At 67.7% G+C, this 54,303-nt stretch carries 65 protein-coding genes and 4 tRNA genes (2 of these 69 only partly in view); 29 read left to right on the top strand and 40 right to left on the bottom strand.

The genetic code is table 11. The features are described 5' to 3' along the window. The 7 genes from KXD97_RS05690 to KXD97_RS05660 all read right to left on the bottom strand — a co-directional run. On the bottom strand, positions 1-414 hold the beginning of the coding sequence (locus tag KXD97_RS05690) for a galactan 5-O-arabinofuranosyltransferase (RefSeq protein WP_260755801.1). The gene continues 1,470 nt to the left of window position 1, outside the view; the window shows 414 of its 1,884 coding nt (coding positions 1-414); its start codon is at positions 412-414; its stop codon lies beyond the left edge, outside the window. A gap of 61 nt (positions 415-475) precedes the next feature. Continuing rightward, positions 476-1,258 carry a decaprenylphospho-beta-D-erythro-pentofuranosid-2-ulose 2-reductase gene (locus tag KXD97_RS05685; protein WP_260755800.1) on the bottom strand — a complete coding sequence of 261 codons (783 nt, stop codon included), beginning with the start codon at positions 1,256-1,258 and terminating at the stop codon, positions 476-478. After that, positions 1,259-2,641 (bottom strand): FAD-binding oxidoreductase, encoded by a 1,383-nt coding sequence (locus KXD97_RS05680; RefSeq protein WP_260755799.1) that lies wholly within the window; start codon positions 2,639-2,641, stop codon positions 1,259-1,261. A gap of 61 nt (positions 2,642-2,702) precedes the next feature. Beyond that, the gene (locus KXD97_RS05675) at positions 2,703-3,104 is read right to left on the bottom strand and encodes a GtrA family protein (RefSeq protein ID WP_260757849.1); all 402 of its coding nucleotides are present in this window, start codon (positions 3,102-3,104) and stop codon (positions 2,703-2,705) included. Between the two features lie 106 nt (positions 3,105-3,210). Beyond that, on the bottom strand, positions 3,211-3,345 hold the full coding sequence (locus KXD97_RS05670; RefSeq protein ID WP_260755798.1) for a hypothetical protein: 135 nt from the start codon (positions 3,343-3,345) through the stop codon (positions 3,211-3,213). 13 nt (positions 3,346-3,358) lie between these two features. Continuing rightward, the gene (locus KXD97_RS05665) at positions 3,359-4,603 is read right to left on the bottom strand and encodes an IS110 family transposase (RefSeq protein ID WP_260751312.1); all 1,245 of its coding nucleotides are present in this window, start codon (positions 4,601-4,603) and stop codon (positions 3,359-3,361) included. 232 nt (positions 4,604-4,835) lie between these two features. Then, positions 4,836-6,140 (bottom strand): PLP-dependent aminotransferase family protein, encoded by a 1,305-nt coding sequence (locus KXD97_RS05660; RefSeq protein WP_260755797.1) that lies wholly within the window; start codon positions 6,138-6,140, stop codon positions 4,836-4,838. 128 nt (positions 6,141-6,268) lie between these two features. Here KXD97_RS05660 and KXD97_RS05655 point away from each other — a divergent pair, with 128 nt between their 5' ends. The 3 genes from KXD97_RS05655 to KXD97_RS05645 all read left to right on the top strand — a co-directional run bounded on the left by KXD97_RS05655 (position 6,269) and on the right by KXD97_RS05645 (position 7,761). Beyond that, entirely contained in the window at positions 6,269-6,658 is a 390-nt protein-coding gene (locus KXD97_RS05655) for a carboxymuconolactone decarboxylase family protein (protein ID WP_260755796.1), read from the top strand. Between the two features lie 228 nt (positions 6,659-6,886). After that, positions 6,887-7,186: a hypothetical protein gene (locus KXD97_RS05650; protein ID WP_260751199.1), complete on the top strand. Its 300-nt coding sequence runs from the start codon at positions 6,887-6,889 to the stop codon at positions 7,184-7,186. 131 nt (positions 7,187-7,317) lie between these two features. Next, positions 7,318-7,761 carry a pyridoxamine 5'-phosphate oxidase family protein gene (locus KXD97_RS05645; RefSeq protein WP_260755795.1) on the top strand — a complete coding sequence of 148 codons (444 nt, stop codon included), beginning with the start codon at positions 7,318-7,320 and terminating at the stop codon, positions 7,759-7,761. Between the two features lie 3 nt (positions 7,762-7,764). Here the strand turns inward: KXD97_RS05645 and KXD97_RS05640 are convergent, their stop codons facing one another. Genes KXD97_RS05640 through KXD97_RS05625 form a run of 4 tightly spaced genes read right to left on the bottom strand, consistent with a single transcriptional unit; the run spans position 7,765 to position 10,847 of the window. After that, positions 7,765-8,595 (bottom strand): ABC transporter permease, encoded by an 831-nt coding sequence (locus tag KXD97_RS05640; protein WP_260755794.1) that lies wholly within the window; start codon positions 8,593-8,595, stop codon positions 7,765-7,767. Continuing rightward, positions 8,592-9,518: a glycosyltransferase gene (locus KXD97_RS05635; protein WP_260755793.1), complete on the bottom strand. Its 927-nt coding sequence runs from the start codon at positions 9,516-9,518 to the stop codon at positions 8,592-8,594. The genes KXD97_RS05640 and KXD97_RS05635 overlap by 4 nt, the downstream gene beginning before the upstream one ends. Beyond that, positions 9,515-10,330 (bottom strand): ABC transporter ATP-binding protein, encoded by an 816-nt coding sequence (locus tag KXD97_RS05630; RefSeq protein WP_260755792.1) that lies wholly within the window; start codon positions 10,328-10,330, stop codon positions 9,515-9,517. Before KXD97_RS05630 ends, KXD97_RS05635 begins: the two co-directional genes overlap by 4 nt. Positions 10,331-10,337: 7 nt before the next feature. Then, positions 10,338-10,847 (bottom strand): bacterial proteasome activator family protein, encoded by a 510-nt coding sequence (locus KXD97_RS05625; protein ID WP_260755791.1) that lies wholly within the window; start codon positions 10,845-10,847, stop codon positions 10,338-10,340. A gap of 411 nt (positions 10,848-11,258) precedes the next feature. On the opposite strand from KXD97_RS05625, the gene KXD97_RS05620 reads away from it, so the two are divergent. Further along, positions 11,259-12,455: a cysteine desulfurase-like protein gene (locus tag KXD97_RS05620; protein ID WP_260755790.1), complete on the top strand. Its 1,197-nt coding sequence runs from the start codon at positions 11,259-11,261 to the stop codon at positions 12,453-12,455. 6 nt (positions 12,456-12,461) lie between these two features. Here KXD97_RS05620 and KXD97_RS05615 read toward each other — a convergent pair whose 3' ends face one another. Continuing rightward, complete coding sequence (locus KXD97_RS05615) at positions 12,462-13,439, bottom strand: NAD(P)H-quinone oxidoreductase (protein ID WP_260755789.1); 978 nt, start codon at positions 13,437-13,439, stop codon at positions 12,462-12,464. Between the two features lie 77 nt (positions 13,440-13,516). On the opposite strand from KXD97_RS05615, the gene KXD97_RS05610 reads away from it, so the two are divergent. The 3 genes from KXD97_RS05610 (at position 13,517) to KXD97_RS05600 (ending at position 15,542) form a co-directional block, all read left to right on the top strand. Next, positions 13,517-14,029, top strand: coding sequence for a MarR family winged helix-turn-helix transcriptional regulator (locus KXD97_RS05610; protein ID WP_260755788.1), 513 nt, complete (start codon positions 13,517-13,519; stop codon positions 14,027-14,029). Between the two features lie 10 nt (positions 14,030-14,039). Next, positions 14,040-14,126 (top strand) — tRNA-Ser (locus tag KXD97_RS05605). Positions 14,127-14,237: 111 nt separating this feature from the next. Continuing rightward, positions 14,238-15,542 carry an MFS transporter gene (locus KXD97_RS05600; protein WP_260755787.1) on the top strand — a complete coding sequence of 435 codons (1,305 nt, stop codon included), beginning with the start codon at positions 14,238-14,240 and terminating at the stop codon, positions 15,540-15,542. On the opposite strand, the gene KXD97_RS05595 is transcribed toward KXD97_RS05600, so the two are convergent. The 4 genes from KXD97_RS05595 to hisC are packed head-to-tail and all read right to left on the bottom strand — an operon-like array spanning position 15,529 to position 18,372. After that, a complete protein-coding gene (locus KXD97_RS05595; RefSeq protein ID WP_260755786.1) occupies positions 15,529-16,353 on the bottom strand; it encodes a crotonase/enoyl-CoA hydratase family protein in 825 nt (274 codons plus the stop codon). The two genes, KXD97_RS05600 and KXD97_RS05595, sit on opposite strands and share 14 nt — an antisense overlap. An 11-nt stretch (positions 16,354-16,364) precedes the next feature. Then, a complete protein-coding gene (locus KXD97_RS05590; protein ID WP_260755785.1) occupies positions 16,365-16,811 on the bottom strand; it encodes a hypothetical protein in 447 nt (148 codons plus the stop codon). Between the two features lie 18 nt (positions 16,812-16,829). Next, positions 16,830-17,306 carry a DUF4334 domain-containing protein gene (locus KXD97_RS05585; RefSeq protein WP_260755784.1) on the bottom strand — a complete coding sequence of 159 codons (477 nt, stop codon included), beginning with the start codon at positions 17,304-17,306 and terminating at the stop codon, positions 16,830-16,832. 7 nt (positions 17,307-17,313) lie between these two features. After that, positions 17,314-18,372 carry a histidinol-phosphate transaminase gene (gene hisC / locus KXD97_RS05580; protein WP_260755783.1) on the bottom strand — a complete coding sequence of 353 codons (1,059 nt, stop codon included), beginning with the start codon at positions 18,370-18,372 and terminating at the stop codon, positions 17,314-17,316. 83 nt (positions 18,373-18,455) lie between these two features. On the opposite strand from hisC, the gene KXD97_RS05575 reads away from it, so the two are divergent. The 4 genes from KXD97_RS05575 to KXD97_RS05560 all read left to right on the top strand — a co-directional run bounded on the left by KXD97_RS05575 (position 18,456) and on the right by KXD97_RS05560 (position 19,713). Then, positions 18,456-18,544: transfer RNA gene (locus KXD97_RS05575), tRNA-Ser, on the top strand. A 77-nt stretch (positions 18,545-18,621) separates the two neighbouring features. Beyond that, a tRNA-Arg gene (locus KXD97_RS05570) sits at positions 18,622-18,694 on the top strand. Between the two features lie 109 nt (positions 18,695-18,803). Beyond that, positions 18,804-19,307 (top strand): metallophosphoesterase, encoded by a 504-nt coding sequence (locus KXD97_RS05565; protein WP_260755782.1) that lies wholly within the window; start codon positions 18,804-18,806, stop codon positions 19,305-19,307. After that, positions 19,300-19,713 carry an MmcQ/YjbR family DNA-binding protein gene (locus KXD97_RS05560; protein ID WP_260755781.1) on the top strand — a complete coding sequence of 138 codons (414 nt, stop codon included), beginning with the start codon at positions 19,300-19,302 and terminating at the stop codon, positions 19,711-19,713. The genes KXD97_RS05565 and KXD97_RS05560 overlap by 8 nt, the downstream gene beginning before the upstream one ends. Position 19,714: 1 nt before the next feature. On the opposite strand, the gene KXD97_RS05555 is transcribed toward KXD97_RS05560, so the two are convergent. Then, complete coding sequence (locus KXD97_RS05555) at positions 19,715-20,281, bottom strand: cupin domain-containing protein (protein WP_260755780.1); 567 nt, start codon at positions 20,279-20,281, stop codon at positions 19,715-19,717. Between the two features lie 36 nt (positions 20,282-20,317). Here KXD97_RS05555 and KXD97_RS05550 point away from each other — a divergent pair, with 36 nt between their 5' ends. Continuing rightward, on the top strand, positions 20,318-22,195 hold the full coding sequence (locus KXD97_RS05550; RefSeq protein WP_260755779.1) for an alkyl/aryl-sulfatase: 1,878 nt from the start codon (positions 20,318-20,320) through the stop codon (positions 22,193-22,195). 16 nt (positions 22,196-22,211) lie between these two features. Here KXD97_RS05550 and KXD97_RS05545 read toward each other — a convergent pair whose 3' ends face one another. After that, on the bottom strand, positions 22,212-22,988 hold the full coding sequence (locus KXD97_RS05545; RefSeq protein ID WP_260755778.1) for an SDR family NAD(P)-dependent oxidoreductase: 777 nt from the start codon (positions 22,986-22,988) through the stop codon (positions 22,212-22,214). A gap of 18 nt (positions 22,989-23,006) precedes the next feature. Here KXD97_RS05545 and KXD97_RS05540 point away from each other — a divergent pair, with 18 nt between their 5' ends. The 3 genes from KXD97_RS05540 to KXD97_RS05530 all read left to right on the top strand — a co-directional run bounded on the left by KXD97_RS05540 (position 23,007) and on the right by KXD97_RS05530 (position 25,537). Continuing rightward, positions 23,007-23,615, top strand: coding sequence for a histidine phosphatase family protein (locus KXD97_RS05540; protein ID WP_260755777.1), 609 nt, complete (start codon positions 23,007-23,009; stop codon positions 23,613-23,615). A gap of 10 nt (positions 23,616-23,625) precedes the next feature. Next, complete coding sequence (locus KXD97_RS05535) at positions 23,626-24,645, top strand: phosphotransferase family protein (RefSeq protein WP_260755776.1); 1,020 nt, start codon at positions 23,626-23,628, stop codon at positions 24,643-24,645. 79 nt (positions 24,646-24,724) lie between these two features. After that, positions 24,725-25,537, top strand: a complete 813-nt coding sequence (locus KXD97_RS05530) for a transglutaminase family protein (protein WP_260755775.1) — start codon at positions 24,725-24,727, stop codon at positions 25,535-25,537. 1 nt (position 25,538) lies between these two features. Here KXD97_RS05530 and KXD97_RS05525 read toward each other — a convergent pair whose 3' ends face one another. After that, positions 25,539-25,901 (bottom strand): lipopolysaccharide assembly LapA domain-containing protein, encoded by a 363-nt coding sequence (locus tag KXD97_RS05525; RefSeq protein WP_260755774.1) that lies wholly within the window; start codon positions 25,899-25,901, stop codon positions 25,539-25,541. 104 nt (positions 25,902-26,005) lie between these two features. Here KXD97_RS05525 and KXD97_RS05520 point away from each other — a divergent pair, with 104 nt between their 5' ends. From KXD97_RS05520 to KXD97_RS05500, 5 genes are read left to right on the top strand one after another with little or no spacing between them, the layout of a single operon-like run. Beyond that, positions 26,006-26,956, top strand: a complete 951-nt coding sequence (locus tag KXD97_RS05520; protein ID WP_260755773.1) for an ABC transporter substrate-binding protein — start codon at positions 26,006-26,008, stop codon at positions 26,954-26,956. 16 nt (positions 26,957-26,972) lie between these two features. Continuing rightward, positions 26,973-28,085, top strand: a complete 1,113-nt coding sequence (locus KXD97_RS05515; protein WP_260755772.1) for an ABC transporter ATP-binding protein — start codon at positions 26,973-26,975, stop codon at positions 28,083-28,085. A 4-nt stretch (positions 28,086-28,089) separates the two neighbouring features. After that, positions 28,090-28,758 carry an ABC transporter permease gene (locus tag KXD97_RS05510; protein ID WP_260755771.1) on the top strand — a complete coding sequence of 223 codons (669 nt, stop codon included), beginning with the start codon at positions 28,090-28,092 and terminating at the stop codon, positions 28,756-28,758. Continuing rightward, positions 28,755-29,549, top strand: a complete 795-nt coding sequence (locus KXD97_RS05505) for an ABC transporter permease (RefSeq protein ID WP_260755770.1) — start codon at positions 28,755-28,757, stop codon at positions 29,547-29,549. The genes KXD97_RS05510 and KXD97_RS05505 overlap by 4 nt, the downstream gene beginning before the upstream one ends. Next, the gene (locus tag KXD97_RS05500; protein ID WP_260755769.1) at positions 29,546-30,166 is read left to right on the top strand and encodes a putative glycolipid-binding domain-containing protein; all 621 of its coding nucleotides are present in this window, start codon (positions 29,546-29,548) and stop codon (positions 30,164-30,166) included. Before KXD97_RS05505 ends, KXD97_RS05500 begins: the two co-directional genes overlap by 4 nt. Here the strand turns inward: KXD97_RS05500 and KXD97_RS05495 are convergent. Continuing rightward, a complete protein-coding gene (locus tag KXD97_RS05495; protein WP_260757848.1) occupies positions 30,129-31,073 on the bottom strand; it encodes a prephenate dehydrogenase in 945 nt (314 codons plus the stop codon). The two genes, KXD97_RS05500 and KXD97_RS05495, sit on opposite strands and share 38 nt — an antisense overlap. Positions 31,074-31,193: 120 nt before the next feature. On the opposite strand from KXD97_RS05495, the gene KXD97_RS05490 reads away from it, so the two are divergent. From KXD97_RS05490 to KXD97_RS05480, 3 genes are all read left to right on the top strand, one after another. Next, a complete protein-coding gene (locus tag KXD97_RS05490) occupies positions 31,194-31,718 on the top strand; it encodes a tRNA adenosine deaminase-associated protein (protein ID WP_260755767.1) in 525 nt (174 codons plus the stop codon). After that, on the top strand, positions 31,715-32,164 hold the full coding sequence (locus KXD97_RS05485) for a nucleoside deaminase (protein WP_260755766.1): 450 nt from the start codon (positions 31,715-31,717) through the stop codon (positions 32,162-32,164). The genes KXD97_RS05490 and KXD97_RS05485 overlap by 4 nt, the downstream gene beginning before the upstream one ends. A 123-nt stretch (positions 32,165-32,287) precedes the next feature. Next, positions 32,288-32,378: transfer RNA gene (locus KXD97_RS05480), tRNA-Ser, on the top strand. Between the two features lie 183 nt (positions 32,379-32,561). Here KXD97_RS05480 and KXD97_RS05475 read toward each other — a convergent pair. From KXD97_RS05475 to KXD97_RS05460, 4 genes are all read right to left on the bottom strand, one after another. Then, positions 32,562-33,671: a Fic family protein gene (locus tag KXD97_RS05475; RefSeq protein WP_260755765.1), complete on the bottom strand. Its 1,110-nt coding sequence runs from the start codon at positions 33,669-33,671 to the stop codon at positions 32,562-32,564. 201 nt (positions 33,672-33,872) lie between these two features. After that, positions 33,873-34,061, bottom strand: coding sequence for a hypothetical protein (locus tag KXD97_RS05470; protein WP_260755764.1), 189 nt, complete (start codon positions 34,059-34,061; stop codon positions 33,873-33,875). Between the two features lie 186 nt (positions 34,062-34,247). Next, positions 34,248-34,577 (bottom strand): hypothetical protein, encoded by a 330-nt coding sequence (locus tag KXD97_RS05465; protein ID WP_260755763.1) that lies wholly within the window; start codon positions 34,575-34,577, stop codon positions 34,248-34,250. Between the two features lie 154 nt (positions 34,578-34,731). Continuing rightward, the gene (locus tag KXD97_RS05460) at positions 34,732-34,905 is read right to left on the bottom strand and encodes a CsbD family protein (protein WP_260755762.1); all 174 of its coding nucleotides are present in this window, start codon (positions 34,903-34,905) and stop codon (positions 34,732-34,734) included. Positions 34,906-35,040: 135 nt separating this feature from the next. Between KXD97_RS05460 and KXD97_RS05455 the strand changes: the two genes are divergently transcribed. Next, complete coding sequence (locus KXD97_RS05455; protein WP_260755761.1) at positions 35,041-36,345, top strand: acetyl-CoA hydrolase/transferase family protein; 1,305 nt, start codon at positions 35,041-35,043, stop codon at positions 36,343-36,345. A gap of 21 nt (positions 36,346-36,366) precedes the next feature. Here KXD97_RS05455 and KXD97_RS05450 read toward each other — a convergent pair whose 3' ends face one another. From KXD97_RS05450 to KXD97_RS05440, 3 genes are all read right to left on the bottom strand, one after another. Further along, complete coding sequence (locus KXD97_RS05450) at positions 36,367-36,573, bottom strand: helix-turn-helix transcriptional regulator (RefSeq protein ID WP_260755760.1); 207 nt, start codon at positions 36,571-36,573, stop codon at positions 36,367-36,369. Next, complete coding sequence (locus tag KXD97_RS05445) at positions 36,574-37,026, bottom strand: DUF2975 domain-containing protein (protein ID WP_260755759.1); 453 nt, start codon at positions 37,024-37,026, stop codon at positions 36,574-36,576. Between the two features lie 90 nt (positions 37,027-37,116). Beyond that, positions 37,117-38,202 (bottom strand): zinc-dependent dehydrogenase, encoded by a 1,086-nt coding sequence (locus tag KXD97_RS05440; RefSeq protein ID WP_260755758.1) that lies wholly within the window; start codon positions 38,200-38,202, stop codon positions 37,117-37,119. Positions 38,203-38,377: 175 nt separating this feature from the next. Between KXD97_RS05440 and KXD97_RS05435 the strand changes: the two genes are divergently transcribed. Continuing rightward, positions 38,378-40,381 carry a PTS mannitol transporter subunit IICBA gene (locus KXD97_RS05435; protein ID WP_260755757.1) on the top strand — a complete coding sequence of 668 codons (2,004 nt, stop codon included), beginning with the start codon at positions 38,378-38,380 and terminating at the stop codon, positions 40,379-40,381. Between the two features lie 10 nt (positions 40,382-40,391). Then, positions 40,392-41,150 carry a DeoR/GlpR family DNA-binding transcription regulator gene (locus KXD97_RS05430; protein WP_260755756.1) on the top strand — a complete coding sequence of 253 codons (759 nt, stop codon included), beginning with the start codon at positions 40,392-40,394 and terminating at the stop codon, positions 41,148-41,150. Here the strand turns inward: KXD97_RS05430 and KXD97_RS05425 are convergent. Genes KXD97_RS05425 through KXD97_RS05410 form a run of 4 tightly spaced genes read right to left on the bottom strand, consistent with a single transcriptional unit; the run spans position 41,137 to position 43,509 of the window. Then, entirely contained in the window at positions 41,137-41,790 is a 654-nt protein-coding gene (locus KXD97_RS05425) for an SGNH/GDSL hydrolase family protein (protein ID WP_260755755.1), read from the bottom strand. The two genes, KXD97_RS05430 and KXD97_RS05425, sit on opposite strands and share 14 nt — an antisense overlap. Before the next feature lie 9 nt (positions 41,791-41,799). Next, a complete protein-coding gene (locus tag KXD97_RS05420; protein WP_260755754.1) occupies positions 41,800-42,150 on the bottom strand; it encodes a hypothetical protein in 351 nt (116 codons plus the stop codon). Positions 42,151-42,180: 30 nt separating this feature from the next. Next, entirely contained in the window at positions 42,181-43,098 is a 918-nt protein-coding gene (locus KXD97_RS05415; RefSeq protein ID WP_260755753.1) for a nitronate monooxygenase family protein, read from the bottom strand. A gap of 33 nt (positions 43,099-43,131) precedes the next feature. Continuing rightward, entirely contained in the window at positions 43,132-43,509 is a 378-nt protein-coding gene (locus KXD97_RS05410) for a hypothetical protein (protein WP_260755752.1), read from the bottom strand. A gap of 88 nt (positions 43,510-43,597) precedes the next feature. Between KXD97_RS05410 and KXD97_RS05405 the strand changes: the two genes are divergently transcribed. After that, positions 43,598-43,942, top strand: a complete 345-nt coding sequence (locus KXD97_RS05405) for a DUF732 domain-containing protein (protein WP_260755751.1) — start codon at positions 43,598-43,600, stop codon at positions 43,940-43,942. A gap of 1 nt (position 43,943) precedes the next feature. Here KXD97_RS05405 and KXD97_RS05400 read toward each other — a convergent pair whose 3' ends face one another. Next, complete coding sequence (locus KXD97_RS05400; RefSeq protein ID WP_260757847.1) at positions 43,944-44,402, bottom strand: lipoprotein LpqH; 459 nt, start codon at positions 44,400-44,402, stop codon at positions 43,944-43,946. 73 nt (positions 44,403-44,475) lie between these two features. Further along, entirely contained in the window at positions 44,476-44,940 is a 465-nt protein-coding gene (locus KXD97_RS05395; RefSeq protein ID WP_260755750.1) for a lipoprotein LpqH, read from the bottom strand. Between the two features lie 53 nt (positions 44,941-44,993). Here KXD97_RS05395 and tgt point away from each other — a divergent pair, with 53 nt between their 5' ends. Further along, entirely contained in the window at positions 44,994-46,199 is a 1,206-nt protein-coding gene (gene tgt, locus KXD97_RS05390) for a tRNA guanosine(34) transglycosylase Tgt (protein WP_260757846.1), read from the top strand. Positions 46,200-46,316: 117 nt separating this feature from the next. Beyond that, complete coding sequence (locus KXD97_RS05385; RefSeq protein WP_260755749.1) at positions 46,317-47,579, top strand: cytochrome P450; 1,263 nt, start codon at positions 46,317-46,319, stop codon at positions 47,577-47,579. A 3-nt stretch (positions 47,580-47,582) separates the two neighbouring features. Here KXD97_RS05385 and KXD97_RS05380 read toward each other — a convergent pair whose 3' ends face one another. The 7 genes from KXD97_RS05380 to KXD97_RS05350 form a co-directional block, all read right to left on the bottom strand. Further along, on the bottom strand, positions 47,583-48,944 hold the full coding sequence (locus KXD97_RS05380; protein ID WP_260755748.1) for an FAD-dependent oxidoreductase: 1,362 nt from the start codon (positions 48,942-48,944) through the stop codon (positions 47,583-47,585). A 25-nt stretch (positions 48,945-48,969) separates the two neighbouring features. Further along, positions 48,970-49,728 (bottom strand): amino acid ABC transporter ATP-binding protein, encoded by a 759-nt coding sequence (locus KXD97_RS05375; RefSeq protein WP_260755747.1) that lies wholly within the window; start codon positions 49,726-49,728, stop codon positions 48,970-48,972. After that, positions 49,725-51,188, bottom strand: a complete 1,464-nt coding sequence (locus tag KXD97_RS05370) for an ABC transporter permease subunit (protein ID WP_260755746.1) — start codon at positions 51,186-51,188, stop codon at positions 49,725-49,727. The genes KXD97_RS05375 and KXD97_RS05370 overlap by 4 nt, the downstream gene beginning before the upstream one ends. A 44-nt stretch (positions 51,189-51,232) precedes the next feature. Further along, positions 51,233-52,117: a tRNA glutamyl-Q(34) synthetase GluQRS gene (gene gluQRS / locus KXD97_RS05365; protein WP_260755745.1), complete on the bottom strand. Its 885-nt coding sequence runs from the start codon at positions 52,115-52,117 to the stop codon at positions 51,233-51,235. Between the two features lie 81 nt (positions 52,118-52,198). Next, positions 52,199-52,966 carry a GntR family transcriptional regulator gene (locus KXD97_RS05360; RefSeq protein WP_260755744.1) on the bottom strand — a complete coding sequence of 256 codons (768 nt, stop codon included), beginning with the start codon at positions 52,964-52,966 and terminating at the stop codon, positions 52,199-52,201. Between the two features lie 52 nt (positions 52,967-53,018). Next, on the bottom strand, positions 53,019-53,798 hold the full coding sequence (gene fabG / locus KXD97_RS05355; RefSeq protein WP_260755743.1) for a 3-oxoacyl-ACP reductase FabG: 780 nt from the start codon (positions 53,796-53,798) through the stop codon (positions 53,019-53,021). A 26-nt stretch (positions 53,799-53,824) separates the two neighbouring features. Continuing rightward, positions 53,825-54,303, bottom strand: partial view of a phosphotransferase enzyme family protein gene (locus KXD97_RS05350; protein WP_260755742.1) — the 3' end only. The gene runs 514 nt beyond the window's last position; 479 of the gene's 993 nt are visible here — the last part of the coding sequence; the start codon falls outside the window, past its right edge; it ends in the stop codon at positions 53,825-53,827.

Genomic DNA, 54,303 nt, shown 5'->3' with positions numbered 1-54,303 from the left:
GAGCCAGAACCAGCCGGGCGGGTAAAACGGCGGCAGCCCGATGTAGGTCATGTCGTTCAGTGCCGCCTGGTCGGCGAAGCGGGTCAGATACTCGGTGCGGAACTGCTGGTCGACGCTGATGCCGAACAGGTACAGCCTGGTGGCGCCCAGTGGCATGGCCAAGGTCACCACCGAGAACGCGGCTAGGAACACCACCGCGGCGAGCCGGGCCACGGTGTGCCGGCCGCGGCGCCACAGCAGCCCGGCGGCGAACAGGCCGACCAGGCAGCCGACCTGCCCGACGGTGGTGAGCGCGTGCAGCTGGTTCGACGAGTTGTAGGCGGGCCATTCCACACGCGCGATGGCGACCAGACTCGCGACCGCGACCACGACGGCGACGCCGGTGGCGATCACCATCTGGGCGGCCGTTCTCATCGGCGCGGCCGAGAGGACACCTGCGTTCGTATCCGGGGTCGCTTCGCTCCTGGCCACCGGATCAGAGGGGAAGCTTGCGGAAGACCGGGCGCGGGATGTGGCGCAGCACCATCATCACGTAGCGGAACACCCCGGGCGCCCAGATCAGATCCTTGCCCCTGTTCGACGCCGTGACCGCCAGCTCGGCCACGTCCTCCTTGTCGACGGTGAAGGGGGCCTCCTTGGCGCCGGTGGCCTTCCAGTGCTCGATCGTCGTCGTCGTGCGCACCTGCCCAGGCCGGATCACCAGGACGCGGACTCCGTACTCGCGCAACGCCTCTCCGAGACCGAGGTAGAACCCGTCCAGGCCGGCCTTGGTGGAGCCGTACACGAAGTTGGAGCGGCGGACGCGTTCCCCGGCCGCCGAGCTCATCGCGATGATGCGTCCGGACCCCTGTGCGCGCATCTTCTCGCCGAGCAGCACCCCGACCGATACCGCGGCGGTGTAGTTGATCCCGGCGATCTGCACGGCCTTGCGCTGGTTCTGCCAGAGCTCCTCGGCGTCACCGAGCAGGCCGAACGCGACGACGGCGACATCGACATCACCGTCGGCGAAGGCGGCGTCGATCACCGCGGGGTGGCTGTCGGTGTCCAGCGCGTCGAAGTCGATCCAGTCGACGGCCCTGGCACCCGCGGCCCGCAGCGCTGCGATGGCGACGTCCCTGCGCGGGTGGCCGGGCAGGTCGGCCAGGATCACCCGCGCCGGGGCGTTGCGCAGATACCGCTCGCCGATCGCCAGGGCGATCTCGGACGTGCCACCCAGAAGCAGGATCGTCTGCGGGTTGCCGGTCGCATCGAAAACCATCTAGAGGAGCTCCAGTCGTCGGGCCATGTCGGAGGCGAACACCCCGTCGGGATCGACCTTGCGGCGCAAGGCGATCCACTCGTCGATGCGGGGATACATGGCGTGGAAAATCGCGGCGGTGGTGCGAGAGTCCTTGGCGGTATAGAGCCGGCCGCCGAACTCGAGCACCCGCCGGTCGAGCCCGTTGAGGAACTCGTTGAGGCCGGCGGTGATCGGGAAGTCGACGCACACGTTCCAGCCGGGAATCGGGAAACTCAGCGGCGCTTGGTTTCCCGGGCCGAAGAGCTTGAACACGTTGAGGAACGAGTGGAACCCGGAGCGCTGGATGTCTACCAGGATCGCCTTGAACTCCTCGACGGCGTCGGTGGGTACCACGAACTGGTACTGCGCGAAACCCGAAGGGCCGTAAGCCCGGTTCCACTCTCCGAACATGTCGAGCGGGTGGTAGAACTGCGTCAGGTTCTGCACCTTGCCCCGGTAGGTGCCCGACTTGCGGTACCAGAGTTCACCGATCGGCACGAACGTGTACTTGTTGGCCAGCCCGTTGGGAAACAGGTCGGGAAGCGTCAGCAGTTGCGGCGCATCGAACTTCAGCGGGTTCTTCTGCAGTTTTTTCGGCAGCTGGTCGAGGGTGGCCAGGGATCCGCGCGAGATCGCGGCGCGGCCCAGCTTCGGCGGCGGGCTGATCGCGTCGAACCATGCGCTGGAGTAGGTGTAGTTGGCCTCGGTGCCGTCGCTGTGGAACGCGATGGTCTCGTCGAGGCTGTGGGTGACGTCGCCGTCGGCGATGAAGTAGGCCGTCTCGGTGGGCGTCATCGCGACGGTGGCGCGCAGGATGATTCCGGTCAGCCCGTTGCCGCCGACCGTGGCCCAGAACACATCGGCGTGCGGCCCGTCCGGGGTCACGGTGCGGACCTGACCGTCGGCGGTCAGCAGGTCCATCGAGCGCACGTGGTTGCCGAAGCTGCCGGCGCTGTGGTGGTTCTTGCCGTGGATGTCGCAGGCGATGGCGCCGCCGACGGTGACCTGCCGGGTGCCGGGCAGCACCGGTACCCACAGCCCGAGCGGCAGCGCGGCGCGCATCAACTGGTCGAGGTTCACCCCGGCGTCCACGTCGACGAGGTGGCTGTCGGCATCCATGGAGTGGATCCGGTTGAGCGCGTTCATGTCGATGACGAGCCCGCCGCCGTTCTGGGCGTTGTCGCCGTAGGACCGGCCCAGCCCGCGGGCCAGCACGCCCCTGCCGGGGTGCTCGGCGGCGCGCGCGACGGCCTTGGCGATCACCTCGGGATCCGGTGTCGACAGCACCTGGGCCACCGACGGGGCGGTGCGGCCCCAGCCGGTCAACCGCTTGGCGGTGGTCGGAAACTCCGTGCTCAACATCGTCACAGAGGGTACCGCGACGGCCGCGATGGTCCGCGCAGCGCGAGGGTTTCCCCGGTCGCTAGGCCCCTGCCAACCGGAAGATCACGGCGCGCTGCACGATGAAGTTGATCACCGTCGCCGTGCCCTGGGCGATGACGAACGCGACCGGAACCCGCCAGGGCTGATCCTCGAACTCCATGTAGAAGACGTAGTTGATGCCGACCTGCACGGCGTAGGTGAGGGCGTAGAGCACGCACACCGCGATGAACCGGGCCTTGCTGGGCGGCGCCTGGAACGTCCAGCGCCGGTTGATCAGGTACGCGGTGGTGGTGCCTGCGATGAAACTGAGGGTCTTGGCGATGTTCACGTGCAGCCCGGCGGCCAGAAGCGCCACGTACAGGCCGAAGTCCACGACCGCCGACAACCCGCCGGTCACGAGAAATCGCCAGATCTGCGTCTTCAGGCTCAGCTGAGGTGACATCGGGGGCTCGGCCACCCGGGCAGCTTACGACCACCCGGCGAACTCGCATTCCACGCGGCCGTTCTCCCGGAGTTTCCGCGCTGCGCGCAATCTCGACGCGTGCGGGCTACAGCCCGGCGGCGCGCAGCACCTCGCACAGCGCCTCGACCGCCGCCGGAAACGCATAATCGGCCGGGGCGGCGAAGCCGACGACCAACCCGTCGCGTTCCCGCAACCCGGGCCCGGCCAGCGGATGGCGCATGAGTTGCCCTGTGTCAAGCCGCCCTGGGTTGATCCTGGTTGATCAGCTTTTGGAGGGCCCTGTGTTGGGTGGGATCGTAGGCGACTTCGTCGTGCCAGCAGTGCCAGAGGATGTAGAGCCAGGCGCGGGCGAGGATGCGCACGGCGTGGGGGTGGTCGTGTCCGCGGGCTCGGGCGCGGTTGTAGAGATCGGCAGCCCAGGGGTTGGCTCGACGACTGTCACCGGCGAAATCGCATACGGCGTCGCGGAGTTGTTTGTCTGCAGCCCAGCGGAATCCGACGTGTTTGACTTTCCCGGACTGGCGGGTGGAGGGGGCGACTCCGGCCAGGCACGCCAGCGATTCGGGGGTGGGGAACCGTGCGCGGCAGTCGCCCATTTCGGCGAGCAGTCGGGCGGCACGGAAGGTGCCCGAGCGGGGCAGGCTGGTGAAGATATGAGCATCGGCGTGAGCGTCGAGTTGCTCGGCGATGCTCTGGTCGAGGGTTTTGATCTGGGCGCTCACAGTGCTCAACACCTCGACGAAGGTCGCGGTGATGGTGGCACCGTCGATACCGGTGGCGCCGCGAGGCGCGGCGGTGAGTCGTCGGTGCAGTTCACTGGCGTGGGTGCGGCCGCTGTAGCCAACGCTGGCCAGCCAGTTGGCCATCCGGGTGACCGAGAGCCAGTCGGCGCGGTCCTGGCAGTCAAAGCGGGCCAAAAAGGCCAGGCTGATCGGCGAGTCGATATCGGCGAACAGCCCGATCGCGCCGGGAAAGACGATCATCAGATGAGCCCGCAGCTGGTTGGCGATCGCCACGCGGTGAGCGACCAGATTTTTGCGGGCTCGACAGGTCTGACGCAGGGCGACGGTGGCCGGGCTGTCGGGCTGCAGGGGCCGCAGCCGGGTCCGGTCGGTGCGCAAGGTGTCGGCCAGGACGAACGCGTCGAAGCGGTCGTCTTTGTTGCCGGCCGATCCGTAGCGCCCGCGCAGGTTCTTCACCTGGTTGGGACTGATCACCACGACGGTGATCCCGGCCTCGAGCAGGGCATCTACAACCGGACCGTCGGGGCGTTCGATGGCGACTTCTCCGACACCGACGCGCTGCAGTGTGGTGAGCAGATCACGCAGCCCAACGGCGTGGTGACCGATCGTTTTGCGGGTGATCTCGCGGCCTTTGGCATCGACGATCGAGACCGCGTGATCATCGCGGGCCCAGTCGATTCCACAGGTGAGCCCATTGGTGGGTTCCGTTGGCAGGGTATTTCGGGCAGACTTCATGACAGCCTCCTCGCTGCTAAGCCCAGTGGGGAGGCACCCTTATGTGCAGGTTCCGGGGCACGACTGCCGGTTCGCTCACTGAGCGGCGCTCGGTGGCGCATAGCCCTGTCGACGGTCAACGCGCCCCGGGTAACCACTGGCCTCCGCAGAACTCATGCTGGACATCGAATGTGTCGAGCGAGCAGGGCGATAGATCAGCGGCACCTCGGGTGCATCGGCAATCCATCCAAGATCACCGACACAAGGATGGTGCACCAGTGAGCGACAGCCCCGACACCGCGATACCCGCATCACCGGCGCGGCGGAGAACTTCCGGCTCGGCGCCGTCTGGCAGCGTCACGAGCAGATTCACTCCGGCGGCCAGTCCGCCGACCTCGACGTGCAACGGTGCCAGAGCCGAGACCAGCGCGTCACGGCGGCGCCGGTAGCGCATCCGCATGCGCCGGATGTGCCGGTCGTAGCAGCCCCGCGCGATGAAGTCGGCGAGGGTCAGCTGGTTGATCGCGTCGACGTAGAACTGCTGGCCGCCCGCGGCGGCCACCGTGGCGTCGACGAGTCCGTCGGGCAACGCCATCCATCCCAGCCGCAGGGCCTGGGACAGGCTTTTGCTCGTCGATCCGAGGTAAGCCACCCGGTCGGGGCGCAACGCCTGCAGCGCTCCGACGGGCTGCCGGTCGTAGCGGAACTCGCCGTCGTAGTCGTCGTCGAGGACGAATCCCCCTGTGCGCTGCGCCCATTCGACGACGGAGGTGCGCCGGGTGGCGTGCAGCGACATTCCCAGCGGATTGTGGTGGGCGGGGGTCAGCAGCACCGCGGGGACCCTGAGAGCGTCGAGTTCCCCCACAACAGCGCCCTTTTCGTCGACGCCGATGGGGACCGTGGCGGCGCCGGCGGCCTCGATGGCGTCCCGGAACAGGTGCAGGCCGTAGCCCTCGACCGCGAGCGGGCCGCCCAGCACGCGGACCAGCAGTTCCACACCGTGGCGGACGCCCGCGCAGATCACGATGGACTCCGCGGTGGTGCGCACCCCGCGGGCACGGGTGAGGTATTCGGCCAGCGCCGAACGTAATTCGGGCCTGCCGCGCGGGTCTCCCATGCGTAGGGCCTCGGACGGGGCGGCGGTCAGCGCCCGGCGCGTGCTGGCCAGCCACTGGCTGCGGGGAAACTGCGCGACGTCAGGCGAACCGGGCATCAGGTTGTGCGTCGGGGCCACCCGTGCGCCGCGGGGCCGGGTCGGCGGCGCCGCGGGGGTGTGGGTGTGGTCGATGACCCACGTCCCCGCCCCCTGGCGTGAGGCCAGCCACCCCTCGGCGACCAGGTCGGCGTAGGCCTCGGCGACGGTGTTGCGCGACAGGCCCAGGTCGGCGGCCAAAGCCCGCGACGGCGGCAGCCTCGTGGCCGGTGCCAATCGGCCCGAGCGGGCCGCGTCGCGCAGGGCGGTGGTGAGCGCATCCCTGGCGCCTCGGGCTCCGGGGACCAGGGCCTCGCGCAGGTCCAGGTGGAGATCCCGACTGCCACGATTGGCCCACGAACTCATGCCCGAATTGAACCATCTTCGTAGTCCATTCGGCCTTAGCGTCGAGGACATGACACAGACACTGACCACCCGGGACCGCCTCACGATCTACAAGCTACAAGGCATCGCCCGAGCTGTATGACGCCATGATGACTCTGTCCGCCGCAGCGGCCAGGGACGTCGACCCGAAGCTCGGCGAGTTGATCAAAATCCGTGCCTCGCAACTGAATCGCTGCGCGTTCTGCCTCGACATGCACACTCGCGACGCGCGCAAGCGGGGCGTCGGCGAACAGCAGCTCGACATGCTGGCCGCATGGGTTGAAGCCGGCGATGTCTTCGACGAACGGGAGAGCGCCGCGCTGGCGCTCACCGAAGCGATCACCGAACTCGGCAGCCACGGCGTGCCCGACGAGGTGTACGACGCCGCGGCGCGGGTGTTCTCCGACCGGGAGCTCGGACAGGTCATCGCGATGGCCGTGACGATCAACGCGTGGAACCGCATCAACGTCACGGTGCGGATGCCCGCCCCGCGCCGCTGAGATCCACAGCCGAACTCGCATTCCACGCGGCTTTTCCGGGGGTTTTCCCACGCTGGGCGCGGTCTCGGCGATCGATTCCGGCCACCCGTCGTTCAATTTCTGCCAGGCGAAATGAACACCCGCGGCGGCGGGTTTAACCAGTCAGATCCACCAAGATCAACCACCACCGAAGTCGAAACCGCGCGATTCGCTCCACGGCTCCGACCCACCACCGGGAAGGACACCATCATGAAGAACCTCACCATCGCCACCGCTTTCGCCGCCGGCCTGTCCGCTGCTGTCGTCGGGCTGGCCGCCCCGGCGGTCGCGGCCCCCTCGGGTGGAAACGCCGATGCCACGATCAGCCAGCTCGAAGCCCAGGGCCACCGCGTGGTGGTCAACCGGCTGTCGAACGCCCCGCTCAGTGAGGCCAGTGTGGTCGGGATCCACAAGGGCGGCGACATCCGCTCCACGGTCCGCGACTACCGCTACGACCGCACTTTCCAGAACACCACCACAGGCAGCGTCTACTACGTCGACGTCCGCTGAGCACGTCCGCCGAGATCGCATCCAGCGCGGGAGAACCCGCGAAACCACCGCGTGGAATGCGATTTCGGCGGAGGTGGGGAAGTGCCTTTGGACCCTAGGAGCGGCGCGCGGCGGCGGCGACGATGGGAACCATGGACGCGACAACGACCCCGGACGCCCCGGTCACCGAGCTCACCGAGACCGAGAGCTGGCAGCAGCTCGGCAGCGTGTCACTGGGCAGGCTGGTGACTACCGTGAACGGCTGGACCGAGATCTTCCCGGTCAACTTCGTCGTGCAGAACCACACGCTGCTGTTCCGGACCGCCGAGGGCACCAAACTGCTGACCGCCGCGCTCAACGAGTACGTGCTGTTCGAGGCTGACGATCACAACGCCGTCGAGGGCTGGAGCGTGATCGTGCGGGGCAAGGCGCTCCTGCTGTCGACCTCCAACGAGATCGCCGAGGCGCGCCGTGCCGGGCTCTACCCGTGGATCGCGACGCAGAAGGAGCGGTTCGTACGCATCACGCCACAGTCGATGACGGGCCGGCGGTTCGTCTTCGGTCCCGAACCGGACGGCACCGCCCTGGTCAGCTGACCGTCACACCCAGTAGGGCACCCGCGCGCGGTACTGGCGCATCGCCAGCGCGGCGAAGCCCCAGCCGACGACGGTCAGCACCAGCACCACCACCCAGTGCCGGAGCTCCTGGTCGGCGCCCAGCAGCGGGGCGCGCACGATGTCCAGGTAGTGCAGCAGCGGATTGAGCTCGACGATCTTGGCCCACCCGCCCGCTCCCTGGGCCTGCAGTGTGGACTCGTTCCAGATGATCGGCGTCATGAAAAACAACAGCTGCACCAGGCTGCCCAGCAGCGGGCTGATGTCGCGGTAGCGGGTGGCCAGGATGCCGAAACACAGTGCGACCCAGACGCAGTTCAGTGCGATCAACACCAGCGCCGGGATCACGGCCAGGTCGGTCCACGACCAGGGCTTCGGATAGATGATCGCGATGATCACGAAAATGATGATGTTGTGCGCGAACAACAGCATCTGCCGCCACACCAGCCGGTAGACGTGCACCGACAGCGGGGTCGGCAATTGCTTGATCAACCCCTCGTTGGCGACGAAGACGTCAGCGCCTTCGAGAATGGAGGCGTTGATCAGGTTCCAGACGATCAGCCCGAGTGTCACGTACGGAAGATGTTCGGACAGCTCCAGTTTGAACAGCATGGAGTACAGCCCGCCCATCGCGACCGCGGTGGTTCCGGTGGCGATGGTGATCCAGAACGGGCCCAGCACCGAACGCCGGTAGCGCTGTTTGATGTCCTGCCAGCCCAGGTGCAGCCACAGCTCCCGCTTGCCGAACCCGGCGACCAGATCGCCCCACGCCCGACGCAACGTCCGGGACTGTGCGGCGGCATCCATGATCGTCATTCGCTTTTCCCGTCGCTTCGCTCGCCCTGGTGTGGTCCGAATCTCTCGCGTCGGCCCAAGCGCTGCAGGCGAATCCACTCCCGGAACCCGGCCGGGTCGCGCCGGGACACCAGGAAGTACCACCCGAAGCGAAGCAGCTCCTGGGGGAGCAGTTTGCGCAAACCGGGCTGCGACAGCACGAAGCCGCGGTTGCGGTAGGTGTAGAAGCGCTTGGTGTCGTTGTCGGGGTACTGGGTGTGCATCCGGCCTCCCAGGATCGGCTTGAATTCCTCTGTGCCGCAGGGATGCAGGTAGCTGGTGAGTAGGGACGTGCCGAACGGCAGACCCGAGCGAACCAGCCTGCGGTGCAGTTCGACCTCGTCGCCGCGGATGAACAGCCGCAGGTCGGGCACCCCCACCGCCTCGACGGTCGAGGCGCGGAACAGCGCCCCGTTGAACAACGACGCGATGCCGGGCAGCAGGTCACCCTGACCGTCCACCTGCAGCTCGCTCACCAGCCGGCGCCACTTCAGGCCGCGGCGCAGCGGGAAGGCCAGCCGGTCGGGGTCGTCGAGGTTGCACACCATCGGAGACACCTCGGCCAGGCCGTGCTCGGTCGCGCACGCCAGCAGGGTGGCCAGCACCTCGTTGTCCCCTGGCCGGCCGTCGTCGTCGGCCAGCCAGATCCAGTCCGCGCCCAGGCTCAGCGCGTGCAGCATGCCGAGGGCGAAACCGCCCGCGCCGCCGAGGTTGCGCTTCGATCCCAGGTAGGTGGCCGGGATCGGTTGTCCGGCAACAAGATCCCGTACGTAATCGTCGGCGTCGTTGTCGACCACGATCAGGTGATCGGGCCGCCTGGTCTGTGAGGTCAGCGCGTCCAGCGACTTGGCCAGGTCGTCAGGACGGCGATGGGTGACTACGACGGCAACAACTTTCTCGGTCATGCAGACCGGTTCTCCCGCGCGTTCTCCTCGAGCACCTCGCGCACGTGCCGGGCTGCGTCCTCGCCTTCGTAGGCGCGGACGACGTCCTCGATCTCGCCCTCCATCTTGATGGTGCCGTGGTCGATCCACATCGCGGTGTTGCACAGGCGGGCCAGGAACTCGTTGGAGTGGCTGGCGAACACCAGGATGCCTGACCGTGCGACGAGGTCGGCCAGCCGCGACTGCGCTTTTTTGAGGAACTCCGCATCGACGGCCCCGATGCCCTCGTCGAGCAGCAAAATCTCCGGATCGATGCTCGTCACCACGCCCATGGCCAACCGCACCCGCATGCCGGTGGAGTATGTGCGCAGCGGCATCGACAGGTAGTCACCGAGTTCGGTGAACTCGGCGATCTCGTCGATCTTGCTCATCATCTGTTTCCGCGTCTGCCCGAGAAAGAGCCCGCGGATGATGATGTTCTCGAAGCCGGAGATCTCGGGGTCCATCCCGACGCCCAGATCGAACACCGGCGCCACCCGGCCGCGCACCGTGGCCACGCCCCGGGTCGGTTCGTAGATGCCCGACAACAGCCGCAGCAACGTCGATTTGCCGGCCCCGTTATGCCCGACCAGGCCGACCCGGTCGCCCATCTTCAGCGACATCGTGATGTCGCGCAACGCCTCGATGACGACGACGTTGGACGCGTTGCGCCCGATCGTCCCGCCGGCCTTGCCGAGGAAGGCCTTTTTCAACGACCGCGTCTTGGCGTCGAAGATCGGGAACTCGACCCACGCGTTGCGGGTCTGGATGTAGGGCTCGGTGCTACTGGTCACGCGGCTCTCACAAGTACTGGCCGGTGCCGTGTCCCTGGCCGCCACGCTGACCGGGCATCGCCATGCCGGGTGGCAGGGCGCCCTGACGCATCTGCTCGAGCTGCTGCCGGGCCGCCATCTGCTGGGCGAACAGCGCGGTCTGGATGCCGTGGAACAGGCCTTCCAGCCAGCCGACCAGCTGAGCCTGGGCCATGCGCAGCTCGGCGTCCGACGGGACGGCGTCCTCGGTGAACGGGAGGGTCAGCCGCTCCAGCTCGTCGCGCAGTTCGGGGGCCAGCCCCTCCTCAAGCTCCTGGATGCTGGTGCGGTGCACATCGCGCAGCCGTTCGCGGCTCGCCTCGTCCAGCGGAGCCGCCCGCACCTCCTCCAGCAGCTGTTTGATCATCGTGCCGATTCGCATCACCTTCGCGGGCTGCTCGACGAGGTCGGACAACGACTTGCCGTCGGATCCGCGCTCTGCCTCGATCTCGCCCTCGCCGATGACCTCGATGTTGTCGTCGTCGCTGTTGATAGACATGCCCCTAAGAGTGCCCCAGTATTTCTCACTTATTGCGATCGGGCTCCGCCTCACGTGAACGAGAGACCTCGCTGTCGTCGTAGATCTTCTCCCACGCGCCCGATTTGTCCAGTGACGGCGCAAGCGCACATGCGAAGGATCTACACGGCGTGCGGATCGCCTGGATGTCGCCGAATCTACTTCCGCAAACTCGTGTTCCCGGTGCGGCAATGCTTGGCGTGCTCCAGTCCCCTCACCAGCAACGATGACAGCGGTAGCGCTCCGCGACTGTCGGCGGCTCGACTAGTATGGCTGCGCAGATGGCCCGCGCCGGTGTAGACGCGGGCGGCAACAGCGAGGTCGGGCAGCCGCCGGGACGCCTCGAATTCGGGCGGAACGGCGAAGTTCCAAGGCGCACTAAGGTGGTCTGGCATGGCATACGACGTCGCCCGGGTGCGCGGACTGCACCCCTCACTGGGCGATGGCTGGGTGCATTTGGACGCCCAGAACGGCATGTTGCTGCCCGATTCCGTGGGCCGTGCCGTGTCCACCGCGTTCCGTGGATCGATGCCCACCACCTCCAGCGCGCACCCCGCCGCGCGGCGCAGCGCGGCCGTCCTGGCCGCCGCCCGGCAGGCCGTGGCCGATCTCGTCAACGCCGACCCCGCCGGTGTCGTGCTGGGCGCCGACCGTGCGGTCCTGCTGACCTCGCTGGCCGATGCCGCGTCGGCCCGGGTCGGGCTTGGTTACGAACTGGTGGTCAGCCGCCTCGACGACGAGGCCAACATCGCCCCGTGGCTGCGCGCCGCCAACCGGTTCGGCGCGAAGGTCAAGTGGGCCGAGGTCGACATCGAGACCGGGGAGCTGCCCTCCTGGCAGTGGGAGGGGCTGGTCACCCGGCCGACCCGACTGGTGGCGATCACGTCGGCGTCGTCGACGCTGGGCACGGTCACCGAACTCAGCGAGGTGACCAAGCTGGTGCACGAGGTCGGCGGTCTGGTGATCGTCGACCACTCCGCGGCAGCGCCCTACCGCCTTTTCGACTTCGACGAGACCGATGCCGACGTGGTGGCGGTCAACGCGCTGGCGTGGGGCGGCCCGCCGATCGGGGCGCTGGTGTTCCGCGACCCGTCGACCATCGACGCGTTCGGCTCGGTGTCGCTGAACCCGTACGCGAGCGGTGCGGCGCGCCTGGAGCTGGGATCGCACCAGTTCGGGATGCTGGCCGGGGTGGTGGCCAGCATCGAATACCTTGCCTCCCTTGAGGATTCGGCGCAGGGATCGCGGCGCGAGCGGCTTTTGGTGTCGATGCAGTCGGCCTCGGTGCACATGAGCGCGCTGTTCGAGTACCTGTTGACGTCACTGCGGTCGCTGCCGACGGTCACCGTGATCGGCAATCCCGAGGTGCGGATCCCGGTACTCAGCTTCGCGATCGACAACGTGCCCGCCGAGCGGGTGGTGCAGCGGTTGGCCGACAACGGCATCCTGGCGATCGCGAACGTGAGTTCGCGGGTGCTCGAACTCATCGGCGTCAACGACATCGGCGGCGCGGTGACCATCGGGCTGGCGCACTACAACACCGCGGCGGAGATCGATCAGCTGGTGCGCGCGTTGGCGTCGCTGGGCTGAAATCGCCTAAACATCAACGCGCAGAATCACTTTCCCGGATACATCGCCGGATTCCAGGAGTTCGTGGGCGGCCTGGGCCTCGGTGATCGGGAACTGGGCGCCGATGACGGGTCGCACCTGCCCGTCGGCGATCATCGGCCACACATGCGTGATGACCTCGGCGACGATCTCGGTTTTCCCGCCGGGCCCGTCCACCGGCCGGGAGCGCAGGGCGGTCGCGATCACGCTGCCGCGTTTGGCCAGCAGCTTGCCGATGTTCAGCTCGGCCTTGGCGCCGCCCTGCATGCCGATGATCACCAGCCGGCCGCCGGGGGCGAGCGCGTCGATGTTGCGGTCCAGATACTTCGCGCCGATGATGTCGAGGATCACGTCTGCCCCGCCGGCGTCGCGGACCACGTCGACGAAGTCGTCGTCGTGGTAGTTGACGGTGATGTCGGCGCCCAACTCGGCGCACAGATCGAGTTTGTTGGGCGAACCGGCGGTCACCGCCACCCGGCAGTTCAGCGCCTTCGCGACCTGGATGGCGTGTGTGCCGATACCGCTCGCACCGCCGTGGACCAGCAGAAGTTCAGGCGCGGCCAGGCCGGCCGTCATGACCACGTTCGACCACACCGTGCACGCCACCTCCGGCAGTCCGGCCGCGTAGGGGAGCGGGACACCCTGCGGGACGGGCATCACCTGACCGGCCGGGACGGCGACGAACTCGGCGTAGCCGCCTCCGGCCAGCAAAGCGCACACCGGTTGCCCGGTCGACCACTCGGTCACACCGTCGCCGACCTCGGCGACGATGCCGGACACCTCCAGCCCGATGATCTGACTGGCTCCCGGCGGGGGCGGATACTTGCCGGCCGCCTGTAACAGGTCCGCGCGATTGACGCCGGCGGCACTAACCTGAATGAGAACTTCCCCCGCGGCAGGGGCGACGTCTGGGACAGACTGCCAGGTCAGCTTGTTCGAGGAGTTGTCCGCCACGATCGCATGCATTCATACAAGGCTACTACGCTGGGAAAACTCCCATATTTTTCTCCCCCGGCAACGCTTCAAGGGCCTAGTATGTGCACATGGAGGGGATCATCGGGGGGCGCACGGCGAGTGATACGCCTGGCCTCGACATAGCTGAGCAACGGGCGTGGCAAAACTTTCTGGACGCCGCGCTGCGAATGTACGCGACCATGAACCGGTCGCTCACCGACGAGCACGGGCTGACACTCAACGACGTGCGGCTGCTCGACATGCTGGCCAAATCACCGACCGGGTCCGCCCGGATGGGTGACGTCGCCGAGGCGTTGATGTCGCTGCCCAGCCGGGTGACGCGTCAGATCCACCGTCTGGAGGTGCAGGGGCTCGTCAGCCGCGGCGCCAGTCCGGACGACGGACGTGGGGTGCTCGCGAGCATCACGCCGGAGGGGAGAATGGCGTTGTCCACCGCGATGCAGACCTATGGCGCCGCGGTGCGCGCGCACTTCCTGGACCGGCTGAGCCGCCCACAGGTCACGGCGATGGGCGAGAACTGCCGCCGGATCAGCGTCGGCCTGAAGAACGGCGCGCCGCACGCCAAGATCGGCCGCGTCTAGACTGTCCCGCGGTGGCGTGGCAGAGCGGCCTAATGCACTCGCCTTGAAAGCGAGAGACGGCTAACACCGTCCGGGGGTTCAAATCCCTCCGCCACCGCTCATGCCCGCCTGGGGAGGGGGTCCCCCGATCGGCGGACACGACGTTCCCCCGACGGCTCCACCGATCACCGGATATGCCGAGCGCACCGGGACGAGCAGCATCGACGCCATGGCAACAGTGGTGACCGACCGCGCCGAGGCGCAGACGCAGAACCTGCGGCAGATCGCGACGGCAAGCTACGTCGGCTCGGCGATCGAGTTCTACGACTTCTTCATCTACGGCACCGCCGCCGCGCTGGTGTTTCCGACGGTCTTCTTCCCCGAACTGGGCCACGTCATGGCCACCACAGCGTCGCTGGGTGCGTTCGCGGCGGCGTTCCTGGCCCGTCCCCTCGGCGCCGCGGTGTTCGGTCACTTCGGCGACCGGATCAGCCGCAAGCAGACCCTGGTGGTGACGCTGCTGCTGATGGGGTTCGCCACCGTCGGCGTCGGGCTGATTCCGAGCACGGCCAGCATCGGTGTCGCGGCACCGCTGCTGCTGATCGCGCTGCGGCTGGTGCAGGGTTTCGCCGTCGGCGGTGAGTGGGCGGGCGCGGTGCTGATGACGGCCGAGCACGCACCCGAGGAGCGGCGTGGTTTCTACGGCATGTTCACCCAGCTGGGTCTCGGCACAGCGCTGGTGCTGTCGAATCTGGTCTTCCTGGTGGTGCACCTCGGCTTCGGCGGCGCCAATGAGGCGTTCCTGCAATGGGGTTGGCGGATCCCGTTCCTGCTCAGCGCCGTGCTGATCGCCACCGCCTTGTTCATCCGGCTGCGGATCCGGGAGTCCCCGGTCTTCGACGAGGCCGAGACGCAGCAGGGCGCGCCGCTGGCGGAGCTGATCCGCCGGCAGGGCCGTCAGGTGCTGCTGGCCGGGGGTGCGGCGATCTGCGCTCCGATGCTGGTGTTCCAGGCGGGGACGTTCTTCACGCATTACGCCGCTGAGCACATGGACTACTCGGCCAACCTGGTGCTGCTGGTCAACGTGATCGGCGGGCTGTGCGCCGTCGGCTTCGCGGCCGTCTGGGCCGTTTTGTCCGACACCTACGGCCGACGCCGGGTGACGGCGCTGGGCTACGCGCTGGCCGCGCCGTGGGCGTTCGCGGTGTTCCCGCTGATCGCGACCGAGGACCACGTGGTGTTCGGCGTGGCTATCGTGCTCACCTACGCGTTGATCGGTGTCTGCATGGGTCCGCTCGCGGCGTTCCTGCCGGAGATCTTCGCCGCCCGCTACCGCTACACCGGTGCGGCGCTGTCACACACCCTCGGCGGAGTCATCGGCGGCGCGCTACCGCCGGTGATCTCGCCGATGCTGATGGCGACGTACGGCGGCGCGGCGATCGCGCTGATGATGGGCGGCCTGGCGGTGGTCAGCCTGGTCTGCGTGACGGCGCTGCCCGAAACGGCGCAGCGCCGACGCCCTACTCGCCGGTGAAGTTCGGCGGCCGCTTCTCGAACATCGCCGTGATGCCTTCGGTGAGGTCCTTGGACGGCAGGAAGGCCGAGTTCCATGCCGCGACGTAGCGCAGGCTGGCCGCCACCTGGGCGGTGCGCTGCTCGTCGAGCACGTCTTTGATGCCGTGCACAGTGTGCGGCGGGTTGGCGGCGATCTCCGCCGCGGTGGCCCGTGCGGCGGCCAGTGATGCCTCGGCGTCGGGGTAGACATCGTTGACCAGGCCGATCTTGTCGGCGCGGGCGGCGTCGATGTCCCTACCCGTGAGCGCCAGCTCGCGCAGATGCCCGTCGGACAGGATCAGCGGCAGGCGCGCCAGAGAGCCGACGTCCGCGACGATCGCCAGCTTGACTTCGCGCACCGAGAACTTCGCGTCGCTGCTGGCGTAACGGATATCGACCGCGGAGATCAGGTCTACACCCCCGCCGATGCACCAGCCGTGCACCGACGCGATGGTCGGGGTGCGGCAGTCGGCGACCGCGGTGATCGCGTACTGCATGGTTTTGAGCTTGGCATGGAAGTCGGCGCGTGGCTTCGACGACGACGCATCGGCCATCATCGAGCCGAGCGTGTCACCCATCGCGGCCAGGTCCAGGCCGTAGCTGAAATTCTTGCCCGAGCCGGTCAGCACGATCGCCCGCACCTGAGGGTCGGCGTCGAGCTCGTTGAACACCACCGGCAGCTCGGCCCAGAACGCCGGGCCCATCGCATTGCCCTTGCCGGGCCCGATCAGCGTGACCTGCGCGATGTGATCGGCGATGTCCACGGTCATCGATTCATAGGAGTTACCCATGACCAGAGAGGTTAGCCGCCGCCCAACAGGACGTCGGCGACGACTGCGCTGGGCAGGAACTGGCAGGCCGCGTCAGCCAGGATCTGCCCGACGAACTCGCCGTCGGGGCCCAGCGGGTTGCCCTCCTGGGACAGGATCTCGCGCACCACGGCCACCCGGGTGGGTTCGTCGAGGCCACTGAACTCCTCGCACGTCATCGTCAGCGAGTTGGCGGGCGCCGGCACCTGCGGGACGTCGGTGTTGCGGGTCGGAAGCGGCAGATTCGGGATCTGGATGTCGGGGATACCCGGGATGCCGGGGCTGCGGCTGGTGGTGGTCGGAGATGACGTCAGCGGCGGGCCGGGCTGCGTGGTCTGCGCGACGGCGCCCTCGGTGGTGCGCTGACAGGCCGTGGTCACGCCCAGGACGACACCCAGACCGACGAGCGTCGCAGCCGTGATCCGCGCGTGCGTCTTCATCCTGGCCACGATATGCGGCTACACCCGTTCCAGGTAGAAGTACAGGTGGCGGGGCGTGCCCGAGTTGGTGTCGAGGGCGCCCTTGCCGTTCATGATGCCGATGACGGCGTTGTCATCGACGACCTTGAAGTGGTCATGCACCGGCCTTCCGTCGTAGACCATCGTCGCGACCACCTCACCGCGGAACTCCTCCATCCAGAGGCTGGCCTCGCCGTTCATCGCCTCGGTGTTGGAGAACTTGGCGCCGTCGGCGTCCAGGCAGACCAGGGGCTTGGCATCGGTTGCCGAGTGGAACGTCTTGCCGAACCAGTTCAACTTCTTCATGAAGCCGTTGGCCTTGTGTCCGGTGTCGAACTCGCCGCCCTTCCATTCGCCGATCATGAAGTCGATGGTCGCCGGCGCCAGGGTGGCCCAGAACGCGTCCAGTTCGGCGTCGGCGATCCGGTCGGTGCGCCCGGTCAGCTCGGTGAAGGTCTTGCGGGGGTCGGTGGTCATCTGTCTCCTAAACGAGGTGGGCTGCCCAGCGCCCGGCGAAGTCGAGGAAGGCGTCGTTCTCCTCGGGGGCGGCGACGGTGACACGGACGCCGTCCTCCCCGTACGGACGCACGATGATGCGGTCGTTGGCGGCGTCGGCCGCGAACTCCTGCGCCCGCCCGACCAGCGGCAACCACACGAAGTTCGCCTGCGAGGGCGGCAACTCGTAGCCGGCCCCGCGCAGCGCGGCGCTGACCCGCTCGCGTTCGGCGACCACGGCGTCGGTGCGTTCCAGCAGTTCGTCGGCGGCGTCCAGGCATGCGATGGCCGCGGCCTGCGACACGCTGGTGGCGGTGAACGGCACGTACACCTTCGACAGCGCGGCGACGATGTCCGGATCGGCGACGGCGTAGCCGACCCGCAGCCCGGCCAGCCCGTAGGCCTTCGAAAAGGTGCGCAGCACAACGACATTGCTGTGCGCCCGGACGAGCCCGAAACTGTCGGGCACGAGCCCGTCGCGGATGTACTCGATGTAGGCCTCGTCGAGCACCACCAGGATGTGCGGTGGCACGGCCTCGATGAACCGCGCCAGTGCGTCGGGGTCGACGACGGTGCTGGTCGGGTTGTTCGGGTTGCACACGAAGATCAGCCGGGTGCGGTCGGTGATCGCGGCGAGCATCGCGTCGAGGTCGAAGGTGTGGTCGGTCAGCGCCACCTGCACCGGGGTCGCGCCGGCGGTGCGTACCTGCAACGGGTAGATCTCGAAGCTGCGCCAGCCGAAGAGCACCTCGTCACCGACGGTGGACGTGATCTGGATCAGCTGCTGGCACAGGCTGACCGATCCGCTGCCGACGGAGATGTTCTCCGGGGCGAATCCGACGTATTTGGCGAGACGCTCCCGCAGCTCGACGTAGCCGTTGTCGGGGTAGCGGTTGATGCCGTCGATCGCGTTCTCGATCGCGGCCCGCACGCTGGGCAGCGGGCCGTGGACGGTTTCATTGCTGGCGATCTTGATGGCGCCGGGCACCGTCCTGCCCGGCGCGTAGACGGGCAGATCGGCGAGGTCGGGGCGCAGACGGGCGGACACCTGAACAGTTTAGGGCCCGTCCGGAGCTGCTTTGCTTCCCGCGGCGGGGCCTGTGTACTCTCATCCAGCGGCGGTAAACGTCGGGAGGCGTGCCAGAGCGGCCGAATGGGACTCACTGCTAATGAGTTGTCCCCCTTACAGGGGACCGGAGGTTCAAATCCTCTCGCCTCCGCTGTTCGATTGCCGGCTCGCCGGCGCGGTCGAACTGCCGGCTTGCCGGCGTGATAACTGAATATGCGGTACAACCATGCGCCCGTAGCTCAACGGATAGAGCATCTGACTACGGATCAGAAGGTTAGGGGTTCGAATCCCTTCGGGCGCGCTTTCTACCAGCGATAACCGTGTGGCTCTGACGACCGTGGGATCCGTGCACGCTTTCCGCCGAATCCGCGTACCTATGGCCCACGCTCGCCCCCGCTAAAGTCGGATTCGTGCGCCTTCTGCTGATCGCCGACACGCACCTGCCCAAACGCGCCAAAGACCTGCCGCCCACAGTGTGGGACGCGGTGGACGAGGTCGACGTGGTGATCCACGCCGGAGACTGGGTCGAGCCGGATCTGCTCGACACGCTCGAGGCCCGAGCCGACCGACTGGTCGCCTGTTGGGGCAACAACGACGGACCGGAGCTCCGGCGCCGGCTGCCCGAACGGGCCGACGTGGTGCTGGAGGGCCTGAAGTTCACCGTCACCCACGAAACCGGCGCCGCGACGGGACGGGAGGCGCGGCTGGCCCGCGACTACCCGGACACCGATGTGCTGGTGTTCGGCCACAGTCACATCCCGTGGGACACCACCGCCAAAACAGGGCTGCGCCTTCTCAATCCGGGGTCGCCCACCGATCGGCGCCGTCAGCCCTATTGCACCTACATGACCGCGACGGTGCATTCCGGCGCACTGCATGACGTCGTCCTACACCGGCTGCCGCGTCGTGCGTGACCGTCCCGCCACCGTCGCGGACGTCCACGAGATCGCCGCGTCGATGCCGCACGTGACCCGCGTCGAGGGACCGAAGGGGCAGAACCCGATCTATCAGGTGGGGGGCAAGTCGTTCGTGTACTTCCGCACACCCCGGCCCGACGCGGTCGACCCGGACACCGGTGAGCGCTACACCGACGTCATCATCATCTGGGTCGAGTCCGAGGACGACAAGCTCGCCCTGACGCAGGATCCCGATTCACCGTTTTTCACCACCGACCACTTCGCCGGGCACCTCTCGGTGCTGGTGCGCGCCGGCCGCTTGGGTGAGGTCAGCGTCACCGAGTTGCGGGAACTGATTCAGGACGCGTGGCTGTCGCGGGCCTCGCAGCGGCGCGCCGAGAAGTGGCTCGCAGAACAGGGCTGACTCAGCCGGGCCGGCTGACGTCGGCGTGGTGGGCGCCGCACACAAACAGGGCGAGCCGGGCCGGGGTGTCACCCGGATTGCGCCACCGGTGCCGGGTCCCGTTCTGTACGACGGTGTCTCCCGGTTGCAGCGTCACCTCGGCGCCGTCGTCGAGCTCGAGGATCACCGTACCTTCGAGCACCACCTCGAAGTCGATGGTGTCGGTGGTGTGCATGCCGGGATCCTCGGGATCCATGTAGCCGAGCAGCCCGGGCAGCTTCTGCTCGGCGTCGGCCAGCGCCGCCTCGGCGTCGATCTGGCTGGGGTCCCCTGTCGCCGTCGCATGCGGCGGCAGCGTGAACATCGAGAAGCGGAAGCCCCCGACGGGCGGAAAATACGTGTGCCACTGCGGCATCGAGCCGTCGTCGGGGAATCGGGGTGCTTCGTTGCCGCCCCACAGCAGCGTGAACTCGGAGCCTGGGAGCAGCATCGGCACGCGGGGGGCGACCTTCTCGTCGCTGACGAACACTGACTTGCCGGACGCATCGTGTCCGGTGACGACTCGGCGGATGTCCATTGTGTCAGTCAAGCATCGAAACCGCGCCTGACGTGGCAGTCTCGCGATATGAACAGCAAGCCGCCGACACCGACGATCGAAGACGCGCACCGGGTGCACCGCGAGACCCTTCCGTTTGACGACACCCGGGATTTCGCCGACGCCGACCGGGGCTTCATCGCCGCCCGGCAGCCCTGCGTCATCACCGCCGCTGACGGACGCGTGGTGTGGGACAACGACGTCTACGGGTTTCTGACCGGAGACGCCCCGCCCACGGTGCACCCGAGCCTGTGGCGCCAGTCGACGCTGGTGGCCAAGCAGGGGCTCTACGAAGTGGTCACAGGCATCTACCAGGTGCGGGGATTCGACCTGTCCAACATCACCTTCGTCGAGGGTGACACCGGCATCATCGTGATCGACCCGCTGGTGTCCACCGAGGTGGCCGCCGCCGCGCTGGCGCTGTACCGCGAACACCGCGGCGATCGCGAGGTCCGGGCGGTCATCTACACCCACAGCCACGTCGACCACTTCGGCGGAGTACTAGGGGTGACCTCGCAGGCCGACGTCGACGCCGGCAGGGTCGCGGTGCTGGCGCCCGAGGGATTCACCGCCCATGCGGTGCAGGAGAACGTCTACGCCGGCACCGCGATGACCCGCCGCGCCGCCTACATGTACGGCACGGTGCTCGAGCGCGGGCCGCAGGGGCAGGTCGGCTGCGGGCTCGGCCAGACCCCGTCGACGGGTGAGGTGGCGATCATCGTGCCGACGGTCGACATCCGCGAGACCGGCGAGGTGCACACCATCGACGGCGTGGAGATCGAATTCCAGATGGCGCCGGGCACCGAGGCGCCGGCCGAGATGCACTTCTACTTCCCGCGCTTCCGGGCGCTGTGCATGGCCGAGAACGCGACGCACAACCTGCACAACCTACTGACCCTGCGCGGCGCGCTGGTGCGCGATCCGCACGGCTGGGCCGGGTACCTGACCGAGGCGATCGACACCTTCGCCGACCGCGCCGACGTGGTGTTCGCATCGCACCACTGGCCCACCTGGGGCCGCGACCGGATCGTGGAATTCCTGTCGCTGCAACGGGATCTGTACGCCTATCTGCACGACCAGACGCTGCGCCAACTCAATCAGGGGTACACCGGCATCGAGATCGCCGAGAGCTTCACGATGCCGCCCGCGCTTGAGCAAGCCTGGCACGCCCGCGGCTACTACGGGTCGGTCAGCCACAACGTCAAAGCCGTCTACCAGCGCTACATGGGCTGGTTCGACGGCAACCCGGCCCGGCTGTGGCCGCACCCGCCGGAGGCCATCGGCCCGCGCTACGTCGCGGCGATGGGCGGGATCGACCGCGTCGTCGAGCTGGCCCGACAGGCGTTCGACGACGGTGACTTCCGTTGGGCTGCCACGCTTCTCGACCATGCGATCTTCACCGACGAGAACCACGTCGGCGCCCGCGAGCTGTACGCCGACACCCTCGAGCAACTGGCCTACGGCGCCGAGACGGCGACCTGGCGCAACTTCTTCCTCGGCGGCGCGACCGAGCTGCGGGACGGCAACTTCGGTACCCCGACCCAGACCACGTCGACATCGATGGTGGGGCAACTGTCTCCAGAGCAGATGTTCGACGTGGTGGCGATCAGTGTGAACGGGCCGCGGGCATGGGATCTCGACCTCGCCATCGACGTCACTTTCCTTGACGTGCAGACCAACTATCGGCTGACCCTGCGCAACGGGGTGCTGGTCTACCGCAACGTTGCCGCGGACGAGGCGACGGCCCAGGCGACGGTCCGGTTGGCGAGCAAGCTGCGCCTGCTCACGCTCGCCGCCGGTGACAACACCTCGCCTGGTCTCGAAATCAGCGGGGACGCAGGCGTTCTCACCGCTTTGTTGTCGGCGCTCGACAAGCCGGACCCGGACTTCAACATCATCACGCCGTGACTCCCGCGGCGGCCCGCTAGGGGATGCCGCCGTCAGCGCGGATGATCGAGCCCGAGGTGAAACTCGACGCATCCGACATCAGGAACAGCGCGGCGCCGACGATCTCGGCGGGCTGGCCGGCCCGCTGCAGGGCGCTGCGCGCGAACGGGTTGGTGTCACCATCGGTGAAGGTCCAGGCATCGCTGATGTCGGTCAGGAACGGCCCGGGCATCAAGGTGTTCACCCTCACCGTCGGACCGTAGGCCAGCGCCAGAGCCTCGGTCATCGCATTCAGCCCAGCCTTCGACGCGGCGTAGGGGACGAACGTCGGGTGCGGTCGCAGCGACCCGTGGGTGCTGACGTTGATGATCGAGCCGCCGCCGTCGGCGAGCATGCGATCACCGACGAGCACCGACAACCGGAACGGGCCCTTGAGGTTCAGGTTCACCACCGAGTCGAACAGCTTCTCGGTGACCGACGACAACGACTCGTACAGCGGGGACATCCCCGCGTTGTTGACCAACACGTCGACCTTGCCGAACCGGTCGTAGGCCACGTCGACCAACCCGTCGAGCTCATCCCACCGTCCGACGTGCACCGCGTACGGGTATGCGGCCCGGCCGGTCCCGGCGGTGACGGCCTCGGCGGTGGCCACGCAGGCGTCGTACTTGCGGCTGGCGATGACGACGTCCGCCCCGCAGCGGGCCGCCGCAAAGGCCATCTCCCGTCCCAGACCCCGGCTGCCGCCGGTGATCAGCACCACCCGGTCGGTCAGATCAAACAGCCGGCCGGCGAATCCACCCGCATCGGTCACGGGCCATATGGTGTCACGGTGCAACTGCTTCTGGTCCGACACGCGCTGCCCCGGCGAAGCGAACCCGGGCAAGGCTCCGATCCGCACCTGTCCGAAGAAGGCGTCGAACAGGCCAAACGCCTGCCCGACGCGCTGGCCCGGTTCCCGATCACGCGACTGGTGAGCAGCCCGCAGATCCGGGCCGTCGAGACCGGGCGGCCGGTGGCCGACGCGCTGGGACTGCCCATCGAGGTCGACGAGCGCTTCGCCGAGTACGACCGCGACTTGGAGCACTACATCCCGATCGAGCAGATCGCCGCCGAGAACCCGCAGGAGCTGCAGCGTCTCATCGACGGGCACCTGCCCAGCGCCGTCGACGAGGACGAGTTCCTGGCCCGCGTCAACGCCGCCGTCGACGACGTGGTGGCCGCCTCCGAGCACGACGACACCGTCGCGGTGTTCAGCCACGGCGGAGTCATCAACGTGATCCTGCACCGAGTGCTGCGGACCGAGCGGTTGCTGTCGTTTCACGTCGACTACGCGTCGGTGACGCGGCTGCTGTCGTCGCGCACTGGGCGGATGGGCGTGGCGGGGGTCAACGCCACCGAACACGTATGGGACTTATTGCCCAGAAATCAGCGATGGTAGGAAAGTCAGCGTGACTGACCTCGAAGGCCTCGATCTTTCCGCCCTGGACCGGCACCTGCGCGAGGTCGGGGTGCCCCGCAGCGGTGACCTGCGCGCCGAGCTGATCTCCGGCGGCCGCTCAAACCTGACCTTCCTGGTGGCCGACGACGCCTCCCAGTGGGTGCTGCGCCGCCCGCCGCTGCACGGCCTGACCCCCTCGGCGCACGACATGGCCCGGGAGTACCGGGTCGTCGCCGCGCTGGCCGACACCGCTGTCCCGGTCGCGCGCGCGGTCACGATGCGCGACGATGCCTCCGTGCTGGGGGCGCCGTTCCAGATGGTCGAGCACGTCGCCGGCCGGGTGGTGCGCCACACCGACCAGTTGAAAGCCCTCGGCGACGAGGTGGCGATCGAGGCGTGCGTCGACGCGCTGATCACGGTGCTTGCCGACCTGCACGCGGTGGACCCGGACGCGGTCGGGCTGTCGGACTTCGGCAAGCCGAGCGGCTATCTGGAACGCCAGGTGCGGCGCTGGGGTTCGCAGTGGGACCTGGTCAAGCAGACCGATGACCCGTGCGACGCCGACGTCCGGAAGCTGCACCGGCGTCTCGGCGAAGCCCTGCCGCAGCAGAGCCGCACCTCGATCGTGCACGGCGACTACCGCATCGACAACACCATCCTCGACGCCGAGGACGCCACGAAGGTCGTCGCGGTGCTGGACTGGGAGATGTCCACGCTCGGTGACCCGCTCAGCGACGCCGCGCTGATGTGCGTGTACCGGCACCCGACGTTCCACCTGGTGCATGCCGACGCCGCGTGGGCGAGCGAACTGATCCCGAACGCGGACGCGCTCGCCGAGAAGTACTCCCGGGCGGCCGGCCAGCCGCTGGACCACTGGGACTTCTATATGGCGCTGGCCTATTTCAAGCTCGCCATCATCGGTGCAGGCATCGCCTACCGGGCCCGCGAGGCCGGCGTCGTCGACGACACCGACAAGGTGGCCGAGGCCGTCGGCCCGCTGATCGCCGCGGGGCTCTCCGAGCTCTGCTGACGCCGAGGTTTCGCCGCAGGTCGGCGGCGGGTAGAGGGAGGCGTGCTCCCACCATGCCCCCGATGCGCCCCGCACGACGATGAAACGTGACGTCGGCGCGGAACTCGACGTCGAGATCACCGAGCCCACGACGCTCGAATTCCAGATCGCCGTAGCGCCCCAGCCGGGTGCCGAGGTCACCGAGTCACTGTCGTTCACGTTGAACGGCAACGAGATTCCAGACGCCCGGATCAACCAGATCGCCGGCGACCACGGCAACCGCATCCACAAACTCGACGCGCCGGTCGGCAACCTCAAGGTCAGCTACCGGGCGAGCGTGGTCGGACAGGCCGACCCGGCGCCGGTGCGCGACCTCGACCTGTCCATGTATCTGCGGCCCAGCCGGTACGCCGAAGCCGACAAGTTCTTCGGTTTCGCGGGCACAGAATTCGGTGACGTCGACGACCCCGTCGTGCTGCTGGCGAAGGTGTCGTCCTGGGTGGGTGCCCGGCTGAGGTACGTGCCGGGGTCCAGTGACCCGATCGACGGTGCCGCGGACACGCTGCTGGCCGGTTCCGGGGTGTGCCGCGATTACGCGCACCTGGTCATCGCGCTGCTGCGGGCGGTGAACGTGCCCGCCCGGCTGGTGTCGGTGTACGCGCCCGGGTGCCACCCCATGGACTTCCACGCCGTGGCCGAAGCGTTCGTCGACGGTCAGTGGCACGTCGTGGACGCCACCTGCCTGGCGCCGCGGCAGTCGATGCTGCGCATCGCGACCGGGCGGGACGCGGCAGACACCGCCTGGCTGGACAACCACGGGGGCGCGATGACGGTCAACGCGATGGAGGTGTTCGCGACCGTCGACGGCGAGCTGCCCCGTGACCGCATCGAGCAGTTGGTGTCGATCCGGTGAGCTACACGCCGCCCTTGAGGTTCCTCTTGGCGGCGCGCCGCAGTTGGAACATGCGCACCGCACCCACCGCGACCGTCACCAGGCCGCCCGCCACGGCGGCGAACAGGATCGCCACACCCAGCGGCAGGCTCCAGTGCCAGCCGAGGAAGGCTAACTCCACGGACTCGGTGTTCTGCGCGATGAAGACCAGCAGCACGATCAGGATGAGGAATCCCAATGTGAGTGCCGCCCACAGTGCGGCGGCGCGGGTGCGGTGCACCGCGGACTTCGGCGGCGGCGGTGGCGGTGGCGGGGTCCCCATCGTGGGGGTCCCGGGCGCGTCGAACGCCGGCTGGTCGGCTGACGCGAACGGATCGCTGGACATGGCTCCATCTTTGCCCTAATGCGCTTTGAATGAAACCACTTCACCGGTGACGTAAGGTCGGCGAAGCCCTTCTCGCAGGCAGGCGAGAGTGAAAGGACGGTCGGATGAACTGTTCCCGACGAATCAGGCGCGCCGCTGTCGCGGTTGCCGTAGCCGCACTCACCCTGATGGTCGCGGCGTGCGGCAGCTCCAATCCACTCGGCGGCGGCGACATCTCCGGCGACCTCAGATCGATCAAGGTCGGTTCCGCCGACTTCACCGAGTCGAAGATCCTCGCCGAGATCTACGCCCAGGCGCTGGAAGCCAACGGGTTCACCATCTCCCGCCAGTTCGGGATCGGCAGCCGTGAGACCTACATCCCCGCGGTGCAGGACCATTCGATCGACCTGATCCCGGAGTACACCGGCAACCTGTTGCAGTACTTCGACGCCGAGAGCACCGCCACCACCCCCGACGAGGTGTTGCTGGGCCTGCTCAAAGCCCTCCCCGGCGGTTTGTCGATCCTCTATCCGTCGCCGGCCGAGGACAAGGACACCCTGGCGGTCTCGGAGCAGACCGCGCAACGCTGGAACCTCAAAACCATCGCCGACCTGGCGGTGCACTCGCCGGAGGTGAAAATCGGTGCGCCATCGGAGTTTCAGACCCGCCAAACCGGGCTGGTAGGACTCAAACAGAAGTACGGGCTGGACATCGCGCCGGCCAACTTCATCGCGATCAGCGACGGGGGAGGCCCCGCGACCGTCAAGGCGCTGACCGACGGAACCGTCACCGCGGCCAACATCTTCAGCACCTCACCGGCGATCGAGCAGAGCCGGTTGGTGGTGCTGGAAGATCCGAAGAACGTCTTCCTGGCGGCCAACGTGGTGCCGTTGGTGGCCTCGCAGAAGATGTCCGACGAACTGAAGACCGTGCTCGACGCCGTCAGCGCGAAGCTGACCACCGAGACGCTGATCGAACTGAACACCTCGGTGGAGGGCAATCAGGGGGTCGACCCCGACGAGGCGGCGGCGAAGTGGATCTCCGACAACGGCTTCGATCAACCGATCGGGAAGTAGGGGGCGGGAAACTCACGTGATCACCTTCGAACACGTCACCAAGAAGTTCCCGGACGGCACCGTGGCAGTCGACGATCTGACGCTGAACATCCCCGAAGGAACGCTGACGGTGTTCGTCGGCCCGTCGGGCTGCGGCAAGACCACGTCGATGCGGATGATCAACCGGATGATCGACCCCACCTCCGGTGTCCTGACCGTCGACGGCAAGGACGTCACCAAGGTCGATCCGGTGAAGCTGCGACTCGGCATCGGCTACGTGATCCAGAGCGCGGGGCTGATGCCGCACCTGCGGGTGGTCGACAACGTCGCGACGGTACCGGTGCTGCAGGGTGAATCCCGGCGCAGCGCACGTAAATCCGCGCTCGCTGTGATGGAACGTGTCGGGCTGGACCCCACACTCGCCGACCGCTACCCGGCTCAGCTCTCGGGCGGTCAGCAGCAGCGTGTCGGGGTGGCCCGGGCGCTGGCCGCGGATCCGCCGATCCTGTTGATGGACGAGCCGTTCAGCGCGGTCGACCCGGTGGTCCGGGAAGACCTGCAGACCGAGATCCTGCGGCTGCAAAGCGAATTACGCAAGACGATCGTGTTCGTCACCCACGACATCGACGAGGCGATCAAGCTCGGCGAGAAGGTCGCGGTGTTCGGCCGCGGCGGGGTCCTGCAGCAGTACGACGCGCCGGCTCGGCTGCTGTCCAATCCGGCCAACGACACCGTCGCCGGATTCGTCGGTGCCGACCGCGGATACCGCGGCCTGCAGTTCTTCCACGCGACCGGGCTACCGCTGCACGGCATCCGCCATGTCGGTGAACCCGAGATCGACGACCTGGTACTGAGGCCGGGAGACTGGGCGCTGGTGACCCGGCCCGACGGCACCCCGTACGCGTGGATCGACGCCGCCGGTGTCGAACTGCACCGCAGCGGGAGTTCGTTGTACGACAGCACCATTGCGGGTGGGTCGCTGTTCCAGCCCGACGGCACGCTGCGGCAGGCGCTGGACGCGGCGCTGTCCTCCCCGGCCGGGCTCGGGGTGGCCGTCGACGACGGCGGCCAGGTGATCGGCGGGATGAAGGCCGACGACGTGCTCGCCGCGCTGGACGCACAGCGCATCGCCAGGCAGGCCGGGGGCTGAGCCGATGCGGTACCTGGTCACCCACCTCGACACGCTATGGACGCTGACGGTGATCCATCTGCGGCTGTCGCTGATCCCGATCGTGCTGGGACTGCTGATCGCGGTGCCGCTCGGTGCGCTGGTGCAGCGGACGACGGTGCTGCGGCGACTGACGACGGTGACGGCCAGCATCGTCTTCACCGTCCCGTCGCTGGCCCTGTTCGTGGTGCTGCCGTTGATCATCCCGACCCGGATCCTCGACGAAGCCAACGTGATCGTCGCGCTGACGCTGTACACCGTCGCGCTGCTGGTGCGGGCGGTGCCCGAAGCGCTGGACGCGGTGTCCCCGGTGGTGCTCGACGCGGCCACCGCGGTCGGATACCGGCCGCTCACCCGGATGCTGAAAATCGAACTGCCGCTGGCGCTTCCCGTGCTCATCGCGAGCCTGCGGGTGGTGGCGGTCACCAACATCTCAATGGTCGCCGTCGGGTCGGTCATCGGCATCGGAGGCCTGGGCACCTGGTTCACCGAGGGCTACCAAGCCAACAAGAGCGATCAGATCGTGGCCGGCATCATCGCGATCTTCGTGCTGGCCATCGTGATCGACACCCTGATCATGCTGATCGGCAGGGCGCTCACCCCCTGGACCCGGGCTGACCGGGCGTCCACGGCGAAGGCGGGTGCGCCGGCATGAACTTCCTGCAGGAGGCGCTGTCGTTCATCTTCACCGCCGCCAATTGGGGCGGTCCGGCCGGGCTGAGCGCCCGGATCCTGGAGCATCTGCAGTACACCGTCATCGCGGTGTTCTTCTCGGCGTTGATCGCGGTGCCGCTCGGGATGCTGATCGGGCACACCGGTCGCGGCACCTTCCTCGTCGTCACCGGCGTGAACGCGCTGCGTGCGCTGCCCACCCTCGGCGTGCTGCTGCTCGGTGTGCTGCTGTGGGGCCTGGGTCTGGTCCCGCCGACCGTCGCGCTGATGCTGCTGGGCATCCCGCCGCTGCTGGCCGGGACCTATTCGGGCATCGCGAACGTCGACCGCACGGTCGTCGACGCCGCCCGGTCGATGGGGATGACCGAACGCAGGATCCTGCTGCGGGTGGAGACTCCGAACGCGATGCCGCTGATCCTCGGCGGGCTGCGCACCGCAACCCTGCAGATTGTGGCGACCGCCACCGTCGCGGCCTACGCCAGCCTCGGCGGGCTGGGCCGCTACCTGATCGACGGCATCAAGGTGCGCGAGTTCTACGTCGCCCTCGTGGGTGCCCTGATGGTCACCGCGCTGGCGCTGTTCCTGGACGCTCTGCTGGCGTTCGCAGTGTGGGCGTCGGTGCCCGGCACCGGCAGGCTGCAGCGGTTGGGCGCGATGCCGCAGCCTTTCCTCGGCGACGAGGTCGCATTGGAATCACGGCCGCGGCCCGGTTCATCCCCCGATTCGGAAGCCCGCCACGAACGCGCAAAGCCGTCGCCTACGGTAGAGGCATGAGTGAAGCCGATCGCTCGGACGCGACTGCCCCCAGCCGCGAGGAGCAATCCGGCCGCTGGCCGGCTGTGTTGACCTGGCGCGCGCACGATGTGCCGCGGATGGAGTCGGTGCGCGTGCAGCTCGCCGGTGACCGCATCAAGGCCCACGGCCGGATCGTGGCCGCCGCCACCTCGGAACACCCCCCGTTCAGCGCGTCCTACGACCTCGTCACCGACGAGCACGGGGCCACCAAGCGGCTGTCGCTGACCGTCACGCTGGCCGAACGGGAGCGGCAGCTCTCGATCGCGCGCGACGAGGAGAACATGTGGCTGGTGCAGGAGCGCTCCGGGCAGACCCGCAGGTCGGCCTTCGACGGTGCACTCGACGTGGACGTGATCTTCAGCCCGTTCTTCAACACCCTGCCGATCCGGCGCACCCGGGTGTACCAGGGAGAGGGATCGGTGACGGTGCCAGTGGTCTACGTGCGGGTGCCCGATCTGTCGGTGGACGTCGCGACGATCAGCTACGCAGCGGGGGCCGACGGGATCAAGCTGCACTCGCCGGTGGCCGAAACCACCGTCACCGTCGACCCCGACGGCTTCATCCTGGACTATCCCGGGTTGGCAGAGCGGATCTGACCACCCCGCCGGCGCGCCCTGCCGCGGCGAGTTCGTCGCGCCAGCCGTCGGCGCCGATGACGGTGGTGACGATCTGCGGGCGGCTGAAGCTGTCGTAACGGACCCGAGCGGCGTGGCCGGTCTCGACGAGGTCGGCCACGGTTTGATGCTGGGCCAGCTGGTTGCGGGCATCGATGAGCAACCGAAGCGCGTGGTCGAGCACCGGCATCAAGCGGGTGGAATTGGCCTCGCACATCGCCCGCACCAGGTCGGGCGAGGTCGCGGCGACCCGGGTGCCGTCCCGGAAGGAGCCGGCGGCCAGCGCGAACGCCAGCGGCACCTCACCGGCGGTGGCGGCCAGCGCCTCGGCGAGCAGGTGCGGCAGGTGTGAGATCGTCGCGGCCGCGGTGTCGTGCTCGTCGGAGCGCGCCGGCACGACGAACGCGCCGCAGTCCAGCGCCAGGTCCATCACGCTTGCCCACACCGCGGGATCGACGTGGTCGTCGACGCTGAGCACCCAGGGGGTGTCGACGAACAGTCGGGCGTCGCCCGCGGCCCATCCGGAATGGGCGGTCCCGGTCATCGGGTGCCCGCCGACGAACCGGCTGAGCAGGCCGACCTTCTCGACTTCGGCGTGCACGGCACCCTTGACGCTGGTGACGTCGGTCAACGGGCAATTCGCCGCGGTGGCACGGATGTGGCTCAGCATCAGCCCGAGCGCGGGCACCGGTACGGCGAGCACGATCAGCGCGTCGTGCGCAGCGGCGCGGGCCAGGGTCTGGTCGAGGTCGGTGCTCGCGTCGAAGCCGTCGAACCGGGCCGCCTCCGCGCCTTCGACGGAGCGGTTGTAGCCGAACACGTCGCGCCCGGCGGCTTTCGCGGCCCGCATCAGCGAGCCGCCGATCAGGCCGAGACCGATCACGCACACCGGTGGCTTCGTCACCTGCCTAGGTTGGCACATCGGTCTGGACAGTCGGTGTCAGGAGGGTGTGCAGGGCGGTGCGGACCCGCTGGTCAAGCCCCTGCCGGGGGACTACCCTCAGGCCTCATGGGAGCGCAGAGTGCACAGAAGCAGGAGCGGGTGACCGACGTTCCGGACGGCTTCGCTGTGGCCGTCGTCCGCGAGGACGGCAAATGGCGGTGCACCCCGATGCGGCCGGTAGCGTTGACCAGCCTGACCGCCGCGGAGACCGAGCTGCGTGAATTGCGAAGCGCCGGAGCGGTTTTCGGGATCCTCGACATCGACGATGAGTTCTTTGTGATCGTGCGGCCCGCGCCGTCGGGTACCCGGCTGCTGCTCTCGGACGCGACCGCGGCCCTGGACTACGACATCGCGGCGGAGGTGCTGGAGAAGCTCGACGCCGACATCGACGACGAGGAGCTCGAACGGTCGGACCCGTTCGAGGAGGGAGACCTCGGCCTGCTGTCCGACATCGGCCTGCCCGAAGCGGTGCTGGGGGTGATCCTCGACGAGAGTGACGACCTGTACGCCGACGAGCAGGTGGGCCGGATAGCGCGGGAGATGGGATTCGCCGACGAGCTGTCGGCGGTGCTGGACCGTCTGGATCGGTGACCGACGAGGACCTGATCCGCGCCGCGCTCGACGCCGCCCGGCTGGCCGGTCCTCGGGACGTGCCGATCGGCGCGGTCGTCGTCGCCGCGGACGGGACCGAGCTGTCCCGGGCCGCCAACGCCCGGGAAACCCTCGGCGATCCGACCGCACACGCGGAGATCCTGGCGCTGCGCGCCGCGGCGTCGGCGTGGGGTGACGGGTGGCGGCTGGAGGGCGCGACGATGGCCGTGACCGTCGAGCCGTGCACGATGTGCGCGGGTGCGCTGGTGATGGCCCGGGTGGCGCGGGTGGTGTTCGGTGCGTGGGAACCCAAGACCGGCGCGGTCGGTTCCTTGTGGGACGTGGTGCGTGACCGGCGGCTGACGCACCGGCCGCAGGTGCGCGGCGGGGTGCTGGAGGCCGAGTGCGCGGCGCCGCTGGAGGAGTTCTTCGCGCGGCAGCGGTGACTTCCCGGTTCCGCCGAGACCGCATCTGGCGCGGTCCGGCGGGCACATTCTGCGCAGTGGGCGCAATCTCGGCGGGGTCGGCGCGTTTTGGTCTGGGGCGTGTGCGTCGGTAAGCTGCCACACGGTGGCGTGTCCGAGCGGCCTAAGGAGCACGCCTCGAAAGCGTGTGACGGGTAACCCCCGTCCGAGGGTTCAAATCCCTCCGCCACCGCCACACCTCTCCAGCCTGCGATCCAGGTGAGAGGCTATTTTTATCGTTGCGGCGCTGTGGCGCTGGCCGCGGGGGCCCAAGCTCTCAGGCTTTGCTGACTAGGCGCCTAATGTGATTTGCGCCACAGTTTTACGCAAGATTGTGTGAAGCTTTTTGTCATGTTCTCCGGGTATCGAAAGTTTCTTTTCATCCGGGATCGGCCTCGGTCAGCGGCTCTTGCCGAACGAGCAGTCGGAGGAACTCTCTATTGATGTACAGCCGATCGCGGCCGATCTTGACACTCTCGAGCAATCCATGCTCGGCAAGGGAGTTCAGCCATGACGTCGCCGTGGGCCGGGACACGCCGCAGCGGTTCATCACGGTGGTGATCCGACAGTACGGCTGTTCGAAAAGCACCGATTGGAACTCTGCGTCTCCACCACCCCTGGATGCCGCTCTTGCACGCTGGCAGAAGTCGTCTTGGAGCCGGCGGATCGCATTAACTTTGCGCAAGGTGTACCGGGAGGTGACCTCTATGCCCGTGAGTATGTAAATGACCCACTCTTCCCAGGCCTGGTCAGCTGTCACCGCCAGCAGTAGGCGGTAATAGTCATTCTTCGTATCGATGATGTAGCGGGACAGGTAAAGGACTGGAAGGCGGAGCAGACCAGCTTCGACGAGCATCAACACGTTTACGATCCGGCCGGTTCGGCCGTTGCCGTCAGTGAACGGGTGAATTGCTTCGAACTGATAGTGCGCAACGGCCATCCTGATTAAAGGATCCAGCCCGTCCTGTTCATGGATGTAGCACTCCCAGTCGGTCAATTTTTTCTCGATCACATCGCGCCCTTCGGGCGGGCTGTAGATGACCTCGCCGCTGCCCGGCCGCGCGATTCGAGTCCCGGGGAGGGCGCGCACCTTCATCTCCCGGCCCTTGATGATGCTGCAAACCGCTGCCGCAGTAGTGGTGGTGAGGCCTCGCTCCAAGGTGTGTTCGAAACCAGCCCGAAGAGCTGTGCGATATCGGAGCGTCTCTCTCGTGGCCGGATCAGCATGTGTTTCATCGTCAAGGTGACGAAATAGGTCATCTGTCGTAGTCACGATGTTCTCGATCTCCGAGCTGGCCTGGGCCTCCAAGATCGGGATGGAGTTGATCAGCACTGTCGGGTTCGGGATGGAGACGACTGCCTGATCAAGATGAGCGAGGGCTGTATTGGCACCGATGGCAGCCTTCAAGACCGCGCGTGTCTCAAGAGTGTCGACGCCGGGGGGGCGGGGGAGGTCGTTGAACGGCTTGTCCGGTTTCCAGGCGCTCACCGCTTCACGATCCCAGAATCGAACATACATGTAAAGAAAACGTTCAAATTTTTACATGTCCCGGACTTATGTGAACCGGCTTTGCATGTGGATTCTGATAGCGAATCGCTCAGATTTGTGACGGAAACCAGCCAACGGCATCGCCCACCCTCGATAGGAACGCGATGACGGCGCTGGCGATAGCAGCACCGTCCGCGGCAGTCATGCGTTGGTCGACGGAGAGACTCCTGGCAGCTTGCCCGGCGCGGCCTTAACGACGAGCGCATAAGCCAATGCCAGGTCATCGAGCTGGCTGGCAGAAGCTGTCGCCGCCTTCGCCTCAATCGTCTGCAGCAACGCCCTCGCTGTCTCCTCACGCAGCTGCTTGATGTCGACTGCCTGCGAATCCATCATTTGTCCTGTTCTCCTGACTGGCTATGCCCGGGTGGTGCTGGCCTCAGCGTGGCCACACTTTGGCCTCAGTTTGGGTTCAAATCCCTCCGCCACCGCCACACCTCTCCTGCGTACGCGGGTAGAGGCTGTCAAACATCCGCTGCTGCGTCCGAATTTTCGGGTACGCGGTCTCGGCAGGGAGACTTACCCTTCGCCGCCGAGTTCGGTCTGGTCCCGCTCGTTCTCGGCGGTGTCCTGGGCCATCGCCGACTCGTCGAGCCACTTCTGAACATCGCCGCCGAGGCGGTCCGCCGACAGTTCGGCGAAGTCGAGAGCCTGCACCGCCATCGCGGCCAACACCTTCATGGCCCGTCCGCTGTGGTGGATCTCCGCCATCAGCGCGCTGAGCGCTTCATTGTCTTCGGCGTGCAACCTCGACAGGTAGTTGCGGGCATCCGCGAACTCGCGGTCAAGGTGCGCCAACTTCCTTCGGAACTCGTCGGGTGAAGGCAGGTCGGCGGGTGTGTGCCTCATCGGATTCTTCTCTCGGTGCCGGGCTCAGGCCCCAGCCACCATTAGAACGCGCGTCGCGCGTCAGGAGTTGGCTTTGAACCACGGTGAATTCACCACGCCGTGAGCAGTCAGCCCTGCCATCCGCACTGATGACAGGGCCGACTGCTCATGCGAGTCAGTTCTTGAACGCGTCTTTGACCTTCTCGCCGGCGTCCTTGAGGCTGGACTTGGCCTGGTCGAGCTTGCCCTCGTTCTCGGTGTCCTTGTCGCCGGTCAGCTTGCCGACGCCCTCCTTGGCCTTCCCGCCGAGGTCTTCGATCTTGTTGCTTGCCTTGTCGTCGGCACCCATGTGCATCCCTTTCCGCCGTACATCAAGGCTCGGATCCGAGCCATGCGGGCGGGGTACCTTCGCGCCGCGAGTTCGAAACCCTCGGGACGGGACGTGTCACCCGTCGCGGTGTGTCCCGCATGGCAGGGTGTCGGCATGCCCGAGGAACTGACCGCCGAAGAGGCCGCCGCCCGGCTCACGCCCGCCGACACCCTCGGTCTGCCGCTGGGACCGGGCCAGCCTCCGGCGTTCCTGCGCGCGCTCGGCGCCCGCACGGACTGGAGGGATCTGCGGGTCTACGGTGCGCTGCTGGCCGTCGGAACCGACCTGTTCGGCCGGGCCGGTGTGCACTATCTGTCCGGTTTCTACGGCCCGCTGGAACGGGTGCTGCGGGATTCCGGCGCTGACATCGACTTCACCCCGGCCGACTTCCGCCGGTTCGGGCAGCTGATGGAACGGCAGTCGCCGCGCGTGATGACCACAGTCGCCGCACCGCCGGACACCGACGGCTGGTGCTCGCTGTCGCTGCACGCCGGCGGAACCGAGACCGAGCTGCGCCGCGCCGGCGCCGACCCGGACCGACTGCTCGTCGTCGAGGTTTCGCAGGCCTACCCCCAGACGTTCGGCCACGGCGAGCATCGGCACGCACTGCACGTCGACGACATCGACATCCTGGTGCGGTCGACCGAGGCGCCGCTGGCGTTGCCGAGTCCGCCGCCCACCGACACCGACACCGCAATCGCTCGTCACGCTGTCACCTTCATCCCGCCCGGTGCCACGTTGCAGACCGGGATCGGTTCCATCCCAAGCCAAATCGCGGCGCTACTGGCCCAGGGCGAGGGCGGAGACTACGGCCTGCACAGCGAGATGTTCACCGACGGCTGCATGCAGTTGCACCTGGCCGGCAAGGTCACCAACACCGCCAAGGGACGATTCGACGGAGTCAGTGTGACGACGTTCGCGTTCGGTTCCGAGGAGCTCTACGCGTGGTTGGACGGCAACCCCGAGGTCGCGTTCCTTCCGGTGGAGATCGTCAACTCGCCCGAGGTGATCGGGGCCAACCATCACATGATCTCGATCAACGGGGCGCTGGCGGTCGACATCCACGGCCAGGTGGTCGCCGACACGATCGGCGGCGACCAGTTCAGCGGTATCGGCGGGGCCGAGGATTTCGTCGCCGGCGCCGGTCTGGAGCTGACCGACCGTTCGCTGATCTGCCTGCCCTCGACGTTCGACGACGGCGGCCGGCTGCAGTCCCGGATCGTGCCACAGTTCGACGCCGGCGCGATCATCACCACGCCGCGCCATCACGTCGACGTCATCGTCACCGAGTACGGCGCCGCCGAGTTGGAAGGCAAGACCGTTCAGCAGCGCGGGCACGCACTCGCGGCGATCGCACATCCGCTGTTCCGCGACGAACTGCTCGCCGCGGCCGACCGTGCCGCCCGGCGCCGGGGCTGAGACGAGCTTCCCAGGGCGACCTCAATCGGGGATCCACTCCAGCAGATCACCGGGCTGGCAGTCGAGAACTCGGCACATCGCCTCCAGCGTGCTGAAGCGGACCGCCTTCGCGCGACCGTTCTTCAGCACCGCCACGTTGGCCGGCGTGAGGCCGATCCGTGTGGCGAATTCACCGACGCTCATCTTGTGCCGGGCCAGCTGGACATCGATGCGCACGACGATGGCCATTCAGATGACCGCGTCCATGTCGGTGCGCAGAGCAGTCGCCTGTCGAAGCAACGCCCGCATCACCACCAGCAGCAGGCCGACTACCGCGCCACCGGTCAGTAACAGGAGCATCAACAGCGGCAGCCCGGGATCGTCGGCCTGGAACCCGATGTAGACAAACAGCGCCAGAAACACCGTCCACCCGACCGCGATCGCGCCGAGGATGGCGTTCACCCAGATCATCGACACCGGCCGGAAGATCTGGTCTCTGCTGACCAGCGTGAGCAACTTCCACGTGCAGACCAGAACGACCTGCGCACAGAGCACGAGGAACACCGACACCGCCGTGAGCGGCCACCGCAGGTACGCCCGGTCCGGCGACTCCGCTGCCATATGTGCGAATTGCCCTGGCAGCGACATCGTCTGCAGCAACAGCAAGATCGCGAACAGCGCGAGCAGGAAGATTCGCAGCAAGGGAACTACTCGACGGACGGCGGGCATACAGCGAATATCGCGAGAAAACTATCGAAAGTCAATAGGCGTGGCAGGCGCGGCCATACCCATCTAGACCGGCGCGGCCACCTCGGCCGGTGCGGGCTCGACGGTCACCTTGATCGCCTCACCGTTTTTGACGATCTGGAACGCGTCGAGAACGTCGTCCAGGGGGATGTGCCGGGTGATGAGGTCCTTCACCGGCACCTGACCGGTCGAGATGTACTCCAGTGCCCGCTTGTTGTGCTCGGGTGCCGAACCGTTCGCGCCGTGGATGTGAAGTTGGCGGTAGTGCACGACGTTCGAGTCGCAGGTGATGGTCGGGTCGGTCTTGGGCAGCCCCCCGAAGAACGAGATGCGGCCGTTACGCGCTGCCATCGAAATCGCTTGCTCCTGAGCGATATTGGCGGCCGTGGCGGTGATCACGACGTCGGCGCCGCGTCCGCCGGTGAGCTCCATGACCTTCTCGACGACGTCGACCTCGGCGGCGTTGATCACACCGTCGGGGTTCACGGCGTCGGCCGACATCTTCAGCCGTGCGTCGTTGACGTCGACGAGATAGATCGGCCCGCACTTGTGCACGCCGCGTGCGATGCGGATGTGCATGCAGCCGATCGGGCCCGCACCGAACACCACGACGGTGTCGCCCTCCTCGATGCCGAGCAGCTCCTGGGCGTTGATCGCGCACGCGAACGGCTCGGCCGCCGACGCCTCGTCGAAGCCGACGTTGTCCGGAATCCGGTTCAGCCCATCGACTTTGAGTACCTGCCGGGGCACGATCATGTATTCGGCGAAGCCGCCGTCGTACTGGTAGCCCATCGAGGTCTGGTTCTGGCACACCGCCATCCAGCCTTTACGGCACTCGTGGCACTCTCCGCACGGCACCGCGGCGATCACCTGCACGCGGTCGCCGGCCTGCCAATTGCTGCCGTACGTCGCGTTCACGTTGGCGCCGACCTCGACGATCTCGCCGGCAATCTCGTGCCCGATGGTCCGCGGCGGCGTCAGGTTCTGGTGGCCGTTGTAGAAGATCTTCACGTCGGTGCCGCAGGTGGAGCAGTTGCGCACGCGCAGCTTCACCTCGTCGGGTCCGCAGACCGGCTCCGGGACATCCTCGAGCCGGACGTCCTCGGGGGCGTAGAAGCGCAGAGCCTTCATGGTGCAGTCCTCTCGACGGGTGTGCTCTCCAGCACTCTATCCGCCATCCGGGCATAAAACCACCAAAATCACTGACCGATTTTGACTGAATGCTTGCATTAATGCCCGTTTATGCGGTGTACTGGGGTTATGTGACCGGCATCACCCGGCCGCCATCTGCCAATCGGAGGATTTGATGTCACACGCAACAATCGAGGACACGGCCCCGCGGACCGGCGTGCGGGTGCACGTGCAGAAGTTGGGCACCGCGCTGTCGAACATGGTCATGCCCAATATCGCGGCGTTCATCGCGTGGGGTCTGATCACCGCGCTTTTCATCGAGCAGGGCTGGCTGCAGGGCATCTTCGACGAGTTGAAGAACCCGGACGGCTGGGTCGCCAAGATCGGCGGGTGGGGCGCCTACGACGGCGCCGGAATCGTCGGCCCGATGATCACCTACCTGCTGCCGATCCTGATCGGCTACACCGGTGGTCGGATGATCCACGGCAACCGCGGCGCCGTGGTCGGGGCGATCGCCACGATCGGCGTGGTCACCGGCGCCGACGTCCCGATGTTCCTCGGCGCGATGATCATGGGCCCGCTCGGCGGCTGGTGCATGAAGAAGCTCGACGCGCTGTGGGAGGGCAAGATCCGCCCCGGATTCGAGATGCTGATCGACAACTTCTCCGCCGGCATCCTTGGGATGATCCTGGCCATAGTCGGCTTTTTCGGTATCGGGCCGATCGTGTCGGCTTTCACCCGCGCCGCGGGCAATGCCGTCGACTTCCTGGTCGACAACGATCTGCTGCCGCTGACGTCCATCCTGATCGAACCGGCCAAGGTGCTGTTCCTCAACAACGCGATCAATCACGGCGTGCTGACGCCGCTGGGCACCACGCAGGCACTCGAAACCGGCAAGTCGATCCTGTTCCTGCTGGAGGCCAACCCCGGCCCCGGGCTCGGACTTCTGTTGGCCTACATGGCGTTCGGCCGTGGAATCGCCCGCGCGTCGGCCCCGGGTGCGGCGATCATCCAGTTCTTCGGCGGGATCCACGAGATCTACTTCCCGTACGTGCTGATGAAGCCGAAGCTGATCATCGCCACCATCCTCGGCGGCATGACGGGTGTGTTCATCAACGTGCTCTTCGGCTCGGGCCTGCGGGCCCCCGCCGCGCCCGGGTCCATCATCGCGGTCTACGCCCAAACCGCCAGCGGCAGCTTCCTCGGCGTCACGCTGTCGGTGTTCGGTGCGGCGGCGGTATCCTTCGCGGTCGCGGCGCTGCTGCTCAAGACCGACCGGGCCACCGACGAGCCGGACCTCGCCGCGGCCACCGCCGAGATGGAGTCGATGAAGGGCAAGAAGTCGAGCGTGGCCGGCGCTCTGGTGGGCCCCGGCGGCGGCCCGACCGGACCCATCCGGCGCATCGTGTTCGCCTGCGACGCCGGCATGGGTTCGTCGGCGATGGGAGCGTCGGTGCTGCGCAAGAAGATTCAGCAGGCCGGCTTCAGTGACGTCAAGGTCACCAACGCCGCGATCTCGAACCTGACCGACGACTACGACCTGGTGGTCTCCCACCGCGACCTGACCGCACGCGCCCGCCAGCGCACCGGGTCCGCCGTCCACGTCTCGGTCGAGGACTTCATGGGCAGTCCGCGTTACGACGAGATCGTCGAACAGCTCAAGCAAACCAACGACGACGGCGGCCCGGCGCCCGCCCCCGCGGCTGGGGTCGCCGAGGCCGAGGCGGCCGACGCGGAAGGCGCTGGCGAGGACGTTCTGCCGTTGTCGTCGATCGTGCTGAACGGTTCGGCGACGACGGCCGTCGAGGCGATCAACGAAGCCGGTGAGCTGCTGGTCGCTGCGGGCGCGGTGGAACGGGCCTACATCGACGCGATGCACGAGCGCGAATCCTCGGTGTCCACCTTCATGGGCAACGGGCTGGCCATCCCGCACGGCACCAACGAGGCCAAGGACACCATCCGGCGTACAGGGCTGTCGTTCGTGCGGTACTCCGAGCCGATCGACTGGAACGGCAAGCCCGCGGAGTTCGTCGTCGGGATCGCCGGAGCCGGTAAGGACCACATGGCGCTGTTGACCAAGATCGCGCAGGTGTTCCTCAAACCCGACGAGGTCGCCCGGCTGCGGCAGGCCACCACAGTCGAGGAGGTCAAGGCCATCGTGTTGGCCGCCGACAAGTAGTGTGACGCAGGTGGATTCCGAGACCCGCCAGAGCCGGATCGTCGAATTCGCCCGCACCCGTGGGAGGGTCGACGTCGCCTCGCTCGCCGACGAACTGGACGTCGCGAGCGAGACGATCCGCCGCGATCTGAAGGTTCTGGCGGGCCGCCGCCTGCTCAAGCGGGTGCACGGCGGGGCGGTGCCGTTGGAGACGGCCGCGTTCGAATCCGGTGTCGAGTACCGCAGCCAGGTCGACCTGGCCCAGAAGCACCGGATCGCGGCGGCGGCGACCGAACTGCTGCACGGTGCCGAAACCGTGTATCTCGACGAGGGTTTCACGCCGCGGCTGATCGCCGAACGGCTGGCCGAACAAGAGCTGACCGTGGTGACGTCATCGCTGCTGGCCGCCGAGGCGCTCGCACACAGCCGCAGCGTCACGGTGTTGCTGCTCGGCGGCCGGATGCGGGGGCGGACGCTGGCCACCGTCGATCACTGGGCGGTCGACATGCTCGGCAGTCTGGTCATCGATGTGGCTTACCTTGGCACCAACGGTATTTCGCCGGAACACGGGCTGACCACCCCTGACCCGGCGGTCGCCGCGGTGAAGGGGACCGCGGTGCAGGTGTCCCGCCGACCCGTCCTGGTCGCGGCGCACTCGAAGTTCGGCGAGAGCAGCTTCTGCCGATTCGCCCGGATCGGCGATTTCGAGGCGATCGTGACCGGCCGGGAACTCGGAGCCGACGAGGCGCGCCGCTACGAAGCCCTCGGCCCCGTCGTCATACGAGCCTGACGACCTGCTCGTGCAGCGCCTCACCGAGCGTCAGATTGTTCTGCTCGGTGAAATGGACGCCGTCTTCCCCGTCGGTCGAGATCACCGAACCGGCATCGAAGAACGGCACTTTCACGAATGACGCCATCGCGCGGTACACCTTGGCCAGCTGGGCGGATTTCTCCTGGCTGCCCTCGAAGATCAGCTGAAACCACGGGTGCGGGGTCAGCGCCAGCGCTGGTGGCGCCACCACCAGCACCTTGGGCGCCGGATAGCCGGTGCCGACCCCGCCGGCGCTGGTGAGAACCTGGGTCACCAGCACCGACATACCCAGGGCGATGTCGAGTGGAGTGCGGTGGAAATACGCCTTGGTGTCGTTGGTGCCCAGCATCAAAATCACCAGGTCCAACGGGAGATGACCGGCCAGGCAGGACGGCAGGTACTTCGCACCGTTGAGGCGTGGGTCGGTCGGATCGTCTGCGTTGGTGGTGCGCGCCGACAGACCCTCTTCGATCACCTCGACGCCGGCGCCCAACCGGTCGGCCAGCACCCCGGTCCAGCGCGTGTCCCGCGGGTACCGTTCGGTGGGCATTCCGTCGGCAACGGGCACCCACCCCCAGGTCAGCGAATCGCCATAGCAGAGGATTCTTTTCGGGGTCATGACACCACGTCAGTCCTCGATGATGCGATCGGCCTCCTCGTCGCCGGGCACCCGCCGTCTCTCGTCGTCGTCGACGACGGTGAAGAACGAGTCCCCGTCTTCGGGGGTTCCGTCGATCTGGCCGGCGGTGCGCCGGGCCGGCCGGTCCTGCGCCGAGGTCGCCGTCGTACCTTCGGGCCACACGTCGGGAACCTCGGCGGCCAGTTTCTCGTCGAGGGTTTCGTCGACCTCGGCCTCGATCCACCGGTCGGGCGGATCGACGACGATGTCACCGTCGTCGTTGCGCACCTCGTCGGAGTCCAGCGATTCGCTCGGGCTCAGCGTGTCGTCGGGTCCGGGTTCGTCGTAATCGCCATCCATACCGACGAGTGTGCCCGGTCTCGAGCCCCCTCAACCGAGTCTCGCGCGGGCCCCGTCCAGCACCCATTCGATGTCGGCCCAGGTGCGCCGCACGATCTCGGCCGCCGGCGCCAGCCCGGTGATCCGCGACGACACCTGCCCGGTGTTGGCGACGCTGGCCTCCAGGTCGCCGCCGAAATACAGGTCGGTGATGCGGCCGAGAAGCCGTGCGTCGGCCGGGTGCTCGTCGATGCGGGCGGCCAGACCGGTGCGCAGCACCCGCATCGTCGGATTGCCGGGAACGTCGAGCAGCACCGTCCCGGAGTCGTCGGCCGCGACGATCGCGTCCTTGAAGTTGGTGTGCACCGCGGCCTCGACGCTGGCCAGCATGCGGGTGCCCATCTGCACCCCCTCGGCGCCGAGTACCACCGCGGCCGCGCCGGAGCGTGCGTCGCACACACCGCCGGCGCAGATCAGCGGCAGCTGCACCCGTTCGGAGATCAGCGGCAGCAGCACCATCGTCGACGCCCCCAGCGCCGACTTGAAGCCGCCGCCCTCGACACCTTCGACGACCAGAGCGTCGACCCTCGCCTCGGCGGCCTTGAGCGCGCCTTTGAGCGATCCGACCACGTGCACCACGGTCATCCCGGCGTCGTGCAGGCGGTCGGTGAACAGGGCCGGGTCACCGGCGGAGGTGAACACGTGCCGCACCCCGGCGGCGACGAGCACCTCGACGATGGACGGATCCCGCTTCCAGCCCTGGATCATCAGGTTCGCGGCGACCGGGCGGTCGGTGAGGTCCCGGACGCGCCGCAGGTCTTCGCGACCCTCAGGGGTGAGCGTCTCGATCATCCCCAGACCGCCGCCCTCGGACACCGCGGCCGCCAGCTCCGCGCGGGCGATGTAGGTCATCGGGGCCTGCACGACGGGGAACTCGACGCCGAGCAGCTTCTGTATGCGATTGGTCACGACGCCGATCCTGCTGCTGGTCCCAGGTACCCGTCAGCCGTAGAACATCGTCCAGTAGTCGGCCGTCCAGGCACCGCCGTCGCACCTGAGGGGTACGCCGTCGGGACTCTGCGCCACCCCGGTGGCGTCCCCGCACACCGAACGCAGGGTGCGCACGCCGACCAGCGGCGGGGAGGACACCCACAGGCTCTTCGAGTTGCAGGCCAACGTGTTGCCCGACGCGTCGACTCCGAAGTTGTAGCGCGTCTTCTGCATACAGCGCTCACCGAGTCGCGCGTCGGGATCCACGAACGGGACACAGCCGGCGCCGTCGCAGGTGCTCGGCGTCGCCGAAGCGGTTCCGGCGACCGACAACGTCAACGGTGCGGCGAGAACACCACCGGCGATTGCCACCGCGGCCAACAGCTTCATGGCTACACCCTAAAAGGGGTGCGTGCGCCGCGGGCGGGCTTTGCCGGCATTGCCACCGCCGCAGGTGAAGACGCGTAAGCTCATGCCCATGAAATCGCTGGTCGGGGTGCTGTCGGCGGGTCTGCTGTCATCCGCCGCGCTGCTCTCGGCGCCGGCCGCCGGCGCCGACGTCGTCGCCTATCTGGTCAATGTGCACGTCCGGCCGGGCTACAACTTCCCCAACGCCGAGGCAGCGATCGGGTACGGGCAGACCATCTGTGACCGCGTCGCGGCCAAGATGGGCTACGCCGAACTCGTGAACCAGGTGAAAGCCGACTTCCACACCACGGACTACTACCAAGCGGGTTACCTGATCAACCAGGCCGTCAACGAGCTCTGCCCCGCACAGATCTGGCAGTTGCGGCAGTCGGCCGCCGGCTACACCGGGGTCTGACCTACGGGCAGGTCACCTCGATCTCGAACGGCTTGTTCACCGGCTGCATCGGGTTGGCCATGTCCACACCGGTGGCCGTGCCGGAGATCTTGTAGGTGTTGCCGTCCTTCTCCGCCTTGGCCTCGCCCTGGCCGGCGCCGCTCTGGTAGCCGAGGGTGACGCCGTTGACGTTGCCCAGACCGACCGAGACCACCGCGGGTTCGTCGCCGGTGCTGACCACCGCGCCGATGCCCGTGGTCGCATCCCCGATCGCGATGTTGGTGTTGCCGCCCATGTCCGAGCACACGACCGTGCCCTGGACTTCCTGGTCGGTGCCGTCGATGGTGACGGTGCTCTTGCCTTCGGCGGCCGCCGCCTGCGATGTCTCGCCCGAGGTCTCCGACTTGTCCGATCCGCAGCCCGACACACCGGCCATGACGATCGCTGCGCCGCCCACGGCAACGAGGATTTCGCGCTTCAACACGGTTCTCCTTTGTGTCATGTGATTCGCCGAGCGGCGGATCATCACGAGCAGTATGAACACAAAAGTCAACTCAACAAGCGATCTTTATCCGAAAGTTTCCTGAAGCACGGAAGCTGGGATTGCTGGTCTCGAAGCCCTCGGCGGTGCCCGAGATCTCATAGGTGCGCCCGGTCATGCCGACCGACGCCTCGCCGCCCAGGCCCTGGTTGTAGCTGCCGGTGAAGCCGCCGAGGTCGCGGATCCCGACCTCGCGGACCACCAGTTCGTCCTTGCTGGAGATCATCGCCGAGATGCCGGGAGCCTCCGGGTCGTCCGGGTCGCCGGTGTTCATGAGCAGCAGCGTCCCGGCCGGGTCACACTGCACGGCGTCGGTGGTTCCGGCGTCCTGGCCGTTGATCGTCACCTGTGCCGTGCCGGCGACCAGCGTCCCGGGTTCCGGCTGGTATTCGGGCGGTGACGACGAGCAGCCTGCCAGCGCCGGCACGGCCAGAAAGGTCACGCCGACGGCGGCGCCGAGACACCTGCGTGTGGGCACAGTGCAGAATCTACGGCGTGAGCGGCCCCTTTTCCCCCGATCCCTTCTTTTCGGTGAACGCGGAACTCCCCGGCCGGCTCGGCCGCACCGGCACCATCCGAACCCCCCACGGTGACATCCAGACGCCGGCGTTCATCGCGGTCGGCACCCAGGCCACCGTCAAGGCCGTCCTGCCGGAAACAATGAAAGATCTTGGTGCTCAGGCCGTCCTGGCCAATGCCTATCATCTGTACCTGCAGCCGGGCCCCGATGTGGTCGACGAGGCCGGCGGACTCGGCGCGTTCATGAACTGGCCGGGGCCGACGTTCACCGACAGTGGCGGCTTCCAGGTGATGTCGCTGGGGGTGGGCTTCAAGAAGGTGCTCGCGATGGACACCGAGCGGCTGCAGGCCGACGACATCATCGCCGAGGGCAAGGAGCGGCTGGCGCACGTCGACGACGACGGTGTGACGTTCCGCTCGCATCTGAACGGGTCGACACATCGATTCACCCCGGAGGTGTCGATCGGCATCCAGCATCAGCTCGGCGCCGACATCATCTTCGCGTTCGACGAACTGACCACACTGGTCAACACCCGGGAGTACCAGGAGCGCTCGGTGCAACGCACCCACGAGTGGGCGGTGCGCTGCCTGGCCGAACACCGCCGGCTCTCGCAGGTGCGTGCGCACAAGCCGGCCCAGGCGCTGTTCGGTGTGGTGCAGGGCGCGCAGTACGAGGACCTGCGGCGCCAGGCCGCGCGCGGGCTGGCGCAGATCGTCGATGAGGACAGCCGGGGCTTTGACGGATACGGCATCGGGGGAGCGCTGGAGAAGCAGAACCTCGCGACGATCGTGGGATGGGTCAGCAGCGAACTGCCCGCCGACAAACCGCGCCACCTCCTCGGGATCAGCGAGCCCGATGACCTGTTCGCGGCGGTGGAGGCCGGCGCCGACACGTTCGACTGTGTGTCCCCGTCACGGGTGGCCCGCAACGCCGCGGTCTACTCGGCCGAGGGCCGCTTCAACATCACGGGTTCCCGGTACCGGCGCGACTTCACTCCGATCGACGCCGACTGCGACTGCTACACCTGCGCGCACTACACCCGCGCATACCTGCACCACCTGTTCAAGGCCAAGGAGATCCTGTCCGCGACGCTGTGCACGATCCACAACGAACGGTTCATCATCCGGCTGGTCGACCAGATTCGGGCCTCGATCCCCGAGGGCCGGTTCGACGATCTGCGTGAACACGTCCTCGGCCGCTACTACGCGAAGACCTGACGCACGTGGGCCTCACGAACGTGGGCCCTGTGCACGCAAATCCGCCGATCCGCGTACATAGGGCCCACGCTCGCGCAGCCTGACCTGCATCCTTTTGAACGTGTGCACAATAAGTGCATGACGACCGCCGCGGAGCCGCAGTCGCTGCTGCTGCAGATGCTCGCACCGGACCGCCGCGCCGACCCGTATCCCGTCTATGACCAGATCCGCGCGCACGGCCCGATACAGCTGCCGGACAACAACCTCACGGTGTTCTCGTCCTACGCCGACTGTGACGAGGTGTTGCGTCACCCGGATTCGGCGAGCGACCGGCTGAAGTCCACCGTCGCGCAGCGCGCCATCGCCGACGGCGCCGAGGCGCGGCCGTTCGGCCCGCCCGGGTTCCTGTTCCTCGACCCGCCCGACCACACCCGACTGCGCCGGCTGGTGAGCAAGGCGTTCGTGCCGAAGGTGGTCAGGGCACTCGAACCCGAAATCGTGGCCCTCGTCGACGGGTTGCTCGGCGACGCGGACCCGACCTCGGCCCCGTTCGACGCGATTGCCGGTCTGGCCTACCCGCTTCCGGTTGCAGTGATCTGCCGGCTGCTCGGCGTCCCGCTGGAGGACGAGCCGGAGTTCAGCGCGGCCTCGGCGCTGCTCGCGCAGTCGCTGGATCCGTTCATCACGGTGACCGGCGCGGCCGGTGACGGCTTCGAGGAACGCATGCGGGCGGGCCGCTGGCTGCGGGATTACCTGCGCCAGCTCATTTCCCGGCGGCGCCGTGACCCGGGCGAGGACCTGATGTCGGGGTTGATCCACGTCGAGGAGTCCGGAGATCAGCTGACCGAGGACGAGATCGTCGCCACCTGCAACCTGCTGCTGGTGGCCGGACACGAGACGACGGTCAACCTGATCGCCAACGCGATCCTGGCGCTGCTGCGTACCGACGGGCAGTGGGCGGGGTTGGCCGCCGATCCGGGACGCGCCGGTGCCGTCATCGAGGAGACGCTGCGCTACGACCCGCCGGTGCAGCTGGTGGGCCGGATCGCCGGAGACGACATGACGATTCGGGGCGAGCGAAGCGACGAGGGAAATATTGCAGGGGATGTCACGATCCCCAAGGGCGACAACATGTTGCTGTTGACCGCGGCCGCGCACCGCGACCCGGACTTCGTCGAGCGGCCCGACGAGTTCGATCCCGACCGGCCGGTGATCCGCCATCTCGGATTCGGCAAGGGCCCGCATTTCTGCATCGGCGCGCCGCTGGCCCGGTTGGAAGCCACCGTCGCCTTGACTGCGCTGACGTCGCGCTTCCCGGACTCGGCGCTGGCCGAGGAACCGGTCTACAAGCCGAACGTCACACTGCGGGGCATGTCCGCACTTTCGATCGCGTTGGCGTAGAGGCTATTCCGTCAGCGCCGCGATGACCTCCGCGGCCGCGCGTTCGCCTGCTTCGACCGCGCCCTCCATGTACGCGCTCCACTCGGTGGCGGTGTCGGTGGAAGCCCAGTGGATCGCGCCGATGGGCGCGGTCAGCGCCGGTCCGTAGGTGGTCCACACCAGGGGCCCGCAGTTGGCGTTGTAGCAGCCGCGCGTCCACTGCCGGTCCGCCCACTCGCCGTCGATGTAATGGTCGGGACGGGCTGCGCGAGAACCGAAATGGCGCACCAGTTCGGCGGTCAGTGCCGCGCGTCGCTCCTCCACTGACCAGTGCCCGTGGGTGCGGGCCTGCTCCCCTTCGAGGAACAGCAGGATCACCCCGCGGTCGTCTCCCTCGATGCAGGTGTCGTTGGACATCCGGGCCGGACCGACGTCGGAGATGAGCTGGCCGTTGAGCCCGTCGGCGCGCCAGAACGGCTCGTCGTACACGAAAAACGCCTTCATCGCCGACGAGTTGGGCATCCGCTGGGTCAACTGGTCGCGGTAGCCCGACAGCGGCGGGTCGTACATGATCCGGCCGGCCAGCATCGGCGACACCGCGACGATCACCCGGCGGCCGCGCGCCACCTGTCCGCCGCGGCAGTGCACGGTGACGTGGTCGGCGCCGTGCTCGATGAGCTGCACCGGCGCGTCGAGCACCAGATGCGCGGTCAGCATCGCCGCCAGTCGCTTCGGGATCTCCGCGGTGCCGCCGACGAACCGGGTGGTCTGCGCGCCGCCCTCGGACTCGGCGAACAGCTCCGAGGTCACCCCGCACGTCTGGATGGTGAAGAGCAGATGCAGGAACGACACCTCGACGGTCGGCACGGCCAGGATCCCGACGGTGCAGATCTCCAGCAGGGTGCGGGCCACCGGGGACAGACCCTGCGCGTCGTACCAGGCGCCCGCGGTCACGGCGTCCCACTCGGCCGCATGCGCAGCCGCCCACGGTGCGGCCGGGTCCACCTCGGCGGCCAGCTCGTCGAGCGTGCGCAGCACCTTCTCCAGCTCGGCGAGCTCGCCGGCGAACCGGTCGTGAAACGCGTTGCCGCGCAGCACACCTGTGCCGGCCAGCTCGTAGGTCGTCTCGCCGTCGTCGTACTGGGGATAGGTCTGCACTCCGAGTTCCGCGGCGAGCGCGAACATCCGATGGTGCGTGTCGCCGATCCACTGGGCCCCGAGGTCGATCGGCAGCCCGGCCAGGTCCTCGGTGAGGATGCGGCCCCCGACCCGGGTGTCGGCCTCCAGGATCAGCGGGGTCAGTCCTGCTCCCAGGACGGTGCGCGCGGCGATCAGTCCGGAGAGCCCTGCCCCGACGATGACGACGTCGGCCTCATGGCGTGCCATGCCCGACACTGTCTCACGGGAGACCTCACAGCGGGTTCAGGATGCGCTGCAGGAACTGCCGCGTTCGTTCCTCTTTCGGGTCACCGATCACCGCCGCGGGCGGCCCCTGCTCCAGGATCACGCCGCCGTCGGTGAACAGCACCTGATTGGAGACCTGGCGCGCGAACTGGATCTCGTGGGTCACGACCACCAGCGTCCAGCCCTCGACCGCGAGCTCCTTGATGACGCCGAGGACTTCACCGACGAGTTCGGGGTCCAGCGCCGACGTCGGCTCGTCGAACAGCACCACCTTCGGCTTCAGGGCCACCGCCCGGGCGATGCCGACGCGCTGCTGCTGGCCGCCCGACAGCTGGAAGGGGTACTGGTCGCGTTTATCCTTCAGCCCCACCTGGTCGAGCAGTTCGACGGCTTCGGCCTCGACCTCGTCGCGGGGCCGCTTCTGCGCGACGATCGGGCCCTCGGTGACGTTCTGCAGCACGGTCTTGTGGGGGAACAGGTTGTGCGACTGGAACACGAAGCCGCTCTGCGCACGGTAACGGCGCAGCTGGTCCCGGGGCGCCGGCTCGGCGAAGTCGATCTCGGTGTCGCCGACCCTGATCACCCCCGAGTCGGCGACGTCGAGCGCGTTGAGGGTGCGCAGCAACGTGGTCTTGCCCGAACCGGACGGGCCGATGATCGCGGTGGCCGTCCCGCGCGGCACCGTGAACGACACCCCTTTGAGGACTTCCAGTGCGCCGAAGGACTTCCGCACGTCCCGCGCGACGATCGTGTTCTCGGTCGTCATTTCGCCACGTACCTTTCCAGTCGGTGCTCGAACCGCGCCTGCCCGAACGAGAGCACCAGGCAGATCAACCAGTAGTAGACCGCGGCCGTGCCGTACAGCGCGAAGAACTCGAACGTGGGGGCGGCGATGATCTGTGCCTGGCGCAGCAGTTCGGTGACCAGGATGGTCGAGGCGAGGGACGTGTCCTTGACCAACGAGATCAATGTGTTCGACAGCGGTGGCACGGCGACCCGGGTGGCCTGCGGCAGGATGATCCGCCGCAGCGTGTCCACATAGTTCAGGCCGATCGTCTCAGCCGCTTCCCACTGGCCCTTCGGGATGCTCAGGATCGCCGAGCGGATGATCTCGGCCGCGTACCCGCCGACATTGAGGCTGAACGCGATCACCGCCGCCGGGAACGGGTCGATGCGGACGCCGAATTCGGGCAGTGCGAAGAACACGATGAACAGCTGCACCAGCAGCGGCGTTCCGCGGATCACCGAGATGTAGAACCGGGCCGCGTTGGACAGCAGTGCATTCGGGGACAGTCGGGCGAGCGCGACCGCGAGCGCGATCACCAGACCGATGGCGAAGCTGATGATCGTCAGCGGGATCGTCATCGTCAGCGCGGCCCTGGCCAGCGGCCACAGGTTGTCCAGCACGAGCTGCAGCGTCGAGCGGGGTTGCGCCTGGGGTGCGTCCGGACCGCCGGAGGCATTGGTTTTCAGGTACTTCTGGGAGATCTCGGCCAGTGTGCCGTCGGCCTTGAGCTCCTCGATCGCGCGGTTGAGGTCCGGCAGCAGGCCGCTGTTCTTGCGCGCGGCGAACCCCTGTTCGCTCTTCTCGCCCGTGGTGGCGGCGATCTTGACCGAGGTGTCGTTGGTCTCGGCGAGATAGGCGTAGATGGACAGGCTGTCGTTGACCACCACGTCGACCCGGCCCTGGCTGAGCAGGGCCATCGCCTGGGTCAGTCCCTCCACCGCTTCGATCTGCGCGCCGGCATCGCGGGCCACCTGGGCCCAGTTGCTGGTGATGCTCTGCGCGGCCCGCTTGCCTGACAGGTCGGCCAGCGAGGTGATCGAGTCGTCGTCGGCGCGGGTGACGATAACACCCTCGCCGATCGAGTACGGCTCGGACATGTCGTACTTCTGCTCACGCTCCGGGGTGATCGTCACCTGGTTGGCGACGACGTCGAACCTGCCGGCCTCCAGCGCGGCGAACATCGAATCCCAGGGCGTCTCGACGAATTCGACGTTCACGCCCAGCTTCTCGGCGACCGCGCGGGCGACGTCGACGTCGTAGCCGGTGAGCTGGCCGGTGACCGGATCGTGATAGCTGAACGGGGCGTACACCCCTTCGGTGCCGACCCGCAGCACGCCGCTGGATTCCACCGGGTTCCCGGAACCGGACGAGCCGCACGCCGCCAGCAGCACGGCGACCGCGGCCAGCGCCGCCAGCAGCAGCTTCTGTGTGGAGCGCATCGCCGGACCGTAGCAACCCGGCCGCGTCAGCTGAAGGGTTCTGCTCACCCCGGCCGGTATACCCACGGTGCGCGCGGCAACCGTTGCGGGTCGAACTCGTCGAGCATGCCGTCGACGGTGCGCGCCGAGTATCCGAGGGAGTCGGCGATCTGCGCGAGCGCGACGTCGACGCCGATCTCGGCCAGCGTCACCGCGCCGTCGCGTTTGGCCAGCCGGGCCCCGTCGGCGTTGAGCACCAGAGGTACGTGGGCGTACACCGGTTCCGGGTGGCCGAGCAGCCGTGCCAGGTACGCCTGGCGCGGTGACGACGCCAGCAGGTCGTCGCCGCGCACCACCTGGTCGATCCCGGATGCCGCATCGTCGACGACAACGGCCAGGTTGTAGGCCGTGACCCCGTCGCCGCGCCGCACGACGAAGTCGTCGACCAGGCCGGTGTAGTCACCGTGCAACACGTCGTGGACGGTGAAGGACGTGACGTCGGTGCACAGCCGCAGGGCGGGTGGTCGGCCGGTCTGCTGCCGCCGGTGTTCACGTTCGGCATCGGTGAGGTGGCGGCAGGTACCGGGGTAAGCGCCCTCGGGAGCGTGCGGCGCGCGCGGGGCCTGCGCGATGTCTCTTCTGCTGCAATAACATTCGAAGAGCAGTCCGCGCTCTTTCAGCGAGTCGACGACGGCGTCGTAGCGTGCGGCGTGCTCGGTCTGTCGGGTGGCCGGTCCGTCCCAGGTGATGCCGATCGCGGCGAGGTCGGCGAGCTGGCGGTCGGCGATGTCGGTGTGGGTGCGGTCGTCGAGGTCCTCGACGCGCATCAGGAACCGCCGCCCGGTCGACCGGGCGAACAGGCACGCCAGCACGGCGGTGCGGAGGTTGCCGATGTGCAGGTCCGCCGACGGGCTCGGCGCGAACCTGCCTGCGCCGGGGGTGCTGGTCACGGGCCCTACTCTGCCTCGCGAAACCGCCACCACGGTAGTCGCGGCACGCGAACCACTACCGTGACGGCGGTTTCGCGAAGCTCAGACCGCCTGACTCTGCAGGGTGACCGAGGCGGCGGCCACCGACGGTGCGCCCCCCACGCCGTGCCCCTGTGCGGTCACCGCGAGCCGGGTGCGGTCCCCGCGGAACAGGTCCCGGGAGAACTCGCACGGGGTGTCGTGCTGGTCGTAGGTGATCCGGGTGATCAGCAGCAGCGCCGACTTCGGCTTGATGCCGAGCAGGTTGGCTTCCTCGGGCGTCGCGTTGACCGCCTCGATGCGCTCGTCGGCGCGTGCGGTGACCAGTCCGTACTCGCTTTCCAGGATCTCGTAGAGCGAGCCGCCGAGCTGCTGCTCCAGCAGACCCGGGAAGGTCTCGGCCGGAAACTGGGCCAGCTCCAGCGAGATCGGTGAACCGTCGGCCAGTCGCAGCCGCTGAATCTCGATGACGAAGTCGTCGGCGCCGATACCCAGTGCCTGCTGGGTGACGGCGTCGGGTGCGGCGATCTTCGTCGACAGCACCCGGGTGCCCGCGACATAGCCTTGGCTGGCCAGGAACGCCGGAACGCCGACGACGTCGGTCAGGCTGCGCTGTACCTGCGCGTGGCTGATGAAGATGCCGCCGGAGCGGCCGATCACCCGGTCGACGAGACCGGCCTCCTCCAGCGCGGCCAGCACCTGGCGCAGGCTGGAGCGGCTGGTGCGGTAGCGTTCGGCGAGCTCGCGCTCACTGCCGAGCTTGGTGCCCGGCACCCCGGCGTTGATGTCAGCCACGATCCGGCGCCGCAGATCTTCGGTTTGGGTCGGCACCGGACCTCCTCACGCCACTGAATTGGTAAGACCAAATGTAGGCCATCGGCCGTCAAAGGTCGGCGAGTGCCTCCGGTGATTCGGGCAGAATCTGGCCACCGTCGACCACCAGCGACTGCCCCGTGATGTAGGAGGCCTCGTCGGTGGCGAAGAACAGTGCGGCGTTACCGATGTCGGCGACCTCGCCGAGCTTGCCGGCCGGCACCGACGCGGCCATCTGGTCCATGTAGGTCTGGCCCATGTCGATCAGGCCCTCGGTGATGATGTTGCCCGGCAGTACCGCGTTGACGGTGATCTTCTTGGGCGCCAGCTCGATCGCGGCGGTGCGCAGGAAGCCCAGCTGCGCGGCCTTGCTCGCGCCGTAATGGGACCAGCCGGGGAAGCCGGTGACCGGGCCGGTGATCGACGAGGTGATGATCACCCGGCCGTGGCCGCTGGCGGTCAGCGCATCCAGTGCCGCCTGCACGATGTAGACGGTCCCCTTGAAGTTCACGCCGATGACCTGCTCGATGTCCTCGGGGGTGAGGTCCTGCAGGCGGCCGGACGGGAAGATTCCGGCGTTGGCGCACACGATGTCCAGGCCGCCGTTGCGTTCCACCGCGGCCGCGACGACACGGCGGCAGTCCTCGGGGCTGGTCACGTCGGCGGCCACCCCGGTCACGGTGCCGGCCAGCCCGGTCAGGTCGGCGACGGAGCTGTCGATGTCGGCCTGAGTGCGCCCGGTGATGACGACGTTGACGCCGGCCTTGGCGAATGTCTCGGCGATGCCTCGCCCGATGCCCTTGCTTCCGCCGGTGACGATGGCCGACCGGCCCTGCAGCGAATTGAACATAGCGATAAGCCCTTTCGGAACGAGGATCAGAAAAGCCGGTGACCGTCAGAGGTCAGGTACTGCTCAGCGAGCTTGCAGCTGCCCGCGGCGTAGGTCACGGAGATGGCCTGGGACTCCTTGGAGTGGCTGTGGGTGCCCATCCAGGCCAGCAACAACAGGCGTCGCAGCAGGATGAACGACGCCAGCATGTCCTCGTCGGCCTCGCTCATCGTCCCGCGGCTGCGGTACCCGTTGACCCAGGCGTGCTGCCATTCGGGAACGGACGGATGGTCCTCGAAGAACGACACGGCTGTGCCGAAATCATAGAAATACCAACCGAATCCGCAGTCGTCGAAGTCGATCACGGTGATCGTCTCACCGTCGACCAGCAGGTTGGCCAACCTCAGGTCGGCATGCACCAAACCGAACGTGTCGGGCCCGCTGCCGTATTCGGTGAGCCGGCGGTGCAACAGCGTCTCGGCCCGGCTCAGCACCTCGGCCTCGTGGTCCCCGACGCCGATCGCGT

This window comes from Mycobacterium sp. SMC-8, from assembly GCF_025263565.1.
GTDB lineage: Bacteria > Actinomycetota > Actinomycetes > Mycobacteriales > Mycobacteriaceae > Mycobacterium.
This window is presented reverse-complemented; position numbering and strand designations above follow the sequence as displayed.

Coding starts and splice junctions, on each gene's coding strand:
- KXD97_RS05685 (WP_260755800.1), bottom strand. CDS start 1,258: ATGGTTTTCGATGCGACCGGCAACCCGCAGACGATCCTGCTTCTGGGT.
- KXD97_RS05680 (WP_260755799.1), bottom strand. CDS start 2,641: ATGTTGAGCACGGAGTTTCCGACCACCGCCAAGCGGTTGACCGGCTGG.
- KXD97_RS05675 (WP_260757849.1), bottom strand. CDS start 3,104: ATGTCACCTCAGCTGAGCCTGAAGACGCAGATCTGGCGATTTCTCGTG.
- KXD97_RS05670 (WP_260755798.1), bottom strand. CDS start 3,345: ATGCGCCATCCGCTGGCCGGGCCCGGGTTGCGGGAACGCGACGGGTTG.
- KXD97_RS05665 (WP_260751312.1), bottom strand. CDS start 4,603: ATGAAGTCTGCCCGAAATACCCTGCCAACGGAACCCACCAATGGGCTC.
- KXD97_RS05660 (WP_260755797.1), bottom strand. CDS start 6,140: ATGAGTTCGTGGGCCAATCGTGGCAGTCGGGATCTCCACCTGGACCTG.
- KXD97_RS05655 (WP_260755796.1), top strand. CDS start 6,269: ATGACTCTGTCCGCCGCAGCGGCCAGGGACGTCGACCCGAAGCTCGGC.
- KXD97_RS05650 (WP_260751199.1), top strand. CDS start 6,887: ATGAAGAACCTCACCATCGCCACCGCTTTCGCCGCCGGCCTGTCCGCT.
- KXD97_RS05645 (WP_260755795.1), top strand. CDS start 7,318: ATGGACGCGACAACGACCCCGGACGCCCCGGTCACCGAGCTCACCGAG.
- KXD97_RS05640 (WP_260755794.1), bottom strand. CDS start 8,595: ATGACGATCATGGATGCCGCCGCACAGTCCCGGACGTTGCGTCGGGCG.
- KXD97_RS05635 (WP_260755793.1), bottom strand. CDS start 9,518: ATGACCGAGAAAGTTGTTGCCGTCGTAGTCACCCATCGCCGTCCTGAC.
- KXD97_RS05625 (WP_260755791.1), bottom strand. CDS start 10,847: ATGTCTATCAACAGCGACGACGACAACATCGAGGTCATCGGCGAGGGC.
- KXD97_RS05620 (WP_260755790.1), top strand. CDS start 11,259: ATGGCATACGACGTCGCCCGGGTGCGCGGACTGCACCCCTCACTGGGC.
- KXD97_RS05615 (WP_260755789.1), bottom strand. CDS start 13,439: ATGCATGCGATCGTGGCGGACAACTCCTCGAACAAGCTGACCTGGCAG.
- KXD97_RS05610 (WP_260755788.1), top strand. CDS start 13,517: ATGGAGGGGATCATCGGGGGGCGCACGGCGAGTGATACGCCTGGCCTC.
- KXD97_RS05600 (WP_260755787.1), top strand. CDS start 14,238: ATGGCAACAGTGGTGACCGACCGCGCCGAGGCGCAGACGCAGAACCTG.
- KXD97_RS05595 (WP_260755786.1), bottom strand. CDS start 16,353: ATGGGTAACTCCTATGAATCGATGACCGTGGACATCGCCGATCACATC.
- KXD97_RS05590 (WP_260755785.1), bottom strand. CDS start 16,811: ATGAAGACGCACGCGCGGATCACGGCTGCGACGCTCGTCGGTCTGGGT.
- KXD97_RS05585 (WP_260755784.1), bottom strand. CDS start 17,306: ATGACCACCGACCCCCGCAAGACCTTCACCGAGCTGACCGGGCGCACC.
- KXD97_RS05550 (WP_260755779.1), top strand. CDS start 20,318: ATGAACAGCAAGCCGCCGACACCGACGATCGAAGACGCGCACCGGGTG.
- KXD97_RS05530 (WP_260755775.1), top strand. CDS start 24,725: ATGAAACGTGACGTCGGCGCGGAACTCGACGTCGAGATCACCGAGCCC.
- KXD97_RS05525 (WP_260755774.1), bottom strand. CDS start 25,901: ATGTCCAGCGATCCGTTCGCGTCAGCCGACCAGCCGGCGTTCGACGCG.
- KXD97_RS05520 (WP_260755773.1), top strand. CDS start 26,006: ATGAACTGTTCCCGACGAATCAGGCGCGCCGCTGTCGCGGTTGCCGTA.
- KXD97_RS05510 (WP_260755771.1), top strand. CDS start 28,090: ATGCGGTACCTGGTCACCCACCTCGACACGCTATGGACGCTGACGGTG.
- KXD97_RS05505 (WP_260755770.1), top strand. CDS start 28,755: ATGAACTTCCTGCAGGAGGCGCTGTCGTTCATCTTCACCGCCGCCAAT.
- KXD97_RS05500 (WP_260755769.1), top strand. CDS start 29,546: ATGAGTGAAGCCGATCGCTCGGACGCGACTGCCCCCAGCCGCGAGGAG.
- KXD97_RS05490 (WP_260755767.1), top strand. CDS start 31,194: ATGGGAGCGCAGAGTGCACAGAAGCAGGAGCGGGTGACCGACGTTCCG.
- KXD97_RS05470 (WP_260755764.1), bottom strand. CDS start 34,061: ATGGATTCGCAGGCAGTCGACATCAAGCAGCTGCGTGAGGAGACAGCG.
- KXD97_RS05465 (WP_260755763.1), bottom strand. CDS start 34,577: ATGAGGCACACACCCGCCGACCTGCCTTCACCCGACGAGTTCCGAAGG.
- KXD97_RS05460 (WP_260755762.1), bottom strand. CDS start 34,905: ATGGGTGCCGACGACAAGGCAAGCAACAAGATCGAAGACCTCGGCGGG.
- KXD97_RS05455 (WP_260755761.1), top strand. CDS start 35,041: ATGCCCGAGGAACTGACCGCCGAAGAGGCCGCCGCCCGGCTCACGCCC.
- KXD97_RS05450 (WP_260755760.1), bottom strand. CDS start 36,573: ATGGCCATCGTCGTGCGCATCGATGTCCAGCTGGCCCGGCACAAGATG.
- KXD97_RS05440 (WP_260755758.1), bottom strand. CDS start 38,202: ATGAAGGCTCTGCGCTTCTACGCCCCCGAGGACGTCCGGCTCGAGGAT.
- KXD97_RS05435 (WP_260755757.1), top strand. CDS start 38,378: ATGTCACACGCAACAATCGAGGACACGGCCCCGCGGACCGGCGTGCGG.
- KXD97_RS05425 (WP_260755755.1), bottom strand. CDS start 41,790: ATGACCCCGAAAAGAATCCTCTGCTATGGCGATTCGCTGACCTGGGGG.
- KXD97_RS05420 (WP_260755754.1), bottom strand. CDS start 42,150: ATGGATGGCGATTACGACGAACCCGGACCCGACGACACGCTGAGCCCG.
- KXD97_RS05410 (WP_260755752.1), bottom strand. CDS start 43,509: ATGAAGCTGTTGGCCGCGGTGGCAATCGCCGGTGGTGTTCTCGCCGCA.
- KXD97_RS05405 (WP_260755751.1), top strand. CDS start 43,598: ATGAAATCGCTGGTCGGGGTGCTGTCGGCGGGTCTGCTGTCATCCGCC.
- KXD97_RS05385 (WP_260755749.1), top strand. CDS start 46,317: ATGACGACCGCCGCGGAGCCGCAGTCGCTGCTGCTGCAGATGCTCGCA.
- KXD97_RS05380 (WP_260755748.1), bottom strand. CDS start 48,944: ATGGCACGCCATGAGGCCGACGTCGTCATCGTCGGGGCAGGGCTCTCC.
- KXD97_RS05375 (WP_260755747.1), bottom strand. CDS start 49,728: ATGACGACCGAGAACACGATCGTCGCGCGGGACGTGCGGAAGTCCTTC.
- KXD97_RS05370 (WP_260755746.1), bottom strand. CDS start 51,188: ATGCGCTCCACACAGAAGCTGCTGCTGGCGGCGCTGGCCGCGGTCGCC.
- fabG (WP_260755743.1), bottom strand. CDS start 53,798: ATGTTCAATTCGCTGCAGGGCCGGTCGGCCATCGTCACCGGCGGAAGC.